Here is a 57465-nt window from a genome sequence, read left to right as displayed (position 1 = left end):
GCCGTGCATCGCCAGGTACAGGCCGTCGATCGGCAGTTGCGCCTGTAGACGGCTTAAGAATTCGGCTTTGAACTGTTCATAGGTCTCTCGCGCCACCGGGCCGCCGGGAATCGCTCTGGTGTGCAGCGTCGGCAGAAACGTCGCCGGATAATCACGTAAAAACTGAAAGTGGGGCGCCTGCAGCAGGGCATCGCCTCTGACGGTGCGAAACTCTGCTTCATGAGTCAGTACCGGGTTAAACGTGCTGCATTCAATATGTATTCCACCAACGGCAATGCGCATAGGGACCTCGAAATTATCCTGGAAAGAGAACGTGAGTCAGAGCGACGCTCGCCGCGGCGAGCGCCCAGCTATCTGGAACCAGCGGGCGATAGATAAGCGGCGTTTTCCCCGCCATCCCCGGCAGCAGGTTGGTTTCAATGGCTTGTTGCATCACGGTATTCAGTAAACCGTTAAAGCTTTCCGGCTGATGGGCAAGCATGATCGCCGCCGGATCGTGGGTCTGGATCTGATGTGAAATAGCCAACCCTAAGGCGTCACCGGCCCGATGCAAGATCTGGATGGCGGCAGTGTGGCCCTTGCGCGCCATGGCCTCCAGTTCATCCAGTTGGTCGGTGTTGATACCGGCCATGCGCGCCTGTTCAAAGATAGCGGTGAGAGACGCAATGGTGTCGAGACAGCCGCGCTTCCCGCAGCGACAAGGCGTGCCTGCAGGCATAATGGTGCAATGGGCTATTTCGCCTGCGCCGCCGTGGGCGCCGCGCCAGATTCGGTCATAGATGACCGCCGCGCTGCCGATGCCGCTGCCGTGGGAAATCACCACTGCGCTCTCCAGCTTGCGCAGATGGCCAAACGTTTTCTCCCAGTTCGCCAGTGCCCGGGTGTCGTTTTCAATAAATACCGGGATCCCGCCGGTCGCGCGGCTTAACAATTCAGCTAGCGGCACCTGATGCCAGCCCAGCAGCGCCGACTGTACGCAGACCGCTTGCGCGGCGTCGACAAAGGCAGACAGGGCAAAACCGATGCCGACCAGCCGTTGGCGCTCGATGAGCGTATCGTTTAATAAACTGCGGATTTCACCTGCCAGTTGCTGAATTACGTCGGGGATTTCAAGCTGTGGCGTGAGCAGACGCTCGGCGATTTTCTCGCCGCAGGCATTCATCAGCACCAACACAAGCTGATTATCAATCAGCGAGATGCCGATGGCGTAAGCAGCGTCCGGCGCCAGTGACAGGGTGACGGAGGGGCGTCCCTGACCTCCGGAAGCGGCCATATCGCTCTCCTGTAGCAGACCATCAGCCAGCATCTCTTTTACCAGCGCACCAATGGCCGCTTTACTCATACCCGTCAGGCGGGCGAGGTCAGCGCGGCTGGCGCCTTCCTCGCTACAGACCAAATGAATCAATTGTTGGTGGAGTTTGTTCAGCATAGTTACTCAGCCATAACGCTTTTTTCTGAACATAATCGCGGGCTGGCGCTTTAGCAACCACTTTATTTTCAAAAATAACTAAAGCATCACATATAAGTTAAATTTATTACCTAATTAAGCGTTATTCATGGCTAATATCACATTTATGGGACACTGTTTTAGGTAAAAAGAAAACCTAATCGCAACATAACAGCCACAACTGGCGACATAACAGACAGGTAGGGGTTAACGGATGAAGGCAATTATGAATAAATATCGACTTGCCATTCTGGCAGGCTTACTGGCGGCTGGCGGGGCGACGGCGCTGCAGGCGGCAACGCTGAACGTGATGCAAAACGAACCTCCGCGGAGCATGGATCCGGGTGATCAAACCGCGACCTTTACCGATACCGTATTAAAACCAATGTATGAAGGCCTGGTAGATTTATCGCCGGATTTCAAGATAGCGCCCGCGCTGGCCACCGCCTGGAAGGTGAGCGATGACGGTAAAGTCTGGACGTTTACCCTGCGTAAGAACGTCACTTTTCATGATGGTTCGCCGTTTAATGCCGATGCGGTGGTCGCCAATATCGAACGACATATCGACCCAAAAGGCGGCCTGGCAGCCAGTTCGCGGATGCGCAACGTTATCGCCTCAGTGAAGAAGATCGATGATAACAACGTCGAGATTACGCTGAAAAAGGTCTATCCCTCTTTCCTCAATCTGTTGACCGGCGGCTCGGCGAAGATGGTGAGCCCGGCGGCGGCGAAAGCCGGCACCATTGGCCGTAAAGCGGACGGTACCGGCCCGTACATGCTGCAGGAGTATAAAACCGGTGAATATGTGCTGGAGAAGAAAAACCCGAAATACTGGGGCGAGAATCACGGCCCGGATGAGATTAAGTGGACCTGGAGCGCGGAGCCGTCGGTGATGAACATGGCGCTGCTTTCCGGCCAGGTCGATGTGATTAACCCGGTACCGCCGCAGTTTGGTCGGCAGTTGAAAAGCAACCCGCAGGTGAAACTGGAGCAGGGGCAGGGGGCGTCGGTATTCTGGGTGGCGCTCAACGTTGAGCAAAAACCGCTGAACGATGTCCGCGTGCGTCAGGCCCTGAACCTGGCGACCGACAAAGAAGCGCTGCTGAAGGCGGTGATGTTTGGCTTTGCTTCTGCCGCCAACTCGCCGCTGGCGCCGGTGAACGAAGGATATGATAAAACCCTCAACGACTATCCGTGGGATCTCGATAAAGCGAAAGCGCTATTAAAAGAGGCCGGTTACCCGCAGGGCTTTGAGATGAACATCGCCGTGCAGGGACCGGATGCGCGTACCGCGCAAATCCTGCAGGCGATGTGGGGCAAAGTTGGCGTGAAGCTCAATATCCAGCAGATGGAGAGCGGCGTCTGGAGCAAAGCGGCGTTTGCGCCGGCGGCGGAAAAGTTGGCCAACCGTACCGATGCGGTGCTGGCCTCCTGGTCCTCCGGCCTTAATGGGTCTGATTTGCAGCTGCGCCCGCTGTACTACTCACAGAGCGCCGCGCCGGCCGGGGCTAACCTTGGCTTCTACCGCAACCCGCAGGTGGATGAGCTGTTAGACAAAGCGGCGACCACCATGGATGACAACGCGCGTATCGCTGAATATGTGGCGGCGCAAAAGGCCATTATGCACGACGCACCGCATGTGATGCTCTACTTCCAGGACGATCTGTACGCCACCCGCGCCACCATTAAAGGCGTGCGGATGGAGCCGGGTGGCGAAATTATCGTTACCGAAGCGCAAAAGCCTTAACGTCGAGGTCAGGGTGGAGTTGTTATGAAAGCTTATGTGATTAAAAAACTGCTTTCTTTGCCGCTGATCCTACTGGGGGCATCGCTGATTGTCTTTCTGGCGATCAGGATGCTCCCCGGTGACCCGGCCCGCCTGATGGCCGGGCCGCAGGCCACCCAGGATGATGTCAGTCGTATGCATACGCGCCTCGGTCTGGACGATCCGCTGGCGGTGCAGTATGGCCATTTCGTTAGCGGAATGCTGAAGGGGGATTTTGGCACTTCGCTGAAGTCCGGTCAGCCGGTCTCCGCCGAAATGAGCGAACGGGTTCCTTATACTTTAGGCCTGGCGCTGCTGGCGTGGATGATGGCGGTGATCCTCGGTATTCCCATGGGGATGTGTGCGGCGATTTACCGCAATCATGTTGCCGACCATGTGCTGATGCTGGTGGCGATTGCCGGCGCGTCGATAGCCAATTTCTGGCTGGCGCTGATCGCCATGGATACCTTTTCGGTGAAGCTGGGCTGGCTACCGCTACTGGGCGCCGAAGGCTGGAAAAGCTATATCCTGCCGTCGGTTTGCCTGGGGATTTTCCCGATGGCGGTGATGTCGCGGATGACCCGCTCCAGTATGGTTGATGTGTTAGGCGAGGATTACATCCGCACCGCGCGGGCCAAAGGACTGGCACCGTTTCAGGTCTATTTCAAGCATGCGCTGCGCAATGCGCTGATCCCCATCGTGACGATTATCGCACTGAACTTCGGCAGCCTGATCGGCGGCGCGGTGGTGACCGAGTCGGTGTTTAACTGGCCTGGGATAGGCCGCTATCTGGTGGATTCGGTACGCTATCGCGATTATCCCGTCATTCAGGGAGTGACGATGATTACGGTGGCAAGCGTGGTGGTGATGAACCTGGTTGGCGAGATGATTATCGCCAGAATCAACCCGAAAATAAGGTTTGACTGATATGTCGGAAATTTCACTCGCCAAATCGCGCAGCGGTGTGCTCAGCGGCCTGCGCTGGGGGATGGAGCATCCCTCGCTGACCCTCGGCGGCTTCATCGTCGCCTTAATCATGGTATGTGCCCTCTTCGCGCCGTGGTTAAGCCACTACGATCCCTATGCGCAGGACCTGCTGAATATTCTCTCCGCGCCGTCGGCAGACCACTGGCTGGGCACCGATGACTATGGCCGCGATATCTTTTCCCGCACCATTTACGGCGCCAGGATCTCGCTGATTGAAGTGGTGGTCAGCGTGGCGCTGTCGCTACTGATGGGGCTGCCTCTGGGCATTATCGCCGCCCTGTGCGGTAAAAGTGTCGACCACCTGATTATGTGGGTGATGGATGTCATTTTCGCTTTTCCCGGCATCGTGCTGGCGATCCTGCTGGTCAGCGTCCTCGGCGCAGGGTTGATGAATATGCTGTTGGCGATCGCTATCTTCTCGGTGCCGGTTTACGCGCGCCTCAGCCGTAACCTTACTTTGGGCATCAAGAATATGGAGTACATGGAAGCGGCACGGGCGCTGGGAATTGGCTATCGCCGACAGATAATCCACTACATCCTGCGAAATACCCTGGGGCCGATTACCGTGCAGGCGACATTGACCGGCGGCTCGGTGATCCTGGCCGCGGCTTCGCTCTCCTTCCTCGGCATGGGCGTGCAACCGCCGATGCCGGAGTGGGGGACAATGATGAGCGACGGGCGTAACTTCCTGGGTATCAGCCTGGGGATTTCGCTATGGCCGGGGCTGGCTATTGTCTTTTCGGTATTAGGCTTCAACCTGCTGGGCGATGGCCTGCGTGATTTAATGGATTCGCGCCTATGAGTAACAGCGTGCTGTGTCTGGATATTGGCGGCTCCTTTATTAAAAGCGCGGTTTCTCCGGCGCTGGGGCAACTTGTTATGCCGCGCCAGCGGGCGATGCCGCTAAGCTCCTGGCCCGACTTCGTCTGCGCCGTGCAGGAGATTATCGCGCAATATGGCGATGCGATTAGCGAACAGAGTCCACTGGCGCTCTCCTGCGCCGGCGTGGTGGATGTCGCCAACGACCGTATTCTGTCGAGCAACATTCCGCCGTTCGCCGGTATCGATATAACCCGTTCGCTGCAGGTTGAGCTCGGGCGCCCGGTGGCGATGGCTAACGATGCTGACTGTTTTACCTTAGCCGAGGCGCGTTTCGGCGCGGCAAAAGATCTGCCGGTGGTGTTGGGGGTGATACTCGGCAGCGGGATCGGCGGGGGGGTTGCCATCAACGGTAACATCCTCTACGGCAATCAGGGGATCGGCGCCGAGTGGGGGCACGGACCCATTACGCGCACTCAACTGCGGGGAATTGAGTTGCCGCGGCTGGCCTGCGGCTGCGGACAGCAGGGCTGCCTCGATACGCTCGGCGGTGCAAAAGGGATGCAGCGGCTGCATCAACTGCTCAGCGGTCAGGCGTTAAGCAGTGTCGAGATCGTGAAGCAGGGTATGGCCGGAGAAGAGACAGCGGCGTTGACCCTTGAAGTATGGCTTGAACTGGTGAGCGAACCGTTGGCTCATGCGGTAAATATCCTCGGGCCGCATAAAATCGTCGCAGGCGGCGGGCTGGCGAGCGAAACGACGCTGCTGGCGCGCCTTGATACAGCATTGCGGGCAAAGATTCTGCTGAAGAGCGCTGAGCCACTACTGGTCGCCGGGCAATTTAGTCGCGAAGGGGGATTATTGGGAGCATCGGTGCTGGGCTGGGAAAAATTTTAGCCAGAAATGTGGCGAATTTGACGGAAGCTTCTAGGATTAGAGCCTATCCCAGTAGGCGTAATTGGCACAGCCAGTTTGAACACGGACAGCGCGCAGAAACCGGAGCGTACACGTAGTACGTGAGGATTTCGAGCACTGCCCTGGTTCAAAATGGCAAGTAAAATAGCCCTAATGGGATAGGCTCTTAGTCTGCTTATAAAAATGGAGTAATAACCATGTGCACTAATTTACACGATAACGCCCGCCGCTATGCGGAAGAGAAAAAATGAACGCTTGCTACTAATCCTGTCCTGTGCCCGCCCAGACGACGGCAAAGGTTAATACAGTGGATTAGCCGACGACTGATACGAACGAATAAGAACCCGCCAATGGCGGGTTCTCCCTTTCTGGCGGCCTGAACAACTTTTGTGCTGTAGTGCCATTAGCGTCATTAAAAACGGTGCGCTGTCTACTTGTTAGGCGATTGCGACGATTGCGGGAGGCGAAATGCAGCCGAATAGCGTACCTTATGGATTATTCACGCTTTTTACAGACATGCATTAATGGAGGTTCAGTGGACGCGATTAAGGGCTCGGAGCTGAAAGTGCCGGACGCCATCTTTGCATGGGTGCTCGACGGGCAGGGCGGCGTAAAGCCGCTGGCTGATGACGATATTATCGATAAGAGCAGTCCCTGCTGGCTACATCTCAATTATACCCATACCGACAGCGCCGACTGGTTAGCCGCCACGCCGTTGTTACCGAATAATGTTCGCGACGCGCTGGCCGGTGAAAGCACGCGCCCGCGGGTGACGCGTATCGGCGATGGCGCGCTGATTACCTTGCGTTGTATCAACGGCAGCACCGATGAACGCCCCGATCAACTGGTGGCGATGCGACTGTATATGGACGAGCGGCTAATCGTTTCCACCCGTCAGCGTAAGGTGCTGGCGCTGGATGATGTGCTGGGGGATCTGCAGGAAGGCAACGGGCCGACGGATTGCGGCAGCTGGCTGGTGGAAATTTGCGATGCGTTGACCGATCACGCCAGCGAGTTTATTGAACAGCTGCACGACCGGATTATCGACCTTGAAGATGACCTGCTTGATCAGCAGGTGCCGCCGCGCGGTTTTCTGGCGCTACTGCGAAAGCAGCTTATCGTCATGCGCCGCTATATGGCTCCGCAGCGCGATGTCTACGCCCGTCTTGCCAGTGAGCGTCTGCCGTGGATGAGTGACGATCACCGTCGGCGGATGCAAGATATTGCCGACCGTCTTGGCCGCGGTCTTGACGAGATTGACAGCTGCATTGCCCGCACGGCAATCATGAGCGATGAAATCGCGCAGATCATGCAGGAGTCGCTGTCGCGGCGGACTTACACGATGTCATTGATGGCGATGGTTTTTTTGCCCAGCACTTTCCTGACCGGTCTGTTTGGCGTCAACCTTGGCGGTATTCCTGGCAACAGCTGGCATCTTGGCTTTTCGATATTTTGCGTAATGTTAGTTGTTCTAATCGGTGGTGTTACCTGGTGGTTACATCGTAGTAAATGGTTGTAAGAAATTGTCTTTTCAGGTGATTTTGCCGCTGAAACTCCGGCAATATTTGAGCGAAATCAATAAACCATCTACCCATTCAGGGCAATATCTCTCTCGCAGGTGAATGCAACGTCAAGCGATGGGCGTTGCGCTCCATATTGTCTTACTTCCTTTTTTGAATTACTGCATAGCACAATTGATTCGTACGACGCCGACTTCATTGAGTCGGCTTTTTTTTTGCCCTCTGCCAGCTAACTTCTACGCTTAAAGAATAGTCCTGTAAAGAGAGGGGATAAAATATGCGTAACATGGCGCTGTCCTTGCAGTCGATACCCATCGGCCCTGAGCCCAATGACCCGGTGCCGGTGCCCGATCCGCGGCCTCGCCCGCACCCGCTTCCCGACCCGCCGCCGGACGATGACCCGATTAAATTGTCGCATCAAGAGCGGAGATCTGCGAGGATACGCGCCTGCAGATTGTCCGCCCTTTAATGCGAGAAAACATTGTGACCGCTTTTTCAACACTGAACCTTTTGCCCGAAGCTCAACTGAACAACCTTAACGAACTGGGATATCACGCAATGACGCCGGTGCAGGCTGCCGCATTGCCTGCGATCCTGGGCGGAAAGGATGTGCGCGTACAGGCGAAAACCGGCAGCGGTAAAACGGCGGCCTTTGGTCTGGGATTGCTACAGCACGTTGATGCTGGTCTGTTCCAGACCCAATCACTGGTGCTGTGCCCGACCCGCGAACTGGCGGATCAGGTTGCCGGCGAGCTGCGTCGTCTGGCGCGTTTTCTGCCTAACATTAAAATTTTAACGCTCTGCGGCGGGCAACCGTTCGGCGCGCAGCGCGATTCTTTGCAGCATGCGCCACATATTATCGTCGCGACGCCTGGCCGCCTGCTTGACCACCTGCAGAAGGGGACCGTATCGCTGGACGCGTTGCAGACGCTGGTTATGGATGAAGCCGATCGTATGCTCGATATGGGCTTCAGCGATGCTATCGATGAAGTGATTCGTTATGCGCCAGCTTCGCGCCAGACCTTACTGTTCTCCGCGACCTGGCCGGAAGCTATTGCCGCAATCAGCGGCCGGGTGCAGCGGGATCCGCAGACGATTGAAATCGATAGCGTTGATGCGCTGCCGTCTATTGAACAGCAGTTCTTCGACGTTTCGCAAAGCGGTAAAATCAAGCTGCTGCAAAAATTGCTCAGCCAGCATCAGCCGGCTTCCTGCGTGGTATTTTGTAATACTAAGCGTGATTGTCAGGCGGTGTGCGATGCATTAAACGCTGCCGGCCAGAGCGCGCTATCGCTGCATGGCGACCTGGAGCAGCGTGACCGCGATCAGACGCTGGTGCGTTTTGCCAACGGTAGCGCGCGCGTACTGGTGGCGACTGACGTGGCGGCGCGCGGCCTGGATATCAAATCGCTGGAGCTGGTGGTTAACTTTGAACTGGCGTGGGATCCTGAAGTTCACGTTCACCGTATCGGGCGTACCGCGCGCGCAGGCGAAAGCGGCCTGGCGATTAGTTTCTGCGCGCCGGAAGAGGCGCAGCGCGCTAACATTCTTGCCGAAATGTTGCAGATCAAACTCAACTGGGTTAACGCGCCGGCGGGTAATCATATTGCGCCGCTGCAGGCGGAAATGGCGACCCTGTGTATTGATGGCGGCAAAAAGGCGAAGATGCGTCCGGGCGATGTGCTGGGGGCGTTAACTGGCGATATGGGGTTTGATGGCGCGGATATCGGTAAGATCAATGTTCATCCCGCGCATGTTTATGTCGCTATCCGTCAGGGCGTGGCGCAGAAGGCGTATAAGCAGCTGCAAAACGGCAAGATCAAAGGCAAGTCCTGCCGCGTACGTTTGCTGAAGTAAGGGCGGCAAGTGACGGTCTCCGGCGCTTGCCGGAGACGTGTTGCTTGTTATTTTACTTCAACCACATTCAGACGCAGTTCATCTAACTGAGCGTCTTCTTCTTCCGGCTGCCAGCCCGCAGGCTGCAGCGGGATCTCTTCGCGGTCAAAGGCCAGATCGCCGCCGTCAACCACCGCAGAACCGTGTGTGATGGATTTAAAATCAAACAGATTGACGTCGCTCAGGTGCGACGGCACCACGTTCTGCATTGCGCTAAACATGGTTTCGATACGGCCAGGATAGCGTTTATCCCAATCGCGCAGCATATCGGCGATCACCTGACGCTGCAGGTTAGGCTGGGAGCCGCACAGGTTACAAGGAATAATCGGGAAGCCTTTGGCCTGCGAGAAGCGTTCGATATCTTTTTCGCGGCAGTAGGCTAGCGGGCGGATAACGATATGTTTGCCGTCATCGCTCATCAGCTTCGGCGGCATACCTTTCATTTTGCCGCCGTAGAACATGTTGAGGAACAGCGTCTGCAGGATATCGTCGCGGTGATGACCGAGCGCGATTTTGGTCGCGCCCAGTTCGGTCGCCGTACGGTAGAGAATGCCGCGACGCAGACGAGAACACAGTGAGCAAGTGGTTTTGCCTTCCGGGATTTTCTCTTTAACGATGCCGTAAGTGTTCTCTTCGACAATCTTATACTCAACGCCCAGCTGTTCCAGATACGCTGGCAGAATGTGCTCCGGGAAGCCCGGCTGTTTCTGATCGAGGTTAACGGCCACCAGCGAGAAAGAAATAGGTGCGCTTTTTTGCAGGCTGCGCAGAATTTCCAGCATGGTATAGCTGTCTTTACCGCCGGAAAGACAGACCATAATACGGTCGCCATCTTCAATCATGTTGAAGTCGGCGATCGCCTCACCGACATTGCGACGCAGTCGTTTCTGCAGTTTGTCGATATTGTATTTTTCTTTCTTTGTAACTTGCTGATTATCTTGCATTATTAACGTTCTCTGAAACTAAAGGGGCATATAGGGGGCAAAATGATTTAAAGCCCAAGCCGGGAATTCAGCATTGAAAGCTGGTCGCCGTTCATCTCTTCAATCCATGTACTGTAAACTTCGTACACCATCTGTGCGTTTTCATGCCCCATCTGAATGGCTATAAAAGACGGGTTTACGCCAGCCGACAGCAGCCAGCAAGCGAAAGTATGCCGCGTATGGTACGGATTCTTGCGCCGAATGCCAGCGCGTTTTACTGCTGCCTCCCAACGGCTTCCTCTGCGGCTGTGTGAGTAGTACGGTTTTTGCTCGCCATTTGAAAGCCCGCAGTTAAGCGGGCTCGCGGGGAATCAGGCGACTTTCTTATCAGCTTTGCTGGCGATAAATTTCGAGGCGGGAACAATGCGGCTAAACTCTTCCTGCGCGCGGGTGTCATTCTCCACCTCCCACAAATCTACAGCAGCCTGAAGGTTAAGCCAGAAATCAACGGTGGTATTGAAGGCTTTAGACAGGCGAAATGCCATGTCAGTAGTTAGTTTGCGGTTGTTGTTAACTAATGCACTTACACTATTACGATGCACATGTATCATTTCCGCAAGTTCGTTGATTTTTAAATCTAGCGGCTCCAGGTATTCAAACTGCAGGATGTCACCTACGGTAGTTGGTTTTCTGGTTGCCTGTTTCATAGTATTCCTTGAGGTTTTTGAGTTTCAAAAGGCGCCAGCTGCAACTGGCACCCTTATTTAGTACTTGTGCGGATCCAGGTAAAGGTCTTCCGCTTTTCCATCCACCCACTTAAATATTAAGCGGTACTGCTGGTTAATTCTAATTGACGAATAACCTTCCAATTTGCCGTTTAGCTCTTCATATCTATTACCAGGTGGCGAGCGTAAATCCAGATAGGTAACGGCGGCATTGATGATATCGAGTTTGCGAGCTAGCGTGGTATGTATGTCTGGAGGAATTTTTTTATGTGGTGCCGAGTGCAAAAAAAACTCTTCCAACCATACATCACGAAAGCTACCTATGTGATTCTGCATTCCATTTAAGCCTCCCTGATCCTTTATGTGGTCATTTTACTGCACTCATGCACAGTGCGCAAGTGCAGTAAAATCTTGTTCAGATTACAGGTTGAAAAGCAGATCTCTTATTGTGAGGGAGCGTTTGCTGGTGGGGTTGTAGGTATTCCTGCAAAAAAACCATGCACCTCCGACATACTGAATATGTCCCTTGAGAAGGTCGAGTGCGTAAAGCCCGCCGGGCGGCGGGCTTGGGATTACCTGACGACCAGCACCGAGCACTCGGCATGGCGCACCACCGCCGCGGCGTTAGAGCCGAGCAGATAGGTAGTAATGTCCGGGCGATGCGAGGCGATAATGACCAGGTCGGCGGGCAGCGATTTAGCCAGCGCCAGAATCTTATCTTTTGGCGAGCCCTCGGCAACGTGGAAATGCATTCTGTCTTCCGGAATGGCGAAGCCTTTTGCCAGCTCACGCAACTGCGCTTCCGATTCGGCGCGTAGTTCATCCATAGCCGGCAGTTCAGCGGTATAGGCCATGCCCAGGGAGGCGTAGTAGGGTAGCGAAGGGATAACGGTGAGGAAATGCACCTGCGCGTCATCGACGCGTGCTTCGGATTCAACGTGGCGGATCACACGTTGCGTAAATTCTTTATCAGAAATATCGATGGGTACCAGAATCATTCTACTCATAAAACCTCCTGTTTTAATAACCACCAAAACAGTATGCCATCAGGATTGAGGTTCTACTACAGCGTGAATCACAAATTGCTACGGGAACCGCTATTTTATTGGCGGTTGAAGCGAAATGCCCGCCGCGAGCGGCGGGCGCAAGCATTAGAACTGATATACCAGACCCAGTGCTACGATATTGTCGGTAGAAATACCGTTGTCTTTATAGAAGTCATCATTGCCGTCGAGCAGGTTGATTTTGTAATCAACGTAGGTGGACATATTACGGTTGAAGTAATAGGTCGCGCCGACATCCATATATTTAACCAGATCTTTATCGGAGTACTGACCGCCGTAAACCAGATCTTTACCTTTGGACTGCAGGTAGGAAATTGCCGGACGCAGACCGAAATCGAACTGATACTGTGCAGTAACTTCAAAGTTCTGGGTTTTGTTGGCGATGGTGCCATTCTGATTGCCGTACGGCGTCATGTTACGAGTTTCAGAATACATGGTCGCCAGATAGATGTTGTTCGCATCGTATTTAACGCCTGCGGTCCAGGCATCGGCTTTATCACCGCCCGCGGTAGACTGATGGGTCTGCTCGTTGGTACGGTCAGAAGAGCTGTAGGCCGCGCCTACGCTGACGCCCATACCTAAATCATAGGTAGAGGAGATACCGAAGCCATCACCGTTGGAGTTTTTAACATCGCGGCCGTCGCCATTGGCGGTACCTTCCTGGCTGGCGGAAGGGTTATATTCATGGCTGGCTTGGTTTTCGTTTTTACCCTGATACTGCAGGGCGAAGTTCAGGCCGTTAACCAGGCCGAAGAAATCGCTGTTACGATAGGTTGCGACGCCGTTGGCGCGGCCGGTCATAAAGTTGTCAGCGTAGGTGTAAGAGTCGCCGCCGAACTCCGGCAGCATATCGGTCCAGGCTTCGACGTCGTACAGGACGCCGTAGTTACGGCCATAGTCGAATGAACCGTAGTCGCCTGCTTTGATCCCGGCGAACGCCAGACGGGTCCATGCCTGATCGCCAGAGCTTTCAGTATTGTTAGCCTGAACGTTATATTCCCACTGGCCATAACCGGTCAGCGTATCGTTAATTTGCGTTTCACCTTTAAAGCCGAAGCGCAGGTAGGTCTGGTCGCCGTCTTTACTGGAGTCGCTGGAGAAATAATGTAAACCGTCTACCTTGCCGTAGAGATCTAATTTGTTGCCATCTTTATTATAAATTTCTGCCGCGTGAGCAGCGCCGGCAGCCAATAATGCCGGGATAACCAATGCCAGTGCTTTTCTTTTCATTTGGATATTCCTTTAACTATTTTTGTTTTAACTTCCTGGGTGGAAGTACGGCCATGCTAAAGGAGCGCATTCTGATATGATAAGTATCAATTGTTACAATATAAGTAAATTCTAAAGCAAATAAATATACAGTAATGATAATTTTCCGCATGAATATATTGTGAGGATGCATATAAAATAAAAATTATACATCATCGTTTGAATATCGTATTCTGCCTGGGTTATATGCCTTTATTGTCATTTAAAATTTATATTGTTGCCGTCTCATTCATATCGAATGATTAATTTGTCGGAAAATGACAAGCCCGAATAGTTTTACTATTCGGGCTTTTTTTATCGCGCCAGATTTTCGTCCGCCGGGTTAACTTTCGGTTGCCGGTTTCTCCGTTTTACCTGCCAGCTGGGCCAGGAAATCATAGCGTTTTTGCAGGTCGGCGGCCGCGTCCTTCCACAACTGCTCGGCGACTTCCGGCTGCTGGGCGTTCAGACGACGGAAGCGTTGCTCGTTGAGCAGCGTTTCCGCCAGCGCATCCGACGGCGGGCGCGAGTCCAGCGCCAGCGGCAGCTTGCCTTCATCGGCGCGACGCGGGTCGAAGCGGTACAGCGGCCAGAAGCCGGTTGCCGTCAACTGGCGCATCTGGTCGTGGCTCAGCGCCAGGTCGTAGCCGTGCTCCTCGCATGGGCTATAGGCGATAATCAACGATGGGCCCGGATAGGCTTCCGCCTCCTGAATCGCCTTCACCGTCTGGTTAAGCTGTGCGCCGAGCGAAATCTGCGCCACATAGACATGACCGTACATCATCATGCTCACACCGAGATCTTTGCGCGCCTTACGTTTGCCGTGCTCGCCAAACTTGGTGACTGCGCCGAGCGGCGTCGCCTTTGATGCCTGACCACCGGTATTGGAGTAACATTGCGTATCGAGCACCAGGATATTGACGTTTTCGGTCAGGCTCAGCACATGGTCAAGACCGCCAAAGCCAATATCATAGGCCCAGCCATCACCGCCGATAAGCCAGACTGATTTCTCGACTAACGCATCCGCATCGGTGAGCAGCTCTTCGGCCCCTTCGACCCCCGTCAGCGCCTGACGCAGCTCGGCGACCTGTTGGCGGCGAGCTTCCGGCGACGCTTCCGTATGCAGCGCGGCGTTCAATTCGGCTGGAAGTTTATCGGCAAATTCGCTCAACAACCGCATCACGCGCTGGCGGTGTTGGTCGACGGTTAAGCGGAAGCCCAGGCCGAATTCGGCGTTATCTTCAAACAACGAGTTGGCCCACGCCGGACCACGTCCGTTAGCGTCAGTGGTATAAGGCGTTGAGGGGAGGTTGCCGCCGTAAATGGACGAACAACCGGTGGCGTTGGCAATCAACATCCGATCGCCATACAGCTGGGTCAACAGTTTGATATACGGCGTTTCGCCGCAGCCCGAGCAGGCGCCAGAGTATTCAAACAGCGGGCTAATTAGCTGCGAGGTGCGAATATCAATGCGCTCAAGTTTGGTGCGATCGATTTCCGGCAGGTTGAGGAAGTAGTCGTAATTGACTTTCTCTTCTTCAACGTGCTCAAGGCGCGACATCATATTGATGGCCTTGATGTCCGGATTCTGGCGATCTTTCGCCGGGCACACTTCGACGCACAGGTTGCAGCCGGTGCAATCTTCAGGCGCGACCTGCAGAACGTATTTCTGCCCGCGCATATCGCGGGATTTCACATCCAGCGAGTGCAGGCTGGCTGGCGCGTTTTCCATCTCTTGTGGAGCGACCACTTTGGCGCGGATCGCCGAATGCGGACAGGCGGCGACGCAGTGGTTGCACTGGGTACACAGCTCTTCCTTCCAGATCGGGATCTCTTCGGCAATGTTGCGTTTCTCCCAACGGGTGGTGCCCATGGGCCAGGTGCCATCTGGCGGCAGCGCGGAGACCGGCAGCGCATCGCCAAGACCGGCAAGCATCGCCGCGGTGACGGTTTTGACAAAGTCCGGCGCGGCATCGGAGACCACTGGTGGACGGTTGGGGCTGCTGGCGTTAACCGGCTGCAGCGGCACTTCCGCCAGCGATTCGCGGGCCAGCGCCAGCGCCTGCCAGTTGCGTTCCACCAGCTCCTGGCCTTTGCTGCTGTAGCTTTTGGCAATCGCACCCTGTAGTTCGGCCAGCGCGCTGTCGCCCGGCAGGATTTGGGTTAAATGGAAAAAGGCCATCTGCATAACGGTGTTGATGCGCGCGCCAAGGCTGCACTCACGGGCGATTTTCGCCGCGTTAACGACATAAAAGCGCGCCTGCTTTTGATTCAGCGCGGCCTGTACTTCCTGGGGCAGGCGGGACCATACCTCATCAGCGCTGTAGGGGGTATTGAGCAGGAAAATGCCGCCGGGCTTCAACCGCTCTACCATCTGATATTTATCGATAAACTGCAGTTGGTGGCAGCCGACGAAATCGGCCTGCGAGATCAGATACGACGAGCGGATCGGTTTTTCGCTGACGCGTAGGTGCGAGACGGTCAGGCCGCCGGCCTTCTTCGAATCATAGACAAAATAGCCTTGTGAGAACCACGGCGTGGAGTTGCCAATAATCTTGATATTGTTCTTGGTCGCCGAGACGCTACCGTCGCTACCGAGGCCGTAAAACAGCGCTTCCAGCTTCGCTTCCGCCGGTAGCGTATTTTCCGCCAGCGGCAGCGAAAGGTTAGTCACATCATCATAAATGCCCACGGTAAAGCGGGGTTTTGGCTGTGCGGCCTGTAATTCATTAAAGATGGCCAGCACGCATTCCGGGCCAAACTCTTTGGACGAGAGACCATAGCGGCCGCCGATAGTACGTGGTAGCGTTTCGCGCTCGCCGCGGTTGAAGGCTTCCGCCAGCGCGGTCATCACGTCGAGATACAACGGTTCGGCAAGCGCGCCAGGTTCTTTGGTGCGATCCAGTACGGCAACCGCGCGGGCGCTCTCCGGTAGCGCCTGCAGCAGATGCGTGGCGGAGAACGGGCGATAGAGGCGAACTTTCAGCACGCCGACTTTTTCCCCACGGCTCAGCAGTTCATCCACGACCTCTTCACAGGTGCCGATAGCGGACCCCATGATGACAATTACCCGTTCCGCCTGCGGGTGACCGTAAAATTCGAACGGTTTGTACTGGCGACCGGTGGCGGCGGCGAAATCATTCATCGCCGTTTCAACGTGTTCGTATACCGCGTCGTACCACGGGTTGGTCGCTTCACGGGACTGGAAATAAGTGTCCGGATTGGCGGAGGTGCCGCGAATGACCGGATGCTCCGGGTTAAGGGCGCGTTGGCGATGCTCGGCGATTTTATTCTGCGGCAGCAGGGAACGAATGGTGTCATCCGCCAGCGGCGCGATTTTGTTGATTTCGTGCGAGGTGCGGAAACCATCAAAAAAATGGATAAACGGCACCCGGCTTTGCAGCGTGGCGATATGGGAAATCAGCGCGAAGTCCTGCGCTTCCTGGACGCTGCTGGCGCACAGCATCGCGCAGCCGGTCTGGCGCACGGCCATCACGTCGGAATGATCGCCGAAAATTGACAGGGCGTGGGTAGCCACGGTGCGGGCGGCTACGTGCAGGACAAATGGCATCAACTGGCCGGCCAATTTATACAGCGTCGGGATCATCAGCAGCAGGCCCTGCGATGACGTAAAGGAAGTGGAAAGGGCGCCGGTCTGCAGCGCGCCGTGCACGGCGCCGATAGCCCCGGCTTCCGACTGCATCTCGACCACGCGGGGGACATCGCCCCAGACGTTTTTCAGCCCATCGCCAGACCAGGCGTCAGCCTGCTCCGCCATCGTTGAACTGGGCGTAATCGGGTAGATGGCGATAACTTCACTCGTGCGAAACGCGACTGAAGCGACCGCGCCATTACCGTCAATCGTAATCATAAGAAGACACCCTTACATTGCGCAAAAAGAAGGGACCCGTGAAACGGCGACGAGTCCTGTAATTATGCTTTCATTTTAGCAAACGCCCGCCGCGGCCATTTTCGCATTTGTGTCCTTGGGAATGTCCTTATCTATGTTTGGATCAATTTTTTGGCGGAAAAACAAAAATGTGGCTGGTAAAGGGTCGAAGAAGGTGTTGACGGATACCTACGCTGCACTGCTTAAACAAAGCAAAATCTATTTTTAAATTTAATAGCTTTTAGCCAACCGGCAATCGCGTGCTATTTATTTGCTGCGGTGAATTCCCCTCTGCGGCGGAGCGTTCAGTTCAGTCTCCTGTTGGCGAAAATTAGCACGCGAATTAGTTCGAACTGGCTAATTCACCGGGAGGCACCCGGCACCGCAATCACCATTTGCAAACTATGAAACCCGATCGCTGCAAGCGTGATTTTTCGTCGGGAAAATATTTAGCGCTGGAATGAAAGCCGCGCTGCTGCGGCGCTTTGCCTGACGAGATCAAGCTTTAAGCGGAAAATTTGCTAGAAAATGTTAATGAGGCGCATAAATACGTATTTCGCCTCTCGACGGCAGGCGCTGCGCTGCCTATTATTCTTGAGTTTGTTTATTCTAAGATGTTTCTGAAGGGGGAGAGGATGCGAGCTGCGTTTTTAGTGGGATGTGCGGCGTTATTACTGTCGGCTTGTAGTAACGAGCCGGTGCAACAAGCCACCGCGGCACACGTACCGCCCGGCATGCGCGCGGCGATGAGCGACAGCGGCCAGGCGAATTGCGCGATGGTTGGCGGTTCATTATCGGTTGCCCGCCAGCTTGATGGCACCGCTATTGGCATGTGCGCACTACCGAACGGTAAACGCTGCAGCGAGCAGGCCTTAGCGGGCGGAAGCTGCGGAAACTACTAATACGCAAGGCGTGTGGTTACATTAAATCGGCGAGTTTATATACCAGCGATTGGTCGGCGGTCGCCAGCGTGAGCTGATTCTCCGTCAGATCGACCTGCGCGCCATCGCGCAGCATTTTGCTGAGGGTATTATCCAGCGCGTTCCGTTGTGGATCCGCGCACAGCTTACGCGTCATCGCCAGCTGTTCAACTTTTAGCTCGCCGTCTGACAGCTTGCCCTCGCCGCTGAAGCCATTGCACATCGTGCCTGACACATACATTTTTTCGCCGAAGCTAATTTCCGGCGGCGGCGTCTGGCTTGCCGGTAACGCCTGGCCGTTAACGCTGGTCAGCACAAAACGATGATGTTGTAGTTGTTCGGCGTTGGTAGAAACTTTGCTGTTGTATACGCAGCCCGATAGCAGCATGCCCGCCGCCAGCAGTGCAGCAAACTTATTCATTCGTACTCCAAAACATTTGTCATATCAATAAAACGAAAAACAGTGTAACTGTAATGCAGGCAGGATCTGTGGGGATTGTCTGAATGTGCCCCCCGTTAGCGGGGAGCACAAAAGGGGAAAGAAGCTTAGACCAGCGCGTTCGGGCAGGTTTCGCCCTTAGCTACCTGCTGCAGATTGCCAAGCGTTGTCTCGGAAATACCGATCAGCGCCTCAGCCGTCAGGAATGCCTGGTGCCCGGTAAACAGGACGTTGTGGCAGGCGGAGAGCCGGCGGAACACGTCATCCTGGATGACATCATTCGATTTATCTTCAAAGAACAGATCGCGTTCATTTTCATACACGTCCATTCCCAGTGCGCCGATTTTCTGATGCTTCAGCGCGTCGATAGCCGCTTGTGAATCTATTAGCGCGCCGCGGCTGGTATTAATGACCATCACGCCGTCTTTCATCTGATCGAATGCCGCCTGGTTGAGCAGGTGATAGTTTTCGTTGGTAAGCGGGCAGTGCAGGGAGATGACGTCGGACTGCGCGTACAGCGTCGGCAGGTCGACATATTCAACGCCGAGATCCAGCGCCGCCGCGCTCGGATAGGGATCAAACGCCAGCAGGCGCATACCGAAACCTTTGAGGATCCGCAGCGTCGCAACGCCGATTTTACCGGTGCCGATCACCCCTGCGGTTTTACCGTACATCGTGAAGCCGGTCAGCCCTTCCAGCGAGAAGTTGGCATCGCGGGTACGCTGATAGGCGCGATGAATGCGACGGTTTAGCGACATCATCATACCGATGGCGTGTTCAGCAACGGCTTCCGGCGAGTAGGCCGGAACGCGCACGACGCGCAGGCCCAGCTCTTTAGCCGCGTCAAGATCGACGTTGTTAAAGCCGGCGCAGCGCAGCGCGATGTATTTCACGCCGTGGGCTTTTAGCTCTTCCAGCACCGGGCGGCTGCCGTCGTCGTTAACGAAGATACATACCGCTTCACAACCGTTGGCCGTTTTCGCGGTCTTTTCGGTCAGCAGGAAGTCAAAAAATTCCAGTTCAAAGCCGTATGCGTCGTTAACATGCTGCAGATACTTTTTATCGTACTGCTTGGTACTATAAACAGCGATTTTCATAAGGCTTTCCTCTAGTGATAATACCGTCACGGTAGCATAATTAAAATAATCTTACAAATATTAAAAATTAGTTTAATCATCAGGTTATGATATTAATTCTAGAGCATATCGCAGTCTTAAGAAATCTCTTTAAAAGACAATACGTTTCACCAAAAACTGAGGCTGAATGCCCCCGGCGCCAGCAGGATCAATGGCCAGAGTAAACCCGATGCCACATTGGCAACCTGGAAACGCCATAGCGGTGTACCGCTGGCGCCGGTGACCAGCGGTAACGTTGCGCGCAGCGGCGACAGAAAACGGCCGAAGAACACCGCCCAACCGCCGTGACGGCGCAGGAATAGCTGGCTACGCAGCACGCGTTCGGCGCTGAGCCAGCGCAGGCGTTGCAGATGATGCTGATAGCGCCGGCCAATTTGCCATGAGAGCCAGAATCCGCCGATTGCGCCCAGGCTGGCGCTTAGCCACATTAACAGGAAATGACCGATGCTGGTTGAGGCAAGGGCTCCGAGCACCAGCAAACCCGAGGTACCGGGGATCACAAAAGAGATGAGGGCGCAGGATTTACTGAAGGTCAGCAGAAAAACAATCAGTAATACCAATGAATAATGGCTCTGGGCGCGTTCGATCAGCGAGATAATGAGCTCCACGGAATAACGGCTCCTTATTACCTGTTTTTCCAAGTGTCGCAGGCACAATTTAAACGAAGTCTAAATAGTTATTCAGCAGAAATGAGTGCGACTATCCTTAATCAGGACGTTAACTTTCACTCGAGGGTCGAACGTGCCACAATAGGCGCCTATCGGCTTTTACTTAGAATCAGGATTTGACTGCCCATGAAGGGTAAATATAAAGCCGCTCTTGCGCTGTTATTAGCTCTAATTTTGCTGCCGTTGGCCCTGCTGGCCACATTAACGCATTGGGTTCCGACGCTGGCGGGCATCTGGCTGCCGGTCGGCACGCGTATCTCGCTTGGCGAAAGTCCGCGCCTGACGCGCTCCTCGTTGATTATCCCCGATTTACGCTACCTGGTGGGCGATTGTGAAATTGCTCGTGTCAGCAACGCGCGCCTTACCCGTCCCAGCCGCTGGCGGCTACACCTGAGTGAACTGGATATCAATAGCGCCTGCCTGGCTAAGATCCCCGCCAGCGAGCCGCTCTCCGGCGCGCCGCGAACCCTCGCCGAGTGGCAATCGATGCTGCCTTATAGTTGGTTAACTATCGACAATCTGCGCCTGTCGCCGTGGGAAAAATGGCAGGGGAAACTGGTGATGTCGTTGACGCCTGGGCAGCAGGATATCGGTTATTCAGGCAAAGAGGTCACGTTACAGGCGAAACTGCGCGGCCAGACCTTAACGGTCAGCAATTTCAGCGCGCGGCTGGTGGAAGATCAGGCGCCGGTTAAGCTGGTCGGTGAATTCGAAATGCCGCTGGTGCCGGATGGTCTACCGGTCGATGGCCATCTGGTCAGCACCTTCGAATTCCCGCAAACGCCGGGTCTGGTGGATGCGGAACTGGAATGGCAGAAAAACCGCGGCCAGCTGCTGGTCACGCCGCGCGGTGAGGTTGAGCCGATGCTCGACCTGCCGTGGGAGATAACCCCTGAACGTATCACCATCAGCGATGGGCGCTGGAACACGGTGTATGCCGGCTATCCGCTTAGCGGGCGGGTTGCGCTATCGTTTGGCGACTGGCAGAAAGGCACCGAAGAGATGGAAATCAGCGGCCGGCTCAACGTGTTAACGCACGGCGAAGCGGGTAAGGGGAACGCCGTGTTGAATATTGGCCCAGGTAAGCTAAGCATGGACCACAGCGACATGCCGCTCAGCCTGACCGGCGAAGCCAAGCTCGACGATATGATTTTTTATGCCGTGCTGCCCGCAAAACTCAGCGGCCCGCTGATGACGCCAGAGCTGGCTTTCCATCCCGGCGCGCTGCTGCGTTCACGCGGGCGGGTGATTGACTCGCTGAACATCGATGAGATCCGTCTGCCGTTGGCGGGGGTGAAAGTGACCCAGCAGGGGGTGGATGGCCGCCTGCAGGCGATACTGCGCGCCCATGAACAGGAAATGGGCGATTTTACCCTGCATCTGGATGGGCAGGCCGACAATTTTATGCCCGACCGCGGTCGCTGGTCGTGGCGTTATTGGGGCGATGGTCACTTTACGCCGATGCAGGCGCGCTGGGATGTGAAAGGCGCCGGTGAGTGGCGGGATAGCGCCATTATTCTTAACAGCCTGTCGACCGGGTTCGATAAGCTACAGTACGGCACCATGCTGGTCAGCACGCCGCGCCTGACCCTCGATAAACCCATTCACTGGCTGCGCAATGAACAGCATCCAAAATTCAGCGGCACGTTGTCGCTGGATGCCGGTAAAACCACCTTCAGCGGCGGCAGCGTTCTACCGCCGTCAACGCTCAAATTCAATATTGATGGCCGCGATCCGACCTGGTTCCTGTTTAACGGGTCATTACACGCGGAGAAAATCGGCCCGATTCGTCTGACCGGCCGTTGGGACGGCGAACGCTTGCGTGGCCAGGCATGGTGGCCGAAACAGGCGCTAAGCGTATTCCAGCCGCTGATCCCGCCGGACTGGAAAATGACCCTGCGTGAAGGTGATATGTATGCGCAGGTGGCGTTCTCCGCGGCAGCCGGGCAGGGCTTTGAGGCCGGGGGCCACGGCGTTTTAAAAGGCGGTAGCGCCTGGATGCCGGACAACCAGATCAACGGCGTCGACTTTGTTCTGCCATTCCGCTTCAGCGGCGGGAGCTGGCAGCTCGGTACCCGCCGCCCGGTGTCGCTGCGCATTGGCGAAATCGTCAACCAGTTCACCGCCAAAAATCTGAGTGCCGATCTCCAGGGAACATGGCCCTGGAGCGAGCAGGATCCGCTGGAATTGAGCAACGTTAATGTTGATATCCTTGGCGGCAAGCTGTCCATGCAGCAGCTAAGGATGCCGCAGCATCAACCGGCGCTGCTGCGTCTGCAGAATATCTCCAGCAGTGAGTTGATAAGCGCCATCAAAGTAAAACAATTTGCGGTCTCTGGCGCGTTTAACGGCGCGTTACCGTTATGGCTGAACAACGATAAATGGATCATTAAAGACGGCTGGTTTAGCAACCCCGGCCCGATGACCCTGCGGCTGGATAAAGACACCGCCGATGCGTTGGTGGCCGATAACGTCTCCGCCGGCGCGGCAATTAACTGGCTACGCTACATGGAAGTCTCGAAATCATGGACGCGCATCAACCTTGATAATCTCGGCAAGCTGACGATGAGCGCGGCGATTAGCGGCACCAGCCGGGTGGACGGAAAAAGCAGCACCGTGCATTTAAACTATACCCATGAAGAGAATATTTTCGATCTGTGGCGCAGCTTGCGCTTCGGCGATAATTTGCAGGCATGGCTTGAGCAGAATGCGAAACTGCCCGCCCCGCGCTGTACGGATACATGTAAGGAACCAAAATGATAAAACTGTTCGCCGCGGCGCTGGCGACCCTGCTGCTGGCAGGCTGTACGCCGCGTATTGAAATCGCCGCGTCCAAGGAGCCGATCACCATCAATATGAATGTCAAAATTGAGCATGAGATTCATATTAAGGTGGATAAGGATGTCGAAAATTTGCTGAAGTCACGTAGCGATCTGTTCTGAGGCGATAATGAGAAAACGACTGCTGACTGCCACCCTGGCGTTAATGCTGTTGAGTAGCCCGGCGCTGGCGCTGACCTTGAATGAGGCGCGGGCGCAGGGTCGAGTGGGGGAGACGCTGAACGGCTATCTGGCGCCGCTGAAACAGGATGCGCAGACGTTGGCGTTAGTTAAACAGATTAATGCCGCGCGCAGCGAAAGCTACCAGCAACTGGCGGACGACAATAATCTGCCGGTGGATGAGGTGGCGAAAATGGCCGGACAGAAACTGGTCGCCCGCGCACAGCCGGGAGAATATGTGCAGGGGATTAACGGTAAATGGTTGCGCAAATAGTTAACGATAGCGCTTGCGGTATTCGCCAGGCGACACGCCGAAGCGCTGCTTAAACGCCGTTGAAAAATGGCTATGGTCGCTAAAGCCCCAACTGTAGCCAATTCCCGCCAGTTTCTCTTCATCGTGCGCGTTTTGTAACGCCCGGGCGCACAGGTCAAGACGCCGGTTTTTAATATACTGCGCGACCACGAGACCCTTATCGGCAAACAGGCGGTACAGGCTGCGTACCGACATGCCGGTTTCCCCGGCCAGCCACTCCGGACGCAGCTGTTCCGACTGTATCGACTCATCTATCAACGCCATGATCTTTTGAAATTGCTTGTCGCGGCGCGTCGGCGGCGCGTCCTGTTGCAGCAGCATTGGGCGTAACAGGCAGATGATAGCCTCCAGCGCCGCTTCGCCTTCGCTTTCTGAGAGCGCCGGGCTGCGTAAACTTTCTTGCAGCAACCGCTGGCTGAGCTGGACCATCGGCAGCGTTTTATTCAGCCGGGTGGCGATGCTGATGTCGCCGCCGTGCAGCTGGCTTTCCACGAGCTGGCGGGGCAGCAGCAGCGAAGCCTGTTTTGACGTGTGTTGCCAGAAGATAGAACAGGGACGCGAGGCATCAATGAGCGTGATATCGCCGGCTTCGAGCGCCACCTGGCGCTCGTCCTGCTCGATAGCCGCCCGGCCTTCGAGCTGAAAAACGGTATAGAACCAGGCGTCGTTGTCGCGTTTGATTTCGTTACGGGTGCGGTAAAGATTGACGCCGCGGGCGGTGACGGTACTGACTTTGAGACTACCGGTATAGCTTGCATCAATCTCGCCATGGAATTCGTCGCCCAGCGGACGGGCGGCAAAATGGCCGCATACCTGATTAATCTTCGCTAACCAACGCTGATAGTCCTGCCCGCTTTCTACCGTCGCCATCGTCTGCACCTTGTAATAATAATGTTTCTGCATTGTTGCATTTATGCCGAGAGTGGCAAGAGCGCAGCGTGGAGTATATGAAAGAACTATTACCTGCGGCACATTTCGCCGCCTTTCTGGGTGCTTAATTGCGGGACCTGTCACAGCGGCAACAACGATTGTCACAGAGAAAAAAGCGCAAATGGCTGACCCGTCCTAGACTGTGTTCACTATCCGCGAACAATAAGGAAGTCGCATGTCCACATCACAGGTCGCGCTGCTCGCCAGCGTACAGCAGTTTCTCGACAGACAGCATGGCTTATATATTGATGGTAACCAGCAGGCGGCGCAGAGTGAAAAACGCTTAACCGTCTGGGACCCGGCCACCGGCCAGGCGATTGCCACTACGGCAGATGCTAATGCCGCCGACGTTGACCGCGCGGTGATGTCCGCCTGGCGCGCTTTTGTCGCCCGTAGCTGGGCCGGGCGCACGTCGGCTGACCGCGAGCGGATCCTGCTGCGTTTCGCCGATCTTGTGGAACAGCACGGTGAAGAGCTGGCGCAGCTCGAAACCCTTGAACAGGGTAAGTCGATCAATATTTCGCGCGCGTTTGAAGTCGGTTGCACCCTCAACTGGATGCGCTACACCGCCGGGCTGACCACCAAAATCAGCGGCCGTACGCTGGACGTTTCCATTCCGTTCCCGGAAGGCGCGCGCTATCAGGCGTGGACCCGTAAAGAGCCGGTTGGGGTGGTGGCGGGGATTGTTCCGTGGAACTTCCCGCTGATGATCGGCATGTGGAAAGTGATGCCGGCGCTGGCTTCCGGCTGTTCAATTGTGATTAAACCCTCCGAGACGACGCCGTTAACGTTGCTACGGGTAGCGGAGCTGGCAACGGAAGCCGGGATCCCGGATGGCGTCTTTAACGTCGTCACCGGCAGCGGCGGCGAGTGCGGCGCCGCCTTAACCACCCATCCGCAGGTGGCGAAAGTGAGTTTCACCGGTTCGACCGCCACCGGCAAGCATATTGCCCGCGCGGCAGCTGACCGTCTGACCCGGGTAACCCTTGAACTCGGCGGCAAAAACCCGGCCATCGTGCTGAAAGATGCCGATCCGCAGTGGGTGATTGAAGGGTTGATGACCGGAAGTTTCCTCAATCAGGGGCAGGTATGCGCCGCCAGTTCGCGGATCTATATCGAAGCTCCGCTGTTTGATAACCTGGTGGCAGGCTTTGAGCAGGCGGTGAAATCGCTGCAGGTGGGGCCGGGAATGGTTGAAACGACGCAGATTAACCCGGTGGTGTCGCAGGCGCACTGCGCCAAAGTGGCCGCTTATCTGGATGAAGCGCGTCAACAAAACGCCGAGCTGATTAGCGGTAACGTTGGGCCAAATGGCAACGGTTTTTATATTGCGCCGACGCTGGTGATTAATCCGGATGCCGGGCTGCGCCTGAATCGCGAAGAGGTGTTCGGCCCGGTGGTAAACCTGGTGCGCGTCGCCGATGGCGAAGAGGCGCTACGTTTAGCCAACGACAGCGATTTCGGTCTCACCGCCAGCGTCTGGACCCGCGACCTGACCCAGGCGCTGAACTATACCGATCGCCTGCAGGCCGGTACGGTATGGGTTAACAGCCATACGCTGATTGATGCCAACCTGCCGTTCGGCGGAATGAAGCAGTCCGGTACCGGGCGCGATTTTGGTCCGGACTGGCTGGACGACTGGTGCGAAACCAAATCGGTGTGCGTGCGCTACTGATTTTTTGTCGGATGGCGCTACGCTTATCCGACCTACGGTTCGTGCGGCCTGCCTTTAATTTATTCACCATGCTGACTGAAACTGCCGGTGTTGGTGGCCTCAAAATCGCTGAGACGTTCCCGGAAGGCCGGGGCAGCCCGCATGGATGCGGGCTGAGGGCCGTGTTTTGCACGGACGCTGCCTCGGCCCGACCCGAAGCCTGCAGGGATAAGTCGAAGGCACCACGAAGTGGCGATTTTGGCGGCCAGAGCCCGGGAGTACAGAGGGCGGCGGCGACTGGCCGCCCTTTGTGCGCTCCCTGCGCCATGATAGACATAACGCAGAAGACATTTCGGGAGCGCAATGTGCTCTGAAATAATAAAAAACAACTGTTTTTCCCGGACCAAAACAGTTGCAAATCGATAACAGTATCTACAGCGCTGTGCGATTTGGTAGCCCGGAGAAGGCGCACATACCTCTTCCCCCTGAGCGCTGATTTGCTATGATCGGCGCTCTTTTTTTCTGATGTTGCCCCGCTATGTGGAATGATGCGCTTTGCTATCAGCAGTACGGCGCGCCGGAAACGGTGCTCGCGCTGCATCACCTGTCGTTGCCGCCGCTGGCGCCCGGACTTGTTCGGGTACAAATGCGCTATGCGCCGGTCAACCCTTCCGATCTGATTCCCATTACCGGCGCTTACCGCCATCGTACGACGCTGCCATCGGTGGCGGGCTATGAAGGTGTTGGGGTGGTAGTTGAAGACTCGACAAACGGTCGCCCACTTCTGGGGCAACGGGTTCTGCCGCTACGCGGCGCCGGAACCTGGCAGCGTTATCTCGATATTGACCCGCGCTGGCTGGTGCCGGTCGCTGAAGATATCGATGACATCCTGGCCGCGCGCGGCTATATCAATCCGCTGACCGCGATGCTGATGCTGACGCGCTGGCCGGTAGCGGGGAAACAGGTGCTTTTGACCGCCGCTTCATCGTCCTGCGCCAGCCTGCTGGGACAGTGGGCGCTCGCCATGGGCGCGCGTTCGGTCAGCGGTATTATTCGTTCGCCGCAGCACATCGCGCGCTTACAGCAATATGGCGTCTACCCGCTACTTGAAGGCGATAGAGCGCTGGTTGAACAAGTAAGCCAGTACAGCGATCTGGTGTTTGATGCGGTGGGCGGTGAGCTGGCGAATTTTCTGCTGGCGGTACTGCCGCAGACGTCAACGCTTGTCTCTTACGGGTTATTATCCGGTAAACCGCTCACCCAGACGCGAGGCTGCGCAGCGGTACGCAAATTTCATCTGCGGGAGGCCTTACCGACACTCAGCGTTGATGCGTGGCAGGCGGCGTTTGCCGGGATCTGGCGACAGCTGCCGACCACGGCGCAGCCCGCGGCGCAGGTGATAAAGCTGTGCGACTGGCGTGAGGCGATTGCCGCCGCAGGCCAGCCAGGAAGAGGCGGTAAAATCCTGCTCGATTTCACCGCGGGCTAAGATTACTTTTTCTTCTCGCCAAGCGTTGGGGTTTCGTCAAAGAAGTTCCACGGCTTGAGTAGTGCATGCGCCCACTCGGTCGGCATGATCGGCCACTCTTCGGCGCGCGCGACGTGGGTGGTGCCGGTCGTGATCCACACGACGTCGTCGTGGTTGGTCAGCGACTCATCATCCTTCGCGTACTGCCCTAAGCCGGTATCCTGGGCGGAACGGTTGGGATATTTCCCTTCCGGATAACGCTCTGTCGGGTGGTAACGCGTCACCCACAGCTGTTTATCCATAAAGCTCAGACGATGATATATCCACTCGTCCGGGGCGAACTTGGCGCCGGTCGCCGCCGGATGCGTGCCGCCGGCATAAGGGATAATCTGGTAAGAGACAGGGTTACCCATGCGGTTCTCTTTGCTGGTGTTGCTCAGCAGGCGGATAGTGCCAGGGTCGAATTTCTGCGCCGCTTTCTGCTCGCTATCGATTGTGTACTGATTCACCTGCATGGTGCTGGTGCGCGGGCCGCCGGCGGTGTTTGGCTTCACTTCAGGATCCATCGCCACCAGGGTGTTGTTTTCGCCGTCCACGTCGAGATCGAGGCGGAAATTATAAATATGCTGGTGGGTGGTGCCGACAATATTATGGTCGATCAGCGTCCCGTAGCGGGTATCCTCTTTGGCGCTGGGGTCGTGCATGGTCTTCGCCTTCACGCCTTTAACGGCTTCAATGCCAGTGGCGCCGGCATCGATACCGATGGTGCCGTTGTCGTGGAACACCCAGTCAAAGATATAATCATAGTTCCCGACGGTACTGATCCAGCGTACCACCAGTTCCCGGCGTTCGGTGCTGACGTTGGGTTTGCCCATTTCCAGGTGCTTATACTCAGGCCCGGCATAGCGTTCGAATATGGCGACCGCACCTGGAATAGTGGTCGGTTTGCCGGTGTAATCGGCGATAGTTTCGTCCAGCAGTACCGCATTTGACGGCGCATCTTTACCGCGAACAATCGGCGATGTTAGGGTGCCCATGCCGTAATCGCCGGAGTCCAGATAGGCTTTGAAATACCAGCCGACGTCAGGGTCGCCGTAGGGGACGATCATCCCGCCGAGGGAACCTTCATACATCACCTGGCGTTTTGTGCCGTTATCGTTGTAAGTCACCGTCGAGAGAATGGGCCCGACGCGCGAGTTCAGGCGCAGATGAAAATCCCAGTTCCGCCAGTGAATGGTATCGCCGGTGATCGTGTAGTTTTTGCCTTCCGGTTCGGTTATCTCCAGCGGTTTCACCGCCGGGGCGTTGCGGTCGCGACCATCGTAAGAACGGGGTTCCATCGGTACCGGGATCACCGGGCCTTCTTCGATTTTGATGATTTTCTTCGCTTCAAGGTCGACCACCGCCACCAGGTTTTCAATCGGGTGCGCCCAGTAGTTGCCGTCGCCGGTATCCAGATAACTGACGACTTTCAGCAGACGCGCATCCTGTTGCAGGCCATCTTTGCCATCAAAGTAGCCGACGGTGAGCGGGGTGGTGACCACTTTACTGGGATCGGTAATACCGTGCTTTTTCAGCACCTCAGCGAACTCGCTGCTGGCATTGATAATGTTCTGCACGCTGACGAAGTCATCGAGCAGCACCATCCCGTGGGCGCCTTTAATCGGCGTCCAGGAGAGGATTTTTTTGTTTTGCAGATCGACGACGGCTTCAATGACATGTTTGCCATCAAGCATCACCACATCGGCGGTGCGGGGGGAATCAACGGGCGTTCCCTGCAGGGCAAAGGCCCATACCGCCGCTTTATCCGGCTCGTGTAAGGAAATCTCAGTAAAGCGGGTATTCGGCTGGAACTCCGGCGCGGCTTTGACAATGGTCACTGCTTCACCGATTTCCGCCGCCGAGAGGGAGTTTAGCGGGTGAGGGCGTTTTTCTACCTGGAAGGTCTGATCGAGACCGGACTGGAATACATCGTTGATAAAGGTATCGGAGACCCAGGCTTTACCTTCCTTCATTACTACCGGCACCTGTAGATCAAGGGGGTTACCGTTGACGATCGCCGTTTTGGCGCCGGGTTTTACTTTGACGTAAGCGCCGTCTTTTATCAGGGTGAACATTTGCGCGTAGTCATCCCACTGCACATCGGCGCCGAACGCCTGCAGCGTTTTATCCAACGGCACCATGTGCGCTTCGCTACCGTGAGCGAAGACCGGTGATTGCCAGGCGCAAACCACCGCGACAGCCAGCGCCAGCGCGGTTTTACGAGGGGAAAACATCAAGCCGTTTGCCATTGTGACCTCATCTTATTGTTGTGTTGTTGTTGCCGCTGCGAATGTCGGCTTTGTTACGCTTACCCTAGCAGTCTGCCGCCCGGGAACGTTTGTTTGCTTTTGCCAGCTTGTTTGTCAGTTTTGCCAGACGGACGTAAAAAATGCCTCCGTAGAGGCATTAAGCGCGTGGGTGGTGCGTGTTGACTACGCCGGGAAGTCTCCCTGCTGGCGCGCCACCAGGGTAAGAATGGAATACAGCGCCACCGCCTGCTGGTGCTGGTTGAAAATCTCGACAGCCCATTCCACCACACCGGTGGCTTTCTCATCGGCGCTGCGCTGACGTTTGACCGTTTTCCGCTTACAGGTCAGGCGAACCTGAATGGTGTCTCCCGGTTTGACCGGCTCAATAAAGCGCAGGTTTTCCATGCCGTAGTTGGCGATAACCGGCCCGACGCCGGCATCGACGAACAGCCCGGCCGCAGCGGAGATCAGGAAATAACCGTGGACCACCCGCTCGCCGAAAATCGACTCGGCGGCGGCGATTTTGTCCATGTGCGCGTAGAAATGATCGCCGCTCAGGCAGGCGAAATTAACGATATCCGCTTCGGTCAGCGTTCGGCGCGGGGTTAATAAGCTATCGCCAGGCTGGATCTCTTCGAAGTATTTACGGAACGGGTGAATGCGGTCTTCATTCACCTGAGCGCCGCGCACCCACTGCTGGCTTATGGTCGCCAGCATCGTTGGGCTGCCCTGAATCGCGGTACGCTGCATATAGTGTTTCACCGAACGCAGTCCGCCGAGTTCTTCTCCGCCGCCAGCACGGCCGGGGCCGCCGTGTACCAGCTGCGGCAGCGGCGAACCGTGGCCGGTTGATTCTGCGGAGGATGCTTCATTCAGTATCTGAATACGGCCATGCGCGCGCGCGGCGCCAAGGATAAACTCGCGCGCCAGCTCGCCGCTGGCGGTGACCAGCGTACCAGCCAGGCTACCGCCGCCGGCGCGTGCCAGCGTGAGCGCATGCTGGCCGTCGCGATACGGCATCAGCGTCGCTACCGGGCCAAAGGCTTCAATGGCGTGAACCTCTGGCGTTTCATCCGGCTGCGGGCAGTACAGCAGGGTCGGCGGGAAGAACGCGCCATCAGCATTAAGATCTGCCTGTCCGCCGAGCAGCGCTTCACAACCGGCGGCAATCAGTTTATTGACGTTATCCTGCACATCCTGACGCTGTTCGCGATTAACCAGGGCCCCCATCTTAATGCCCTCCTGAGCAGGGTCACCGACGGTTACTTTATGCAGGCGGGAGATCAGTGCATCGCTAACCGCATTAATCTGAGCCAGTGGCACGATGATTCTGCGGATAGCGGTACATTTTTGCCCGGCTTTCGCCGTCATCTCGCGGACCACTTCCCGAATAAACAGCGCGAATTCCGGTTGCTCCGGCGTGACGTCTTCACCTAATACGCAGCAGTTGAGCGAATCTGCTTCCATGGTAAAGGGAATAGATTTGGCCACCAGGTTAGGGTGCGTCCGTAGCTGCTGGCCGGTGGCGGCTGAGCCGGTAAAGGTCACCACATCCTGGCTATCGAGATGGTCGAGAAGATCGCTCGCGCCGCCGCAAATCAGGCTGATGGCGCCTTCCGGCACCAGGCCGCTGTCGACAATCGCTTTCACCATTGCCTGGGTGAGCTGGGCGGTAGCGGTTGCCGGTTTAATGATCGCCGGCATGCCGGCAAGCCAGGTCGGCGCCAGTTTTTCCAGCATTCCCCAGCAGGGGAAGTTGAAGGCGTTGATATGGACGGCGACGCCTGATTTTGATGTCAGCACATGACGCGCGGCAAAACCGCCCTGTTTGGAGAGCGGGATCAGCTCGTCTTCCGGCCACAGAATATCGTCCGGCAGTTCGCGGCTACCGAGCCCGGCATAAGTGAACAAAGTACCGATACCGCCTTCAATATCCACCCAACTGTCGGCGCGAGTGGCGCCGGTTTGCGCGGAGATGGCGTAGAACTCGTCTTTCTGCTCCAGCAACCGTTTTGCTACCGCTTTCAGCATCGCGCTGCGTTCAATAAAGGTCATCGCCTGCAGGGCTTTGCCACCGCGTTCAATCGCGAAACGACGCGCCTGCGCCATATCCAGGCCTTCACTGGTCACCTCCCAAAGCGCCGCGCCGGTGATGGCGTGATGGATAGTACGGGCGCGGCCCCGGCCGGTCTGCCAGGCGCCGGATAAGTAGCTGGCTAACTGCTGCATCGCAAATCTCCAAATGTGTTACGCATGATTACTATAAATAGTTCTTTTATGAATCATAAAATGCAAGTCTATATTTAATATTTTATTAACATTGTGATCGGTGGTTAATTGGGGTTTTTGTTTATGTGACTGTTATTAATGCTATTTACAAAAGGTTTTGCGGTTATCATCACAAAAAGAACAAACAAAATTTGTGGTTTTATTTAACCAATATGTAACCTTCAATAAACAAAGTGATTCACATAAATGTTTTTGTTGTGAATATCGGAATCATAAAGGTGATGACGTGACAGAAGAACAACGCTTTGACCAGCGCATCGCGCAGGAAACGGCCATCGAACCGCGGGACTGGATGCCGGATGCCTACCGTAAGACCTTGATTCGTCAGATAGGTCAGCACGCGCACTCGGAAATTGTCGGCATGCTGCCGGAAGGCAACTGGATCACCCGCGCGCCGACGCTGCGCCGCAAAGCGATACTGCTGGCTAAGGTACAGGATGAGGCCGGACACGGGCTGTATCTCTATAGCGCCGCGGAAACGCTGGGCTGCGCCCGGGAAGACCTGTATCAGAAAATGCTCGACGGGCAGATGAAATACTCCTCTATTTTTAACTACCCGACCCTGAGCTGGGCCGATATCGGCGTAATCGGCTGGCTGGTCGATGGCGCGGCCATCGTCAACCAGGTGGCGCTGTGCCGGACCTCTTACGGCCCCTATGCCCGGGCGATGGTCAAAATCTGCAAAGAAGAGAGTTTTCACCAGCGCCAGGGATTTGAAGCCTGCATGGCGCTGGCGCAGGGCAATGACGCGCAGCGGCAGATGCTGCAGGACGCTATTAACCGCTTCTGGTGGCCGGCGCTGATGATGTTTGGCCCTAACGATGACAACTCGCCGAACAGCGCCCGCAGCATGGCGTGGAAAATCAAACTGCACTCCAACGACGAGCTACGTCAGCGCTTCGTCGATAACACCGTGCCGCAGGTAGAGATCCTCGGTATGACCGTACCGGACCCGGATTTGCAGTTTGATGAAGCCAGCGGCCACTACCGCTTCGGCGAAATCGACTGGCAGGAATTTAACGAGGTGATTAGCGGCCGTGGCATTTGCAATCACGAGCGGCTGGCCGCCAAGCGTAAGGCCTGGGAAGAGGGCGAATGGGTGCGCGAAGCCGCGCTGGCCCATGCGCAAAAACAGCAGGCCCGCAGCGCGGCATGAGGAGAGACAACATGAGCAAAGTTTACTGGCCGTTATATGAAGTGTTCGTTCGCAGCAAACAGGGGTTATCCCATCGTCACGTCGGCAGTCTGCACGCTGCCGATGATCAAATGGCGTTGGAGAATGCCCGCGATGCCTACACCCGCCGCAGCGAAGGCTGCTCAATTTGGGTGGTGAAGGCCAGCGAAATCGTTGCTTCGCAGCCGGAAGATCGCGGCGAATTCTTCGACCCGGCGGAAAGCAAAGTCTACCGTCATCCGACTTTCTATACCGTGCCGGACGGCATGGAACATATGTGAGGCGGCGATGAATAACCCTAACCCCGTAGCCACCTACGCCCTGCGTCTTGGCGACAATGGTCTGGTTCTGGCCCAGCGTTTAGGCGCCTGGTGCGGCCATGCTCCCGAGCTCGAGATCGATCTTGCGCTGGCCAACATCGGCCTCGACCTGCTCGGCCAGGCGCGCAATTTTTTAAGCTATGCCGCCGAGCTTAACGGCTGCGGCGACGAAGATACGCTGGCCTTTGGCCGCGATGAGCGCCAGTTCAGCAACCTGCTGCTGGTGGAGCAGCCAAACGGCAATTTTGCCGACACTATCGCCCGCCAGTTCTTTATCGATGTCTGGCACGTCGCTCTGTTCAGCCGCCTGGTGAACAGCCGCGACACGCAGCTGTCGGCCATTGCCGCTAAAGGGCTGAAAGAGGTGCGTTACCACCAGCGCTTTAGCCGCGGCTGGCTGGAGCGTCTGGGTAACGGCACCGAGTTATCAAATCGCAAAATGCAGCAGGCGCTCGATAATCTGTGGCGCTTCACCGGCGAACTGTTCCTTGCCGATGAAGTGGATCTCAGCCTGGTTGAGCAGGGCATTGCGGTTGATCCGCGTGAGCTTCAGGCCGAATGGCAAAGCGCGGTACACACGGCGCTGCTCGACTCCGGCTTACAAATCCCGCAGGAAGCGGCCTTCCGCAGCGGCGGCAAACAGGGGCTGCACAGTGAACATCTCGGCCCGCTGCTGGCGGAGATGCAATATCTGCAGCGTTCGCATCCCGGACTGCAGTGGTAAGTGAGGTGACTATGCAACGTCTTGCCGATATCGCTCCTGCAGAGGTTCGCACCATCTGGGGGTTATTAAGCGCGATCCCGGATCCGGAAGTGCCGGTACTCACCATCACCGACCTCGGTATGGTACGCAGCGTCGCGCGCCATGGCGACGGCTGGGTGATTGGCTTTACCCCGACCTATTCGGGCTGTCCGGCGACGGAGCATCTGCTGGGCGAGATCCGTACGGTCATGAGCGAGCATGGCTTTCTGCCGGTGCATATCGTCCTGCAGCTGGATCCGCCGTGGACCACCGACTGGATGAGTCAGGATGCTCGCGAGCGCCTGCGCCAGTACGGCATCAGCCCGCCCCAGGGGCACGCCTGCCATGCGGACATGCCCGCTGAGGTGAGCTGTCCGCGCTGCGGCAGCACCCATACTTCGCTGATTAGCGAATTCGGTTCCACGGCCTGTAAAGCGCTCTATCGCTGCGACAGCTGCCGGGAACCTTTTGATTACTTTAAATGTATTTGAGGTTGCCATGACGACGTTCCATTCGCTTAAGGTGGCGAGAGTCGAGCCGGAAACCCGCGATGCGGTGACCATCACTTTTGCGATTCCGCAAGCCCTGCAGGCGGAATACTGTTTTCGCCCGGGCCAGCATCTGACGCTAAAAGCCCGTCTGGGCGGCGAAGAACTGCGCCGCTGTTACTCCATTTGTCGCAGCCGCACGCCAGGCGAAATTAGCGTCGCGGTCAAAGCCATCGACGGCGGGCGCTTCTCGCGCTACGCCCAGCACGATATCCAGCAGGGTATGGAGCTGGAAGTGATGGTGCCGCAGGGGCATTTCGGTTATCAACCGCAGGCCGAACGGCAGGGTGAGTATCTGGCGATTGCCGCCGGTTCCGGGATCACGCCGATGATGGCGATCATTAGCGCGACGCTGGCGACCGAGCCGCAAAGCCGCTTTACGCTGATCTACGGCAACCGCAGCAGCCATAGCATGATGTTCCGCCAGGCGCTGGCCGATTTAAAAGACCGCTATCCGCAGCGCCTGCAGGTGATACACCTGTTTAGCCAGGAGTCGATGGACAGCGATCTGCTACAGGGGCGCATTGACGGCGACAAACTGCATCAGCTCGCTGACCATCTGCTGGATTTCAGCCGTTTCGACGAGGCCTTTATCTGCGGGCCTGCGGTGATGATGGACGAGGCGGAAGCGACGTTACGTGAACTTGGCGTAGCGGAGAAATCGATTCATCTCGAACGCTTTAATACCCCAGGCGGCAATGTGAAGCGCGCCGCTGGAGTGCAGGCGGAAGGGCGCACGGTAACCATCCGCCAGGACGGGCGCGATCGGCTGATCGCCCTCAGCGCCGAAGACGACAGCATCCTGGATGCCGCATTGCGTCAGGGCGCGGATCTACCATTTGCCTGTAAGGGCGGGGTTTGTGCCACCTGTAAATGTAAAGTGCTGCGTGGCGAAGTGGCGATGGCCGCCAATTACAGTCTGGAAGCGGATGAGCTGGCGGCGGGTTACGTACTGAGCTGCCAGTCGTTACCGACCAGCGGCGATGTGGTAGTCGACTTTGACGCGCGGGGGATGGCATGAGTGACCTGCTGATCCACCGTCATGGCCGGGCGCTTCAGTTGACGCTGAACCGCCCGCAGGCCCGCAACGCGCTGAACAATGCCTTATTAACCCAGATTGCCGAGGTGCTGGAGGCCGCGGCAGTTGATGACAGCGTCGGCGTCTGCGTTATCAGCGGTAACGCGCGTTTTTTCGCCGCCGGGGCTGACCTCAATGAAATGGCGGAAAAAGATCTGCCTGCCACCCTTGATGATATTCGCCCACGGTTATGGGCGCGAATCGATGCCTTTACTAAACCGCTCATCGCTTCGGTCAACGGCTACGCGCTCGGTGCCGGCTGCGAGCTGGCTCTGCTGTGCGACCTGATTGTCGCCGGCGACAACGCCCGCTTTGGCCTGCCGGAAATTACCCTCGGCATTATGCCGGGCGCTGGCGGCACCCAGCGGCTGATCCGCAGCGTTGGCAAGGCGCTGGCCAGCCGGATGGTGCTGAGCGGCGAGAGTATTGACGCCCGCCAGGCGCAACAGGCCGGGCTGGTCAGCGATATCCATCCGGCGGCTTTAACCGATGAGTATGCCCTGAAACTGGCAACCACCATTGCCCGCCATTCGCCGCTGGCGCTACGGGCGGCAAAACAGTCGCTGCGCCTGTCGCAGGAAGTCAGCCTGCAGGCTGGTCTGCAACAGGAGCGCCAGCTGTTTAGCCTGCTGAGCGCCACCGAGGACCGCCGCGAAGGCATCGACGCCTTCTTACAAAAACGTACACCGGAATTTAAAGGACGCTAATCGTGGAAGCTTTCATTCTCAGCGCAGTGGAACAGGGCGTCATGACCATTACCCTCAATCGCCCGGACCGCCTCAACAGTTTTAACGACCTGATGCATCAACAGCTGGCGGAATGTCTGAAGCAGGCCGAGCGTGATGACGGCGTACGTTGCTTGCTGATCACCGGCGCCGGTCGCGGCTTTTGCGCCGGCCAGGATTTGAACGATCGCAATGTCGACCCCAGCGGTCCGCCGCCGGATCTCGGCCTGTCGGTAGAACGCTTTTACAACCCGTTAGTGCGCCGTCTGGCGGCGCTGCCGAAGCCGGTTATCTGCGCGGTCAACGGCGTGGCCGCCGGCGCTGGCGCCACCCTGGCGCTGGGCTGCGATATCGTGCTGGCCGCGCGTTCGGCCAAATTTGTGATGGCGTTCAGCAAGCTCGGCCTGGTGCCGGACTGCGGCGGCAGCTGGTTCCTGCCGCGGGTGGCCGGCCGCGCTCGCGCGATGGGGCTGGCGCTGCTGGGCGATAGCCTCAGCGCGGAACAGGCCGTGCAGTGGGGGATTATCTGGCAACTGGTGGACGATTCAGAACTGGCGGATACCAGTCTGCAACTGGCGCGCCATCTGGCGGCGCAACCGACGTTTGGTCTTGGGTTGATTAAAAAGGCGCTGCTGGCTTCTGCAACCAACAGTCTCGATGCGCAGCTGGACCTTGAGCGCGATTATCAGCGCCTGGCCGGGCGCAGCGATGATTACCGCGAAGGGGTCAGCGCGTTTCTGGCCAAGCGGCCACCACAGTTCAGCGGGAAATAGGCCATGACAACATCCTTTGCCACCGTGGCGGTGATTGGCAGCGGCACCATGGGAGCCGGTATTGCTGAAGTAGCCGCTGCCGCCGGACATCCGGTGCGTATTTTCGATATTAATCAAACCGCGATTGCCCAGGCGATCGACGGCATTGCTATGCGTCTGGCATCGCGGGTCGAGCGCGGCAAACTGGCGTCAGAACAGGCCGACGCGCTGCTGGCGCGCCTGCATCCGGCTCACGATTTAGCCGCGCTTGCCGACGCGGATTTAGTAATTGAAGCGGCCTCTGAACGGTTGGAGGTCAAAACGGCGCTGTTCGCGCAGCTGGCGGAGATCTGCGCGCCGTCAACGTTGTTGACCAGTAACACTTCGTCTATTTCGATTACCGCCATCGCCGCCGGGGTCAAAAACCCGGAGCGGGTGGCCGGGCTGCACTTTTTTAATCCGGCGCCGGTGATGAAGCTGGTCGAGGTGGTGAGTGGCCTGGAGACGTCTGCAGAGGTGGTAGAGCAGCTGTGCCAGTGCGTAAGCGGCTGGGGGAAACAGCCGGTACGCTGCCGCTCAACGCCGGGATTTATCGTTAACCGCGTAGCGCGTCCGTTCTACGCTGAGGCCTGGCGCGCGCTGGAAGAACAGGTTGCCGCTCCTGAGGTTATCGATGCCGCTTTGCGTGACGGCGGCGGTTTTCCGATGGGACCGCTGGCGCTGACTGACCTGATTGGCCAGGACGTCAACTTCGCCGTGACCTGTTCGGTGTTTAACGCTTTCTGGCAGGACCGCCGCTACCTGCCATCGCTACTCCAGCAAGAGCTGGCGCTGGCCGGGCGGCTGGGTAAAAAGAGCGGCCACGGCGTCTATCGCTGGCCCGCGGAGACGCAGCCGGACGCGGCGCTGCCGACGGTATCTATTGGCGCTCAATCCATTACAGCTATAAGTGACAGTGTCACAGAGCTCGATGAGCTCTTATTGCTGGAGACCGAAGGCGAGACCGCGCTGGCGCTAAGCGTTAAGCATCACCGCCCGGTGGTGGTATATGACCTGTGCGCCAGCGATACGGTGGTGCTGGCAGCAGCGGCGACCAACGCGCCTGCGGCCACTGATAAGGCCGTGCATTACTTCCAACAGCAGGGCAAGAAAGTTCTGCGTATTGCCGATTATCCCGGCCTGCTGGTGTGGCGCACGGTGGCGATGCTGATTAACGAAGCGCTGGATGCGGTGCAAAAAGGGATCGCCAGCCCGCATGATATTGATACCGCGATGCGCCTTGGTGTCAATTATCCGCACGGCCCGCTGGCGTGGGGAGAACGCCTTGGCTGGCGGCGGGTGCTGCAACTGCTGGAGAACCTGCAACACCATTATGGCGAGGAGCGCTATCGCCCCAGTTCCCTGTTGCGCCAGAAGGCGCTGATGGAGAAGCACCATGAGCAATGATCCGTGGCGCAACGCGCGCGTGATGTACGAAAAAGATACTTGCGCCAGAAAGATGGGGATTGAACTTATCGAAATGGACGACGGTTTTGCGCAGATGAGCATGACCGTCTCGGCGGACATGCTTAACGGCCATCAGACCTGTCACGGCGGCCAGCTATTTACGCTCGCCGATACCGCTTTCGCTTACGCCTGTAACAGCCAGGGGCTGGCGGCGGTGGCTTCGGCGGCAAATATTGATTTTCTTCGTCCGGCGTTTGCCGGCGACAGGCTGGTCGCCACCGCAAGAGTCAAACAGCAGGGCAAGCTGACCGGCGTCTACGACATCGAAATTGTTAATCAACAGCAAAAGATTGTGGCCCTGTTCCGCGGCAAATCGCACCGTATCGGCGGCACAATCACGGGAGAAGTGTAATGCGCGACGCCTTTATTTGTGACGGGATCCGCACGCCGATTGGCCGCTACGGCGGAGCGCTGGCCGGCGTCCGCGCCGACGACCTGGCGGCGATCCCGCTACGTGAGTTGCTGAGCCGTAACCCCGGGCTCGACCCGGCAGCGATTGATGATGTGATTTTCGGCTGTGCGAACCAGGCCGGTGAGGATAACCGCAACGTGGCGCACATGGCGACGCTGTTGGCAGGTTACCCGCATACCGTGCCGGGCACCACGATTAACCGCTTGTGCGGATCGGGTCTGGATGCGATCGGTTTTGCCGCCAGGGCGATCAAAGCCGGCGATGCCGATCTGCTGATTGCTGGCGGCGTGGAATCGATGTCGCGCGCGCCGTTCGTGATGGGAAAAGCCAGCACGCCGTATCAGCGTCAGGCGGAACTCTTTGATACCACGATTGGCTGGCGTTTTGTGAACCCGCTCATGGCGCAACAATTCGGAACTGACAGCATGCCGGAAACGGCAGAGAATGTAGCTGAATTGTTAAATATCAGTCGGGCCGATCAGGACGCTTTCGCCTGGCGCAGCCAGCAGCGCACGGCGCAGGCCCAGCGCGACGGCATTCTGGCGCAGGAAATCGTGCCGGTGCAGATCATCGGCAAGAAAGGGGCGGTCAGCGCGGTACGCGATGATGAGCATCCCCGCCCGGAAACCACGCTTGAGCAACTCGCGCTATTAAAAGCGCCGTTCCGTAAAGGCGGAGTCATTACGGCTGGAAATGCTTCTGGCGTTAACGATGGCGCAGCGGCGCTGATTATCGCCAGTGAACAGCAGGCCAGCGTACAGGGGCTCACGCCGCGCGCGCGTATCGTGGCGATGGCGACGGCGGGTGTTGAACCGCGCCTGATGGGGCTGGGGCCGGTACCGGCAGTGCGTAAAGTGCTGGAGCGAGCCGGACTCAATATTAACGATATGGATTTGATAGAGCTGAATGAGGCCTTCGCCGCGCAGGCGCTGGGGGTGCTCAGACAACTCGGCGTGCCGGATGATGCGGCGCACGTGAATCCCAACGGCGGCGCCATCGCGTTAGGTCATCCGCTGGGCATGAGCGGCGCGCGACTGGCGCTGAGCGCCAGCCTTGAGCTGCAACGCCGGGGCGGGCGTTATGCGCTGTGTACGATGTGTATTGGCGTGGGTCAGGGCATTGCCATGATCCTCGAGCGAGTGTGAGCTAATTTACCTGCGAGTACCCTACAATGATAACTACTACAAAATTAGATCCGATTGAAACCGCATCGCGTGATGAACTGCAGGCTCTGCAAACCCAGCGCCTGAAATGGACGCTGAAGCATGCGTATGAAAATGTGCCGATGTATCGACGCAAATTCGACGCCGCCGGCGTACACCCTGACGACTTTCGGGAATTAAACGATCTGAAAAAATTCCCCTGTACCACTAAACAAGATCTGCGCGACAACTATCCCTTCGATACCTTTGCGGTGCCGATGGAGCAGGTGGTGCGCATTCACGCCTCTTCCGGCACCACCGGCAAACCGACGGTGGTGGGATATACGCAAAACGATATTGATAACTGGGCCAATATTGTCGCCCGTTCGCTGCGCGCGGCCGGTGGTTCAGCAAAAGATAAAATTCACGTCGCCTACGGCTACGGCCTGTTTACCGGCGGCCTTGGCGCACACTACGGCGCGGAGCGTTTAGGCGCGACGGTGATCCCGATGTCCGGCGGACAGACTGAAAAACAGGCGCAACTGATCCGCGACTTTCAGCCGGATATGATCATGGTGACGCCGTCTTATTGTCTGAATCTGATTGAAGAGCTGGAGCGCCAGATGGGCGGCGATGCCCGCGGCTGTTCATTGCGGGTCGGCGTCTTTGGCGCTGAGCCGTGGACGCTGGCGATGCGCGCGGAAATCGAGCGCCGCCTGGGTATCACCGCACTGGATATTTACGGTCTGTCAGAGGTGATGGGGCCTGGGGTGGCAATGGAGTGCCTGGAAACCGTTGACGGCCCGACCATCTGGGAAGACCACTTCTTCCCGGAAATCGTCAACCCGGACGACGGTACGCCGCTGGAAGATGGCGAGCATGGCGAACTGCTGTTTACCACGTTGACCAAAGAAGCGCTGCCGGTGATCCGCTATCGTACCCGCGATCTGACTCGCTTGCTGCCGGGAACCGCGCGGACCATGCGCCGCATGGATCGCATCAGTGGACGCAGCGACGATATGCTGATTATCCGCGGGGTTAACGTCTTCCCATCACAGCTGGAAGAGGAGATCCTCAAGTTTGAACACCTGGCGCCGCACTATCAGTTAGAGGTCAATCGCCGCGGTCATCTTGATTCGCTGGCGGTACGCGTTGAGCTGAAAGAAAGCGGGCTGGCGTTAAGTCATGAACAACGCTGCCAGATTTGCCATCAGTTGCGTCACCGCATTAAGTCGATGGTCGGGATCTCCACCGATATTACTATCGTCAACTGCGGCAGCATTCCTCGCTCTGAAGGGAAAGCCTGTCGGGTATTCGACCTGCGTAAAGCGGTGGTCAGCGGTTAATTCTCTCCCCGGTTACCCGGCTGAGGCCTTTACGCCGTAAGCCGGGAATTTCCTGTGCTATGATTCATAAAGGAAAAATATAACAACAGAATGAATCAGATGAGTAAACTCGACGCCTTTATTCAACAAGCGGTGACGGCGATGCCGATCAGCGGTACGTCATTGATTGCCTCGCTGTATGGCGACGCTTTATTACAACGCGGTGGGGAAGTGTGGCTGGGTAGCGTCGCGGCGCTGCTGGAAGGATTAGGATTTGGCGAGCGCTTTGTCCGCACTGCGCTATTCCGTCTCAATAAAGAAGAGTGGCTCGATGTCGTGCGTATCGGCCGGCGTAGCTTCTATCGCCTGAGCGATAAAGGGCTACGTCTGACCCGGCGTGCGGAACATAAAATTTATCGGGCGAATGCCCCGGAATGGGACGGAACCTGGCTGCTGCTATTGTCGGAAGGGTTAGAAAAAACGGTTCTGGCGGAAGTCAAAAAGCAACTGTTATGGCAGGGATTTGGCGCGCTGGCGCCGAGCCTGCTGGCCTCGCCGTCGCAAAAACTGGCCGATGTCCAATCGCTGCTACATGAAGCGGGCGTTGCCGAAAACGTCATCTGTTTTGAAGCCCATTCGCCGCTGGCGCTCTCAAGGGCGGCGCTGCGCGACCGCGTAGAGGAGTGCTGGCATCTCACCGAACAAAATGAGATGTACGAGGCGTTTATCGCATTGTTCCGACCATTACTGCCGCTGCTGCGCGACAGCGAGCCGTCAGAGTTGACGCCGGAGCGCTGTTTCCAGATCCAACTGCTCCTTATCCATTTCTATCGCCGGGTGGTGCTTAAAGACCCGCTGCTGCCGGAAGAGCTCCTGCCCGCGCATTGGGCCGGGCAAACCGCGCGGCAGCTGTGCATCAATATTTATCAACGCGTGACGCCAGGCGCGCTGGCCTTTGTCGGCGAAAAAGGCGAAAGCTCAGTTGGCGAGCTTCCCGCGCCGGGTCCGCTTTATTTTCAACGCTTTGGCGGTTTGCCGGGCGTCTAAGGAGGTTGCATGCCGATTTATCAGATTGATGGGCTGACGCCAGTGGTGCCGGATGAGAGCTACGTCCACCCAACCGCCGTGTTGATTGGCGACGTGATCCTGGGTAAGGGGGTCTATGTTGGGCCAAATGCCAGCCTGCGTGGCGACTTCGGCCGTATTGTAGTTAAAGACGGAGCCAATATTCAGGATAACTGCGTCATGCACGGCTTCCCCGGCCAGGATACCGTGGTGGAAGAGGACGGCCACATCGGCCACGGCGCAATCCTGCACGGCTGTGTGATTGGCCGCAACGCGCTGGTGGGAATGAGCGCGGTGATTATCGACGGGGCGGTAATTGGCGAAAATAGTATTGTCGGCGCTTCAGCCTTCGTAAAAGCGAAAGCAGAAATGCCTGCTAACCATTTGATCATCGGCAGCCCGGCAAAAGCGATTCGTACGCTGAGCGAACAGGAGCTGGAGTGGAAAAAACACGGTACCCGTGAATACCAGGTGCTGGTGGAACGCTGTAAGCAGTCGCTGCATCAGGTGGAGCCATTAAAAGAGATGGAAGCCGGGCGCAAGCGTCTGGAATTTGATGAAAACCTGCGGCCAAAATCAGCTGGCTGAATATTATTGTTTTGTTTATTTGTATGCTGAATCTTAACGAATTCCGAATTATGTCCCGGAGTCTGTTGCCGCGCAGCGGCTGAGCGCAATATAGGTCTTTGACTTTATCAAGGACCGATAATGACGCTCTACCGCATGAAGCCTGCATTCCAGACCCTGCTCCGGCCGCTGATGTTCTGTTTGGCGAAGCGAGCGGTCACCGCGAATCAGGTGACGCTCGCCGCCATCGCGTTATCTTTTCTGAGCGGCGCGTTGCTGGCGTTGTATCCACATCCCTCGTTGTTCTGGCTCCTTCCCGTCGTCCTGTTTATCCGTATGGCGCTGAATGCCCTCGATGGCATGCTGGCGCGTGAGTGTTGCCAGCAATCTCGTCTCGGCGCGGTACTGAACGAATTTGGCGACGTGTTATCCGATATCGCATTGTATCTGCCTTTTGCGTTGCTGCCCGATAGCTATCCGGCGCTTGTGCTGGCGATGCTGCTGTGTGCGGTATTGAGTGAGTTTTCCGGGGTGCTGGCGCAGGCGATTGGCGGTCTGCGCAGTTACGCCGGGCCCATGGGTAAGAGCGATCGCGCGCTGGTGTTTGGCGGCTGGGGGTTAGCGTTGAGTCTGTGGCCGGGCGTGGCGGTTTGGTGCGATATGCTGTGGAGCATTGTCACCTTGCTACTTATCTGGACCATTATCAACCGCTGCGCCCACATTCTGCCTGGAGAGAGGGCATGACGCTGCTGCTGCAATCTCTGGCGGCTGTCTTTTCACTGTTGCTGCTGGCGACAGGGGTGAATGGTCTGCTGTGCTGGCGTTGGCCTGAGAAAAACTGGCGCGAATTGACATTACGCATTCGCACCTGGTGGCTGATTATTATCCTCTTTTCGCTGGCGCTACTGAGCCCACGCTGGCTGGCGCTGGCTTTTTTCGCCGTGGTCAGCTTTATGGCGCTGAAGGAATTTTTGACCCTGGTGCCGTCCCGCCACGCCGATCGTATGCCCATCCTGTGGATGTTTATCGCGATTCCCGTCAATTACTGGCTGATTGGTATGGGTTGGTATGGGCTGTATATCATTTTTATCCCCGTTTACGCTTTCTTGTTCCTGCCCGCAAGAATGGTTATGGCGGGAGATACCAGGGGTTTTTTGCATAGCGCCGCACAGTATCACTGGGGAGTGATGACTACCGTTTTCGCCTTCAGTCACGTGGCGTCTTTACTGGTACTGCCAACCGACGGCCAGCAGCGCGGTGCACTGCTGGTGTTGTTTTTGGTGGGCTTAACCGAGTTTAACGACGTTGCGCAGTATCTATGGGGGAAATCGTTAGGGCGAATCAAAATTACCCCGGCGGTCAGCCCGAATAAAACTCTGGCCGGCCTGCTGGGCGGTATTGGCAGCACCACGCTGGCAGCCTGGCTGCTGGGGCCGCTACTAACGCCGCTTAACGGGCAGATGTCCTTGCTGTCCGGCGTCATGATTAGCGGCGCGGGTTTTTGTGGCGATGTGGTGATGTCGGCGGTGAAACGCGACATCGGCGTTAAAGATAGCGGCACGCTGCTACCGGGCCACGGCGGCCTTCTTGACCGTCTTGACTCACTCATTTTTACCGCGCCGGTATTTTTCCATTTTATCCGTTACTACTGTTACTAAAAAAGCCAACGAACTCGTGGTTGGTAAGCTTTCTTTATACAGATAAACAGTAGCTTAAAGACCCTATGCCGCGATGGTTACAGTGACTAAGCGGCCCTTGATGGAGAAACATCTCATGGTTGAGACCCGGGTTGCACAAGAGCATACCTTTGTTACCAGCGATGATACCTCGCTGTTTTATCGTTATTGGCCTGCACTACATCCGGCGACGAACCGAAAAGTGGTGGTGCTGTTTCATCGGGGACATGAGCATTCCGGGCGCTTACAGCATGTCGTTGATGAGCTTGATATGACGGATGCTGATTTTTATGCCTGGGATGCACGTGGGCACGGCCGATCCCCTGGCGAACGCGGCTATAGTCCATCGCTTCACCGTTCAGTATGTGATGTTGACGAATTCGTGCGTTTTGCCGCGATGAACAGTCAGGCCGGATTACAGGATGTGGTCGTGGTGGCGCAAAGCGTCGGGGCAGTGCTGGCGGCAGCATGGGTGCATGATTACGCGCCGCTTATCCGCGGGCTGGTGTTGGCCTCGCCGGCCTTTAAGGTCAAGCTGTATGTACCATTTGCCCGTACAGGTCTGCGCTTGCTGCAAAAAGCGCGTGGTCTTTTTTTCGTTAACTCTTATGTCAAAGGAAAATATCTGTCGCACGACCCGCTCCGGATTGTCAGTTTTAACCAGGATCCGCTGATAACCAGGGCGATTGCGGTCAATATCCTGCTTGAACTTTACGGCACCGCAGAGAGGCTGGTTAGCGATGCCAACGCCATTACCACCCCGACGTTGATGCTGGTCTCTGGGGATGATTTTGTGGTGCATCGCCAGCCGCAACTGGATTTCTATCAACGTTTGCGTAGTCAATACAAAGAGCTGCATATCTTTCCGGGCTTTTATCATGACACTCTGGGCGAGCGTGACCGTCATCTGGCATTCGATAAAATGCGGGCGTTTATTGATGAACGTTACGCGCAACCTGTACCGATTTTTGATTATACCGGGGAAGATCGCCATAGCCCCGGAGCCGATAGCTGGCGACTGCTGAGCGGCGGGCCGGCGCCGTACTCCTTCGACGATCTGCGCTACCGCGCGCTGCGCTATAGCATGCGGGCATTGGGCACGCAGTCTGACGGTATAAAATTAGGTTTTAGTACCGGATTCGACTCAGGCAGCACTCTTGATTATGTCTACCGTAACCAGCCGCAGGGCAGCGGCTGGCTGGGGCGGCAAATCGATAAAAATTATCTCAACAGCATCGGCTGGCGAGGCATTCGTCAGCGAAAGATCCATCTGCAACAGTTAATACAGCAGGCGGTGGCCCGATTAAGCGAACAGGAGAGCCCGGTCAACGTCGTGGATATAGCAGCCGGACATGGGCGTTATGTTCTGGATGCGCTGGCCGCACAACCGGCCGTCACGGACATCTTACTTCGCGACTACAGCTTAGTGAATGTTGAAAAGGGCCAGCAGATGATTGCTGAACGCGGGATGACTGAGCGGGCTCGCTTTGAGCAGGGCGATGCCTTCGATCGCACGCAATTGGCCGCGCTGACGCCGAAACCGACGCTGGGTATAGTTTCCGGTCTGTATGAACTGTTCGCGGAAAATGAGTTGGTGCGGCGCTCGCTGGCGGGTCTTGCGGAGGCCATCCCGCCGGGTGGGATACTTATCTACACCGGGCAGCCATGGCACCCGCAGCTAAAAACTATCGCCTGGTCGCTCACCAGCCATAAAGATGGTAAAGCGTGGGTGATGCGCGTACGTACCCAGGGCGAAATGGACGCGCTGGTGCGTGAGGCCGGCTTTGATAAATGCGCCCAGCTTATTGATGAATGGGGCATTTTTACGGTGTCGATGGCGGTGCGCCGTGCAAACTGAACGGCGTTGGGTATTCGCTCAGGCTGTTGCCTGGCTGCTGTTAATAGCGCCATTCTTTTTCCTGACCTATGGCCAGGTGAATGCCTATACTGCCTGGCGCGCTGCGCAGCATCAGAATATTGGCAGCGTAGTCTTTGCCTGGGAACAGGCGATTCCATTTATACCGTGGACTATTGTTCCATACTGGAGCCTGGATCTGCTGTATGGATTAGCACTGTTTGTTTGCGTCACGCGAAAGGAACAGCGGCGGCTGGTCTTGCGCCTGGTTCTGGCTTCAACGATCGCCTGCTGCGGTTTTTTACTTTTTCCGCTGCGATTTAGCTTTAGCCGTCCGCAGGTTAACTGCGCGGCTGGCTGGCTGTTTCAGCAATTAGAACAGTTTGACTTGCCCTACAATCAGTCGCCTTCGCTGCACATTATCCTATGCTGGCTGCTGTGGCGGCACTACAGCCGCCATCTTTCAGGCTGCGGCCGAAAGCTGTGCGGTAGTTGGTTTTTGCTCATTGGCCTATCGGTTTTGACCACCTGGCAACACCATTTTATTGATGTTATCAGCGGGCTGGCGGTGGGAATGTGTATTGAGTGGCTGCTACCAATGGAGCAGCGCTGGCGATGGCAAAGGCCCGATGCGTGGCGATTGCGCCTGGCCGTGCGTTACGCCCTCGGGGCTACGTTGTGTTTTGTTTCAGGCCTGCTGTTAACCGGATGGCTACTATGGCCGGCGCTGGCACTGTCGCTGGTCGCTTGTGGTTATGCTGGATTAGGGGCCGCCGTCAGCGGCAAAGATCAGGGTGGGCGGATTGCGCCCGCGGCATGGTGGCTGCTATTGCCGTGGCGCTACGCAATGTTGCTATCCATGCGCTGTTATTGCCGTCGTCTGCCTGCAGCGAGCGAAATTACCTCGGGAGTATGGATCGGCTGCTATCCTCGTCATCCCCCGGTTCAACGAGCTGTATTAGACCTGACGTTTGAGTTTTCTCGCGCCCGCGCAACCGCTCGGCTTGTTTATCACTGTGTGCCGCTACTCGATCTGGTCACCCCCGACGATGCTCAACTCAATCTTGCCGTCGAGCACCTGGAATCGCTGCGTCAGGGGCAGGGTACGGTCCTGGTGCACTGCGCGCTAGGATTATCCCGTAGCGCGCTGGTGGTTAGCGCCTGGCTGTTGCGCTACGGCCATGCTGGCAGCATCGAGCAGGCTCTGGCGCAGGTCCGCGCTCACCGCCCGCAGATGGTATTGACAGATCAACATCAGGAGGTGTTACGCCGATGGCTGCAGACAATCAAAATGGTCTGGTAGTGCAGTCGCTACAGCAGCGGCTACTGCGGTGTACCTTAGCCAGCGCCCGTTATCTATTGTTTTTTGCTGTTCCTCCCCTGCTATGGGCGGTGTTTATCGCTTCGCCGGGAACGCTACGTACGATTATCACTCTGTTGTCCGGGGTGGTCGGCTACAACTGCTGGCGGCTCGATCTGGATGCCCGATATTTTGCAGTTATCCGCCAGGATAATAATGCATTAGCGGGCAAGGCGTTATTTTTTATCTGGCGGCGGGAGCGGTTACGGGGGTTGAGTTTTACCGATCGCCAGTATGGCGTTTTACAGCAGTTTCATCGCACCCTGGCGATAGTGGCGGTCTTGTGGGCAATATGGCTGCTGGCGTTGAGTTGCTAAATTATGATAAAGGATTATCAATATGATCTTTAATAGATGCTTTATATTAGCGATTATCACAATATTACTTTCGGGATGTATGACACATCATCTCGCGGATAAAATTTCGCAGAAGGAGAGCACGGTTACCAAAGAAAGAGATACAATTTATGGTATTGGCGCTGTTGCGGGGAATACTAAAACGCCTGCGCAATTAATATTAATCGGCAATAACTATAATTATTCTCTGGCAGGGAATGCCGATATTATTGATGGTGTTCTGCTCAACCCGAATATGATGGCTGATTTCAGGGAACGTTGTTTTACAATTTCATTACCGCCAGGGGAGACTTCATCCGAAAACAGTCAGGCATTTAGCCTACAAGAGCCAGCAGTGATACGTTATTTCACCAATGCAGAGTGTATGACAGACACCAATAAGGATATTTTGCGACGCCATGGTTTTAAACTCAGCGGTGAACAATGGATATATTCAATACAACAACAACGTGGCGTGTTCGACATAGCTGAGAACACCACGGCAAGAATAACATTCTTCCCGGTCTCAATGACTTTTACCCGGAAAGGTTCATCTTTTTCTGCATTACGGTTTTTATATCCGCTGACGATTATCGCTGATGTAGCAACGTCGCCGCTGCAACTCATTGGTTATCTGTTTATCGGCCCAAATATACCCAACATGCGTTATTAAAAATAATACGACTGCGGCTAGGTCAATTACCGCCCGAAGTGAGGGCGGTAATTGACATTATTAGCGTTTGCGGTTACGGAATAGATCAATTAAATCATCGATATACTGCTGCACCAGCATCTCCACCGCTCCGCTGCGGGTAAGGGTTGTCAGCCGGGCCAGACGGTCCAGTTTACGTAGCACCGAGCGTTTGACCGACAGCGAAATTGCCGTCTTTTGGTCCTTATCAAGCACCACTTTACCCGGTGTCGTTTGCATTTTCAGACTGCCGTTCACACGCAGAGTTTCTGCCATTCGTTCCTTCATCTCCTCCGTCAGGGAACCATTGGCGGTAAGTTGATAGGTATGAGCCGCTTTACTGTATTTTATTTCCGCTCTATAGGTATCGCGCAGCGTTTTCAGCGTTCTTGATAACGTTGGTTCAGAACAACTTAACTTTGCCAGTAGCTCTGATGAGGGCACCGGCAACCCGCGACCGAGAATCAGCGCCAGTTTAAAAATGCGCTCTTGTTTGCTATTTAATCTCATCCTGAGACCATCGCATTATCCATAGTGATTAGTTAGTTAACTCAGCGAATTCAGGGCTAAATCCTCATGTGAGGATTCATTAACGATGCCGTAATGGGCTGCTCTGGCGAGAATCGCCGCTGCCCAGTTGCGATGCGTGGCCGGTTCGCACATTGATCCCTGCGATTTAAATACGGCCTGGCTGGAGTTTAGGATACGAAGAGCATCTGCGTGTTCGCCGGGGGTTACCATCAACGCATTCTCAATAGCCAGCAATTGGTTAGGGTGAATGGCCGTTTTTCCGACCAGGCCGTGGGCCATATCCAGTTGCAGTTCCTGCTCCATGATTTCCTGGCTATCGATATGTTCGCAAACAGGCGCCGTGAGGGCAAAATGGTAAGGAGCAAAAACTGACACCAGCATTTTGATAACGTAACCCATTGGCCCATCGTATAGCGTCAGATTGCGCGAACGACGCAGCGAGATGACATTCATCAAATCGTTGCCGCCAATACGTAGGGCAATAATCCGCGCCTGGCAGGGGTGATGGCTGAGTTCCGCAGCAAGCAGGCGCATTTTCTCGCTATCAAAGACTTCCTCGGTTTCAAGCGTAGGCATCATGCATAGAGATGTGTCGCCAATAACCTGCCACCAGGCTGCCAGTGAATGGTGCGTAAATTTCGGGATAACTATGCCGTCAATGGCCGACAGATTAAGGGTATCGATCAGTTGTTGCGCCATGGTCAGATGCCGCGGGCGAATAAAAACCAGCGGCCAGCGATCGTTTCCCTGCGCCGCTTTGGCATGGGCGAGTTGTGTACAGAGCGTTCTCAGGTTCTGCTGGGCGAGGTCGATATCGCCTTCGCTGACCGAATCCTCAAGACAGATAACCAATGAGCGAAGCCCTTTAATTTTGTCAGCAATAATAGTCGAGGCGATATCATCGCGGGTAGCGGGCATGTAGAGGGTGGCTCCCAGATTCCATGCCGAGAGACGAGTTTTCATTACAACACCTTTTTAATAATAGTCACGGCGCGATACTGACCGATTTCATCGCCAACTTCGCTGACGTGGATGCCCTTATCGCGGGCTAAAGCTATCAGTAGCGCGACGTCCGGGTCGTTAATGGCACGCACCAGAACATGGTCGGGTACCCGACGAAGCACCGCGCGCGTTGCTTCTGCTATACCGGGTTTGATGCGGTTAAGGTTGTCGACATCATAGCGTTCGGCGAGGTTCAGCAGCACCATTTCGCTTTTGCGCCGCAGTCTGGCTTTCTGCGCCATGTCAGGTTTAATTTGCGTGGTGGAGAGCAGCGTCTGCCGATAGCGATCGATGGTATCGACCAATAGCTGGCCGCACTCAAAGTCAGCTAAATGATCGCATTGTACGCAACGGTGAAAGCCGGTTGATGACCAGAGTGAGCGGGAGATCAGGCCAGATACCGGTGCGCCCATGATACCGAAGGGGATTAACCAGTCATCGTCGGAAGCGGACAACCACGCGCAGCCGCAAGGATCGGCTAAAACCACTAATCTGGGTTCGGCAGGGTAGCCTTTACGACCGTGTAGCGAACGTTGTAGTTGTGAGCGAATCGCGCCTTTACCGGTCCAGCCGTCGACAAAGACGATGCCTTGCGTACCGTGACGTTCTTCAATCCAGTCGAGGGCGGCGCTGTCGATACCACGATCGCGAATAATGCTAATACCATAGTGGAAAGCGCTTTGCCCGGCATCGCGCAGCGCGCGCTGCAGCATCACGCCCAGCGGAACGCCTGCGCGGACTAAACTCACTAATATGATAGGGGTGTCGCTGAAGTGCGCGATGAGCGTACGACTAAGCTGCTGCACTTCGTTGGCCAGGCGCGGTGTTTCGCGCTGCAGAGCTTTGGCAAAAAGGTTTATATGCCACTGACTTGGTGCGGGCTCCTGGCTTAGCATATCGGAATAGTGTGCTTTACCCGATTGAATCAACGCCTCTTTTTCATCAACCGGCGTCATGTCGATATTCACCGGATTAAGCAGAAAGCGGACGTCATTTTGCGGATAAGCGCCGGAAAAGTGATGGGGCTTGTGCATATTAAGAACCTGCGAAAACGTGCTGATTGATGGCTCTGGCATACTGGCTTTGTTGGGGGACGGCAAACCAATGGCAGAGTTGTAAAAAACGATGGTCGCTAAGGCTGTCGCCAAACCCGAGTACCGGGAACGTCCCGCGTTCGGCCTGCAACTTGTTTAATAACCAACCGACGGCCAGCCCCTTATCAACGGGCTCCGGGATCCAGGCGACGTTGTTACCGTTGCGATGAAAATAAAAACCCTCAAGCGGGAAGCGCTGCTGCAGCCAGTCGGCAAAGGCGTAAAGCTCGCTGACTCTGGTGCTGTCGCGATGTTTCATCACCAGGTAAACAGGCGTTCCGTCATATTCCTGGTTGATGCGAGCCCAGCCGTTGATTCCCTGAAGAGCCATTTGGGCGGTTATTTCATGTTGCATGGCGGTAAGCCGGTCAGCGTAGGGCGCAAGGCGAGTCATCATACGCTGTTGCCAGGCAGCGTCAGGTAGCCCTTCAGGCGTAATGATGACTGCGCCATGGGTGGCGATGGCCCACGAACTAAACGCGATTTGCACCCGTTTTAACTCCTCGCTACCTCTGGCGGTAACGGGGATCAGTTCGGCGTTCTCCAGCAACCAATCGACAAACATGGCCTGTTCCTGGTCCATAAAGCTGCGGGGCTGCATATCGCGGTCCAGGGCGGCACAACGAAAGGGGAGCGCGTCGAGTTCGTGTTTCATCTTTCGTTTGGTCTGAAATAATGTGTCGTCGAGGTCGGAAAATATCACCGGCTTATTCATAAGATAAAATCTCCAGACGCGTACAAAGCGACTCCAGCGCGTGGACCAGATTGGGGTCAACGCTATTTTTTGGGGTTTCTACACACAAAATAATGCGATCGAAACGCTGGTGGGCGATGTTATAGGCAAAGTTGGGAATGCCCAGACCGTAATTATCGTTAAATGACAGCAGCGATTGGATCGCCATACCGGGCGCTATCGGCGAGCGACTGGCGGCGCTAAATTTAACATCGGCGCCTTGCTGCTCAAGACGTTCGGCAAGCAAAAAGGGTTCCCAGACGAATTCACCGCTGCCCAGAACCAGAATAGTTTCGCCTGCATCGGCAGTTAACTCGCTTCCGAGATCGGCGGCCGGGCGGATCATTCCCAGACGGCCCCACGTTTGGCGCTGCGAAAGGGCATATTCCCCGCATGCGGTGATATTAACAGCGGGCATCTCAGGCGCTGTGGCGTTGTCCCGCTGATGCCATTCCCATCGTCCTTTAATCAACGCGATCTGTCTAACCGGCAGATGACAACGCCCAGCGAAAGCATCACCACTCCAGTCTGTGAGCGTCACGGAGATGGCCTGCTGTAAATGCGCAAGATGCGGATGTAACGCGGTAAGGAGATTGATGAAGGTATTGCCGGTCGTGGCTTCATCGTCAATGAGTACCAGCGTTTTAGCTTCCAGCACCCGTCGCCGCATTTCGCGGTCGCGAGGAAGATAAATCAAATGATCTGTGGCGTGGCTATGCGCTTCTTTAAATTCGCATAGCAGATCTGCCTGCTGTGGATGGCGTGTGGAGGTGAGATAAATTGGCTGATCGACGCGTTCACGGAGTTCGTCGAACACCCCGGCGCCGAGGCCAACAGCAGTCTCCGCCATCCCGACAAAAAGTACCGGCCCGTTGCTGCCATCAGGGAAGCTGTCGGCAAGACGCTGGTAAACTGCCCGCATGGTCGCGGGCGCTACGGGAATATGTCGACCTAAAACGTGGCTGACGAACAGAAACGCACGTTTAGGATTGCGCCGCTCGGCGATATCAAATAGCGCGTGGAGTTCGTTTTCCTCGCCATGGTAGAAAACCCTAAGTTCACCGCTGGAAAGCTGACGACGATAGCAGTTTTCACGTTTCATTATTTTATCTCCTTACGGTGGGAAGGAGTGAGGGCGTTATCGAGCTGCGGAGGATATAGCAGGCTTTCTGTTATCACTCTGATGGCGGCGGGGGTAAATCGTTCTGCAGCGTGGTGTTTAATGGCATCCGCTGTTAATAAATCAAGACGCAGTGCAGCGAACAAGCCGGGCAGATTCACCCCGCTATGGCGGGTGTAGCCAATGCCACCGGAAGGGCGAAGATTAATTTCCAGTAACTGTGGCTGGCCCTTAGCATCATGACGGGTCTGTACGTTAACCAGGCCATCAGCCTGCAGCGCTTCGGCACAGGCGCAGGCAAGTTCGACAGCCGCTCCTGCATTTTCCAGATACTGCAATGCGCCTTCTTTACGCCGCCCAATGGCGCACAGCACTTTGCCACGATTGAGCAGGATATCGACGGAGTATTCTGGCCCAGGTAACCAGGGCATGAGTACTAGCGGAGTAAAGGTATCGTTGCCTTTGACTGCGGCAAGATACTGTTCCGGGTGAATACGCCGCTGTTCCGGATGGTTAATAATATCTGTAGATAGCGAGCGATCATCTAAAAGCCAAAATCCCATGCCGTAAATGCCGGTGACGGGTTTTACACATAAACGGCAACCGGGAAAAGGTGACGCCTGCAGAAGATATTCAAGCGTGTTGGCATCAGTGATTCGTATGGACGGCACCACGGGAAGGCCATGCGCGAGCATGGCTTTTGCAAAGCTGATTTTATCATCGGCAATATCAAACGTGGAGACCTGGCTGGCGCCCGTAGTCAGGCTCACGCCCAGCGATTCAATCTGCTGCCGGTGTTGTTCGTACCAGCGGCATGCTTTTCCAACCTGAATTGCGGCTATTCTATGGGTTTTTATTATTGAGGATATAAATGATATTCGTGAATTAATATCTTTCGGTTCACTGAATGAAAAATCCGCCATGGATAATATTTCATGTCGTGAATGGCCGTGTGAGGCATAGGTGGATATAGGCTTTTTATTATTGTTAATGGCAAATTCATTAATTCCACAAATGATATCTCGCTGGGAGGATAGTCCTTCCATGATCCATATTTTTCTTTCCATTGATATTATTCCCACGCATCCGGCGTCAAATTTAACGGGAGTCTAGAAGTGCCGTGATGGCATGTCAATCATATTATGAGGTGCTTTTTATTTTTAGGAGTGAATATTTGCTTTATGAATGTCTTTTTATCATATAGTAATTTCAATGATGAGTTCTAATTTTTGTTTAATGAAAGCAACGGCTTGCTTTTTTCTTTTTCTTATTTTTTTAAATAGGCTTGTGTCAGTTCTTTATCATGATATGATTTTTTTGAGTCTTTTAATGCATATTGATTTGCTAAATATATTATAGGGAATAATAAATGGTCTCACTTACTAAAAATCAGACAATCTCTTTAAGCAAAGCTTCTCCGTCACTATCACAACTGACTTTCGGTTTAGGTTGGGATCCGCTTCGGGCGAAGAAAAAAGGTTTGTTCGGTGGTTTGTTCTCCGGTAGCGCAGGTTCTATCGACCTTGATGCCAGCTGTATTCTGTTAAATAAAAACGGCAACGTGCTGGATACTATTTGGTTTGGGCAACTAAAATCTCGCTGCGGCGCAGTGGTTCATAGTGGCGACAATTTGACCGGCGAAGGTGAGGGCGACGATGAAGTTATTCGCGTCAATTTAGCGAAACTATCCGCCAACGTGGAATATTTGGCTTTCACCGTCAATAGCTTTCGCGGGCAAAATTTTAATGAAGTTGAGAACGCCCGATGCCGCGTACTCGATCAAAATAACCAGGAACTGGCGCGTTACGTGCTCACAGAGCAGGGCTCCCATACCGGAATTGTTATAGCTTCATTGAGCCGAAATAATGGCGAGTGGAATTTTACCGCCCATGGTCAACCTGCTCAGGGGCGTACCATCGAAGATATGACCAGTGACGTGTCGCGAATTGTGGTGCGCTAATGATACTATCACCCGGAGGAAACAGTGGGGTTCCCGCAACCAACCTCAGTATCAAAATAAGCGCGGGTAGTCATGTTGATGTGTCGTCATTCCGTCTCTATGCCAATAATAAGGTAAGAGGCGACGCGGATATGTGTTTTTACGGCCAGCCGCGAAATGATGATAATACGATTCAATTTAGCACTCATAATACTGACACCCTATTCCAGGTTGCATTGGCACAACTGCATGCGGATGTTCAAAAGGTGGCGTTTAGCGCAACCTGCGATAATAACAGGACTATCCGTGAATTAGGCCATTTGACCATCGCGGTGGAGCATAACGGCAATACGCTAATCGAATGTAGTGTCGATATTCAAGGCCGAGATGAAGCTGCTTTGATCCTGGGGGAGCTCTACCGGCGCAACGGCGAATGGAAGTTTCGTTTTGTCGCGCAGGGTTTTACCGGCGGCTTGAAACCTCTTGCTGAATACTATGGCGTTGATATTGCTGATGAGATGCCGACTTCAGTACCTGAAGTCGCAAAAGTGAGCCTGAGTAAGGTCACGTTGACCAAAGAAAAACCGGCTATCAGTCTTGCTAAATGCGACGACTATGGCGAAGTACGCGTCAATCTGAACTGGCATCGCCAAAGCTCGGCTAAGGGTTTAATTGGTTCATTTTTTGGAGCAGGATCCAGCAATGTTGATCTGGATATCGGTGCTTTTGTCGAATTAAAAAATGGCGATATAAGCGTCATTCAGGCGCTGGGTAATGCATTCGGCCGTTACCACCAGGCGCCATTTATTCAGCTTCAGGGTGACGATCGCACAGGGGCGGTTAACGATGGCGAATGGATCTTTATTAACGGCAGTGAATGGAAAAAGATCCAGCAGATATTAATTTACGCCTTTATTTATGAGGGGGTAGCCAGTTGGGATAAAACTGATGGCGTAGTTACGCTGCATGTTCCCGGACAACCACCAATCGAAACCCGACTGACCGAAGGTAATAATCGCCGAAAAATGTGTGCTATTGCCCGTTTAATCAATGATAACGGTGCCATAAAAGTTGAGCGTATCAATCAATATTTCTCCGGCCATAAAGAGATGGATCGCGCTTTTGGCTGGGGATTCCGCTGGCAAGTAGGTTCGAAATAAACAAAACCAGGAGAGGGAACGATGGGATTATTTGACAAAGTAAAATCGACTTTTACCGCCAGTCGTGAAGAATTAGTAAAGCAGGTTGGGCGTTATAAAAATAAGAAGTTCATGCAAGGAACTGTTGCGGTGTGTGCCCGAATCGCCGTTTCCAGCGATGGCGTTAGCGCTGAAGAAAAGCAGAAAATGATGGGTTTTCTTCGTTCATCGGAAGAAATGAAAGTATTTGATACCAACGAAGTGATCGACTTTTTTAATAAATTAGTCTCCAGCTTCGACTTCGATATGGAAATCGGCAAAGGTGAAAC

The 57465-nt window shown here is 55.6% G+C and carries 55 protein-coding genes and 1 pseudogene (2 of these 56 cut by a window edge); 35 read left to right on the top strand and 21 right to left on the bottom strand.

Translation table 11 applies throughout. The features are described 5' to 3' along the window. Together ABLU80_RS05785 and ABLU80_RS05780 are read right to left on the bottom strand one after the other, a co-directional pair. A protein-coding gene (locus ABLU80_RS05785; RefSeq protein WP_086631127.1) for a M81 family metallopeptidase crosses the window boundary here: on the bottom strand, nt 1-282 show its beginning. The gene continues 1170 nt to the left of window position 1, outside the view; only the first 282 of its 1452 coding nucleotides appear in the window; the start codon lies at nt 280-282; its stop codon lies off the left edge, out of view. 13 nt (nt 283-295) lie between these two features. After that, entirely contained in the window at nt 296-1429 is a 1134-nt protein-coding gene (locus tag ABLU80_RS05780) for an ROK family transcriptional regulator (RefSeq protein WP_047080932.1), read from the bottom strand. Between the two features lie 232 nt (nt 1430-1661). Between ABLU80_RS05780 and ABLU80_RS05775 the strand changes: the two genes are divergently transcribed. The 7 genes from ABLU80_RS05775 (at nt 1662) to dbpA (ending at nt 9310) form a co-directional block, all read left to right on the top strand. Beyond that, a complete protein-coding gene (locus ABLU80_RS05775) occupies nt 1662-3194 on the top strand; it encodes an ABC transporter substrate-binding protein (RefSeq protein ID WP_020078627.1) in 1533 nt (510 codons plus the stop codon). 24 nt (nt 3195-3218) lie between these two features. Further along, complete coding sequence (locus ABLU80_RS05770; RefSeq protein WP_015366310.1) at nt 3219-4139, top strand: ABC transporter permease; 921 nt, start codon at nt 3219-3221, stop codon at nt 4137-4139. Nucleotide 4140: 1 nt separating this feature from the next. After that, a complete protein-coding gene (locus ABLU80_RS05765) occupies nt 4141-5001 on the top strand; it encodes an ABC transporter permease (protein WP_101704734.1) in 861 nt (286 codons plus the stop codon). Next, nucleotides 4998-5915, top strand: a complete 918-nt coding sequence (locus tag ABLU80_RS05760) for an ROK family protein (RefSeq protein ID WP_348849810.1) — start codon at nt 4998-5000, stop codon at nt 5913-5915. Before ABLU80_RS05765 ends, ABLU80_RS05760 begins: the two co-directional genes overlap by 4 nt. A 553-nt stretch (nt 5916-6468) precedes the next feature. Next, the gene (gene zntB / locus ABLU80_RS05755) at nt 6469-7452 is read left to right on the top strand and encodes a zinc transporter ZntB (RefSeq protein ID WP_015366313.1); all 984 of its coding nucleotides are present in this window, start codon (nt 6469-6471) and stop codon (nt 7450-7452) included. Between the two features lie 287 nt (nt 7453-7739). Further along, nucleotides 7740-7922 carry a hypothetical protein gene (locus ABLU80_RS05750; protein ID WP_071596126.1) on the top strand — a complete coding sequence of 61 codons (183 nt, stop codon included), beginning with the start codon at nt 7740-7742 and terminating at the stop codon, nt 7920-7922. Nucleotides 7923-7936: 14 nt separating this feature from the next. Then, on the top strand, nt 7937-9310 hold the full coding sequence (gene dbpA / locus ABLU80_RS05745; protein ID WP_047042836.1) for an ATP-dependent RNA helicase DbpA: 1374 nt from the start codon (nt 7937-7939) through the stop codon (nt 9308-9310). Nucleotides 9311-9357: 47 nt separating this feature from the next. On the opposite strand, the gene ttcA is transcribed toward dbpA, so the two are convergent. The 7 genes and pseudogenes from ttcA to nifJ form a co-directional block, all read right to left on the bottom strand. Further along, nucleotides 9358-10293: a tRNA 2-thiocytidine(32) synthetase TtcA gene (gene ttcA, locus ABLU80_RS05740; RefSeq protein ID WP_032711785.1), complete on the bottom strand. Its 936-nt coding sequence runs from the start codon at nt 10291-10293 to the stop codon at nt 9358-9360. 47 nt (nt 10294-10340) lie between these two features. Next, nucleotides 10341-10610 (bottom strand): annotated as a pseudogene (locus ABLU80_RS05735) (tyrosine-type recombinase/integrase); the annotation flags it as partial. A gap of 33 nt (nt 10611-10643) precedes the next feature. Next, complete coding sequence (locus ABLU80_RS05730) at nt 10644-10979, bottom strand: HigA family addiction module antitoxin (protein WP_032711784.1); 336 nt, start codon at nt 10977-10979, stop codon at nt 10644-10646. Nucleotides 10980-11036: 57 nt separating this feature from the next. Next, a complete protein-coding gene (locus ABLU80_RS05725; RefSeq protein ID WP_042894575.1) occupies nt 11037-11333 on the bottom strand; it encodes a type II toxin-antitoxin system RelE/ParE family toxin in 297 nt (98 codons plus the stop codon). A gap of 236 nt (nt 11334-11569) precedes the next feature. Then, the gene (gene uspF / locus ABLU80_RS05720) at nt 11570-12004 is read right to left on the bottom strand and encodes a universal stress protein UspF (RefSeq protein WP_015366316.1); all 435 of its coding nucleotides are present in this window, start codon (nt 12002-12004) and stop codon (nt 11570-11572) included. A gap of 144 nt (nt 12005-12148) precedes the next feature. Further along, nucleotides 12149-13291 carry a porin OmpC gene (ompC, locus tag ABLU80_RS05715; protein WP_042894578.1) on the bottom strand — a complete coding sequence of 381 codons (1143 nt, stop codon included), beginning with the start codon at nt 13289-13291 and terminating at the stop codon, nt 12149-12151. Nucleotides 13292-13652: 361 nt separating this feature from the next. After that, nucleotides 13653-17180, bottom strand: coding sequence for a pyruvate:ferredoxin (flavodoxin) oxidoreductase (gene nifJ / locus ABLU80_RS05710; RefSeq protein ID WP_042894581.1), 3528 nt, complete (start codon nt 17178-17180; stop codon nt 13653-13655). A 653-nt stretch (nt 17181-17833) separates the two neighbouring features. Here nifJ and ABLU80_RS05705 point away from each other — a divergent pair. After that, nucleotides 17834-18100, top strand: a complete 267-nt coding sequence (locus ABLU80_RS05705; protein ID WP_015705621.1) for a DUF333 domain-containing protein — start codon at nt 17834-17836, stop codon at nt 18098-18100. A 16-nt stretch (nt 18101-18116) separates the two neighbouring features. Here ABLU80_RS05705 and hslJ read toward each other — a convergent pair whose 3' ends face one another. The 3 genes from hslJ to ABLU80_RS05690 all read right to left on the bottom strand — a co-directional run bounded on the left by hslJ (nt 18117) and on the right by ABLU80_RS05690 (nt 20301). Beyond that, nucleotides 18117-18539 (bottom strand): heat shock protein HslJ, encoded by a 423-nt coding sequence (gene hslJ, locus ABLU80_RS05700; protein WP_015366322.1) that lies wholly within the window; start codon nt 18537-18539, stop codon nt 18117-18119. Nucleotides 18540-18664: 125 nt separating this feature from the next. Then, nucleotides 18665-19654 carry a 2-hydroxyacid dehydrogenase gene (locus ABLU80_RS05695; protein WP_015366323.1) on the bottom strand — a complete coding sequence of 330 codons (990 nt, stop codon included), beginning with the start codon at nt 19652-19654 and terminating at the stop codon, nt 18665-18667. Between the two features lie 146 nt (nt 19655-19800). Next, nucleotides 19801-20301 carry a DedA family protein gene (locus ABLU80_RS05690; RefSeq protein ID WP_047080926.1) on the bottom strand — a complete coding sequence of 167 codons (501 nt, stop codon included), beginning with the start codon at nt 20299-20301 and terminating at the stop codon, nt 19801-19803. Nucleotides 20302-20487: 186 nt separating this feature from the next. On the opposite strand from ABLU80_RS05690, the gene ABLU80_RS05685 reads away from it, so the two are divergent. The 3 genes from ABLU80_RS05685 to ABLU80_RS05675 are packed head-to-tail and all read left to right on the top strand — an operon-like array spanning nt 20488 to nt 23634. After that, complete coding sequence (locus tag ABLU80_RS05685) at nt 20488-23121, top strand: YdbH family protein (RefSeq protein WP_047080925.1); 2634 nt, start codon at nt 20488-20490, stop codon at nt 23119-23121. Continuing rightward, nucleotides 23118-23303 (top strand): YnbE family lipoprotein, encoded by a 186-nt coding sequence (locus tag ABLU80_RS05680; RefSeq protein ID WP_015366326.1) that lies wholly within the window; start codon nt 23118-23120, stop codon nt 23301-23303. Before ABLU80_RS05685 ends, ABLU80_RS05680 begins: the two co-directional genes overlap by 4 nt. 7 nt (nt 23304-23310) lie before the next feature. Continuing rightward, nucleotides 23311-23634, top strand: coding sequence for a YdbL family protein (locus ABLU80_RS05675; RefSeq protein ID WP_015366327.1), 324 nt, complete (start codon nt 23311-23313; stop codon nt 23632-23634). Here the strand turns inward: ABLU80_RS05675 and feaR are convergent, their stop codons facing one another. Next, nucleotides 23635-24543: a transcriptional regulator FeaR gene (gene feaR / locus ABLU80_RS05670; protein WP_348849809.1), complete on the bottom strand. Its 909-nt coding sequence runs from the start codon at nt 24541-24543 to the stop codon at nt 23635-23637. A gap of 235 nt (nt 24544-24778) precedes the next feature. Here feaR and ABLU80_RS05665 point away from each other — a divergent pair, with 235 nt between their 5' ends. Further along, complete coding sequence (locus ABLU80_RS05665) at nt 24779-26278, top strand: aldehyde dehydrogenase family protein (RefSeq protein WP_348849808.1); 1500 nt, start codon at nt 24779-24781, stop codon at nt 26276-26278. A 517-nt stretch (nt 26279-26795) separates the two neighbouring features. Continuing rightward, complete coding sequence (locus tag ABLU80_RS05660; protein ID WP_045366258.1) at nt 26796-27746, top strand: zinc-dependent alcohol dehydrogenase family protein; 951 nt, start codon at nt 26796-26798, stop codon at nt 27744-27746. Nucleotides 27747-27748: 2 nt separating this feature from the next. On the opposite strand, the gene tynA is transcribed toward ABLU80_RS05660, so the two are convergent. Further along, nucleotides 27749-30016, bottom strand: a complete 2268-nt coding sequence (gene tynA / locus ABLU80_RS05655) for a primary-amine oxidase (RefSeq protein WP_047080922.1) — start codon at nt 30014-30016, stop codon at nt 27749-27751. A 183-nt stretch (nt 30017-30199) separates the two neighbouring features. Beyond that, nucleotides 30200-32245 carry a phenylacetic acid degradation bifunctional protein PaaZ gene (paaZ, locus tag ABLU80_RS05650; RefSeq protein ID WP_015705614.1) on the bottom strand — a complete coding sequence of 682 codons (2046 nt, stop codon included), beginning with the start codon at nt 32243-32245 and terminating at the stop codon, nt 30200-30202. Between the two features lie 286 nt (nt 32246-32531). Between paaZ and paaA the strand changes: the two genes are divergently transcribed. The 19 genes from paaA to ABLU80_RS05555 all read left to right on the top strand — a co-directional run bounded on the left by paaA (nt 32532) and on the right by ABLU80_RS05555 (nt 49560). Then, on the top strand, nt 32532-33461 hold the full coding sequence (gene paaA / locus ABLU80_RS05645; RefSeq protein ID WP_015366333.1) for a 1,2-phenylacetyl-CoA epoxidase subunit PaaA: 930 nt from the start codon (nt 32532-32534) through the stop codon (nt 33459-33461). An 11-nt stretch (nt 33462-33472) separates the two neighbouring features. Continuing rightward, on the top strand, nt 33473-33760 hold the full coding sequence (gene paaB / locus ABLU80_RS05640) for a 1,2-phenylacetyl-CoA epoxidase subunit PaaB (protein WP_002902768.1): 288 nt from the start codon (nt 33473-33475) through the stop codon (nt 33758-33760). Between the two features lie 7 nt (nt 33761-33767). Next, the gene (gene paaC, locus ABLU80_RS05635) at nt 33768-34523 is read left to right on the top strand and encodes a 1,2-phenylacetyl-CoA epoxidase subunit PaaC (RefSeq protein ID WP_348849807.1); all 756 of its coding nucleotides are present in this window, start codon (nt 33768-33770) and stop codon (nt 34521-34523) included. Between the two features lie 11 nt (nt 34524-34534). Then, nucleotides 34535-35032, top strand: coding sequence for a 1,2-phenylacetyl-CoA epoxidase subunit PaaD (gene paaD / locus ABLU80_RS05630; RefSeq protein ID WP_004224495.1), 498 nt, complete (start codon nt 34535-34537; stop codon nt 35030-35032). 7 nt (nt 35033-35039) lie between these two features. Next, nucleotides 35040-36110 carry a 1,2-phenylacetyl-CoA epoxidase subunit PaaE gene (paaE, locus tag ABLU80_RS05625; RefSeq protein WP_348849806.1) on the top strand — a complete coding sequence of 357 codons (1071 nt, stop codon included), beginning with the start codon at nt 35040-35042 and terminating at the stop codon, nt 36108-36110. Continuing rightward, a complete protein-coding gene (gene paaF, locus ABLU80_RS05620) occupies nt 36107-36874 on the top strand; it encodes a 2,3-dehydroadipyl-CoA hydratase PaaF (RefSeq protein WP_015366338.1) in 768 nt (255 codons plus the stop codon). Before paaE ends, paaF begins: the two co-directional genes overlap by 4 nt. 2 nt (nt 36875-36876) lie before the next feature. Then, nucleotides 36877-37665, top strand: coding sequence for a 2-(1,2-epoxy-1,2-dihydrophenyl)acetyl-CoA isomerase PaaG (paaG, locus tag ABLU80_RS05615; RefSeq protein ID WP_348849805.1), 789 nt, complete (start codon nt 36877-36879; stop codon nt 37663-37665). A 3-nt stretch (nt 37666-37668) separates the two neighbouring features. Further along, nucleotides 37669-39090, top strand: coding sequence for a 3-hydroxyacyl-CoA dehydrogenase PaaH (gene paaH / locus ABLU80_RS05610; RefSeq protein ID WP_015705608.1), 1422 nt, complete (start codon nt 37669-37671; stop codon nt 39088-39090). Next, nucleotides 39080-39502, top strand: coding sequence for a hydroxyphenylacetyl-CoA thioesterase PaaI (gene paaI / locus ABLU80_RS05605; RefSeq protein WP_015366341.1), 423 nt, complete (start codon nt 39080-39082; stop codon nt 39500-39502). The genes paaH and paaI overlap by 11 nt, the downstream gene beginning before the upstream one ends. Next, nucleotides 39502-40707 carry a 3-oxoadipyl-CoA thiolase gene (gene pcaF, locus ABLU80_RS05600; protein WP_015366342.1) on the top strand — a complete coding sequence of 402 codons (1206 nt, stop codon included), beginning with the start codon at nt 39502-39504 and terminating at the stop codon, nt 40705-40707. Before paaI ends, pcaF begins: the two co-directional genes overlap by 1 nt. 26 nt (nt 40708-40733) lie before the next feature. Continuing rightward, on the top strand, nt 40734-42050 hold the full coding sequence (gene paaK, locus ABLU80_RS05595; RefSeq protein ID WP_004224503.1) for a phenylacetate--CoA ligase PaaK: 1317 nt from the start codon (nt 40734-40736) through the stop codon (nt 42048-42050). A 99-nt stretch (nt 42051-42149) separates the two neighbouring features. Then, a complete protein-coding gene (gene paaX / locus ABLU80_RS05590) occupies nt 42150-43076 on the top strand; it encodes a phenylacetic acid degradation operon negative regulatory protein PaaX (RefSeq protein ID WP_026612287.1) in 927 nt (308 codons plus the stop codon). A gap of 9 nt (nt 43077-43085) precedes the next feature. Further along, nucleotides 43086-43682: a phenylacetic acid degradation protein PaaY gene (gene paaY, locus ABLU80_RS05585; protein ID WP_047080914.1), complete on the top strand. Its 597-nt coding sequence runs from the start codon at nt 43086-43088 to the stop codon at nt 43680-43682. Between the two features lie 120 nt (nt 43683-43802). Continuing rightward, the gene (locus ABLU80_RS05580; RefSeq protein ID WP_213795959.1) at nt 43803-44405 is read left to right on the top strand and encodes a CDP-alcohol phosphatidyltransferase family protein; all 603 of its coding nucleotides are present in this window, start codon (nt 43803-43805) and stop codon (nt 44403-44405) included. Continuing rightward, nucleotides 44402-45319: a phosphatidate cytidylyltransferase gene (locus ABLU80_RS05575; protein ID WP_348849804.1), complete on the top strand. Its 918-nt coding sequence runs from the start codon at nt 44402-44404 to the stop codon at nt 45317-45319. Before ABLU80_RS05580 ends, ABLU80_RS05575 begins: the two co-directional genes overlap by 4 nt. 115 nt (nt 45320-45434) lie before the next feature. Continuing rightward, nucleotides 45435-47195 (top strand): bifunctional alpha/beta hydrolase/class I SAM-dependent methyltransferase, encoded by a 1761-nt coding sequence (locus ABLU80_RS05570; protein ID WP_320945010.1) that lies wholly within the window; start codon nt 45435-45437, stop codon nt 47193-47195. Then, nucleotides 47185-48495, top strand: a complete 1311-nt coding sequence (locus ABLU80_RS05565; protein ID WP_348849803.1) for a phosphatase PAP2/dual specificity phosphatase family protein — start codon at nt 47185-47187, stop codon at nt 48493-48495. Before ABLU80_RS05570 ends, ABLU80_RS05565 begins: the two co-directional genes overlap by 11 nt. After that, nucleotides 48465-48869: a hypothetical protein gene (locus tag ABLU80_RS05560; protein WP_063446460.1), complete on the top strand. Its 405-nt coding sequence runs from the start codon at nt 48465-48467 to the stop codon at nt 48867-48869. The genes ABLU80_RS05565 and ABLU80_RS05560 overlap by 31 nt, the downstream gene beginning before the upstream one ends. Nucleotides 48870-48891: 22 nt before the next feature. Beyond that, nucleotides 48892-49560: a hypothetical protein gene (locus tag ABLU80_RS05555; protein ID WP_047080908.1), complete on the top strand. Its 669-nt coding sequence runs from the start codon at nt 48892-48894 to the stop codon at nt 49558-49560. Between the two features lie 60 nt (nt 49561-49620). On the opposite strand, the gene ABLU80_RS05550 is transcribed toward ABLU80_RS05555, so the two are convergent. From ABLU80_RS05550 to ABLU80_RS05525, 6 genes are read right to left on the bottom strand one after another with little or no spacing between them, the layout of a single operon-like run. After that, nucleotides 49621-50088 (bottom strand): hypothetical protein, encoded by a 468-nt coding sequence (locus ABLU80_RS05550; RefSeq protein WP_063446461.1) that lies wholly within the window; start codon nt 50086-50088, stop codon nt 49621-49623. 36 nt (nt 50089-50124) lie between these two features. Further along, nucleotides 50125-51072, bottom strand: coding sequence for an HpcH/HpaI aldolase/citrate lyase family protein (locus ABLU80_RS05545; protein WP_260841433.1), 948 nt, complete (start codon nt 51070-51072; stop codon nt 50125-50127). Further along, nucleotides 51072-52145: a cysteine protease StiP family protein gene (locus ABLU80_RS05540; protein WP_047080905.1), complete on the bottom strand. Its 1074-nt coding sequence runs from the start codon at nt 52143-52145 to the stop codon at nt 51072-51074. Before ABLU80_RS05540 ends, ABLU80_RS05545 begins: the two co-directional genes overlap by 1 nt. Before the next feature lies 1 nt (nt 52146). Beyond that, a complete protein-coding gene (locus ABLU80_RS05535) occupies nt 52147-52920 on the bottom strand; it encodes a hypothetical protein (RefSeq protein WP_047080904.1) in 774 nt (257 codons plus the stop codon). Further along, complete coding sequence (locus ABLU80_RS05530; protein ID WP_348849802.1) at nt 52913-54040, bottom strand: phosphoribosyltransferase domain-containing protein; 1128 nt, start codon at nt 54038-54040, stop codon at nt 52913-52915. Before ABLU80_RS05530 ends, ABLU80_RS05535 begins: the two co-directional genes overlap by 8 nt. After that, nucleotides 54040-55125 carry an ATP-grasp domain-containing protein gene (locus ABLU80_RS05525; RefSeq protein ID WP_213795954.1) on the bottom strand — a complete coding sequence of 362 codons (1086 nt, stop codon included), beginning with the start codon at nt 55123-55125 and terminating at the stop codon, nt 54040-54042. Before ABLU80_RS05525 ends, ABLU80_RS05530 begins: the two co-directional genes overlap by 1 nt. A gap of 302 nt (nt 55126-55427) precedes the next feature. Here ABLU80_RS05525 and ABLU80_RS05520 point away from each other — a divergent pair, with 302 nt between their 5' ends. The 3 genes in view from ABLU80_RS05520 to ABLU80_RS05510 are tightly spaced (at most 21 nt apart) and all read left to right on the top strand, a layout consistent with a single transcriptional unit that may run on beyond the window. Then, on the top strand, nt 55428-56018 hold the full coding sequence (locus ABLU80_RS05520; RefSeq protein ID WP_285176668.1) for a TerD family protein: 591 nt from the start codon (nt 55428-55430) through the stop codon (nt 56016-56018). Further along, nucleotides 56018-57157, top strand: coding sequence for a TerD family protein (locus ABLU80_RS05515; protein WP_348849801.1), 1140 nt, complete (start codon nt 56018-56020; stop codon nt 57155-57157). The genes ABLU80_RS05520 and ABLU80_RS05515 overlap by 1 nt, the downstream gene beginning before the upstream one ends. A 21-nt stretch (nt 57158-57178) precedes the next feature. Then, nucleotides 57179-57465, top strand: the 5' portion of a protein-coding gene (locus ABLU80_RS05510) for a tellurite resistance TerB family protein (protein ID WP_047080899.1). 169 nt of this gene lie beyond the right edge of the window; only the first 287 of its 456 coding nucleotides appear in the window; the start codon lies at nt 57179-57181; its stop codon lies beyond the right edge, outside the window.

Source organism: Klebsiella sp. CN_Kp104 (assembly GCF_040064515.1).
Taxonomy (GTDB): domain Bacteria; phylum Pseudomonadota; class Gammaproteobacteria; order Enterobacterales; family Enterobacteriaceae; genus Klebsiella; species Klebsiella aerogenes.
The sequence above is the reverse complement of the archived record's forward strand: the minus strand, read 5'-3'. Positions and strand labels throughout refer to the sequence as shown.

Bases quoted from the DNA above. Each gene is read 5' to 3' on its own strand.
- ABLU80_RS05780 (WP_047080932.1), bottom strand. From the start codon at position 1,429: ATGCTGAACAAACTCCACCAACAATTGATTCATTTGGTCTGTAGCGAG.
- ABLU80_RS05775 (WP_020078627.1), top strand. From the start codon at position 1,662: ATGAAGGCAATTATGAATAAATATCGACTTGCCATTCTGGCAGGCTTA.
- ABLU80_RS05770 (WP_015366310.1), top strand. From the start codon at position 3,219: ATGAAAGCTTATGTGATTAAAAAACTGCTTTCTTTGCCGCTGATCCTA.
- ABLU80_RS05765 (WP_101704734.1), top strand. From the start codon at position 4,141: ATGTCGGAAATTTCACTCGCCAAATCGCGCAGCGGTGTGCTCAGCGGC.
- ABLU80_RS05760 (WP_348849810.1), top strand. From the start codon at position 4,998: ATGAGTAACAGCGTGCTGTGTCTGGATATTGGCGGCTCCTTTATTAAA.
- ABLU80_RS05750 (WP_071596126.1), top strand. From the start codon at position 7,740: ATGGCGCTGTCCTTGCAGTCGATACCCATCGGCCCTGAGCCCAATGAC.
- ttcA (WP_032711785.1), bottom strand. From the start codon at position 10,293: ATGCAAGATAATCAGCAAGTTACAAAGAAAGAAAAATACAATATCGAC.
- ABLU80_RS05730 (WP_032711784.1), bottom strand. From the start codon at position 10,979: ATGAAACAGGCAACCAGAAAACCAACTACCGTAGGTGACATCCTGCAG.
- ABLU80_RS05725 (WP_042894575.1), bottom strand. From the start codon at position 11,333: ATGCAGAATCACATAGGTAGCTTTCGTGATGTATGGTTGGAAGAGTTT.
- uspF (WP_015366316.1), bottom strand. From the start codon at position 12,004: ATGAGTAGAATGATTCTGGTACCCATCGATATTTCTGATAAAGAATTT.
- ompC (WP_042894578.1), bottom strand. From the start codon at position 13,291: ATGAAAAGAAAAGCACTGGCATTGGTTATCCCGGCATTATTGGCTGCC.
- nifJ (WP_042894581.1), bottom strand. From the start codon at position 17,180: ATGATTACGATTGACGGTAATGGCGCGGTCGCTTCAGTCGCGTTTCGC.
- ABLU80_RS05705 (WP_015705621.1), top strand. From the start codon at position 17,834: ATGCGAGCTGCGTTTTTAGTGGGATGTGCGGCGTTATTACTGTCGGCT.
- hslJ (WP_015366322.1), bottom strand. From the start codon at position 18,539: ATGAATAAGTTTGCTGCACTGCTGGCGGCGGGCATGCTGCTATCGGGC.
- ABLU80_RS05695 (WP_015366323.1), bottom strand. From the start codon at position 19,654: ATGAAAATCGCTGTTTATAGTACCAAGCAGTACGATAAAAAGTATCTG.
- ABLU80_RS05685 (WP_047080925.1), top strand. From the start codon at position 20,488: ATGAAGGGTAAATATAAAGCCGCTCTTGCGCTGTTATTAGCTCTAATT.
- ABLU80_RS05680 (WP_015366326.1), top strand. From the start codon at position 23,118: ATGATAAAACTGTTCGCCGCGGCGCTGGCGACCCTGCTGCTGGCAGGC.
- ABLU80_RS05675 (WP_015366327.1), top strand. From the start codon at position 23,311: ATGAGAAAACGACTGCTGACTGCCACCCTGGCGTTAATGCTGTTGAGT.
- feaR (WP_348849809.1), bottom strand. From the start codon at position 24,543: ATGGCGACGGTAGAAAGCGGGCAGGACTATCAGCGTTGGTTAGCGAAG.
- ABLU80_RS05665 (WP_348849808.1), top strand. From the start codon at position 24,779: ATGTCCACATCACAGGTCGCGCTGCTCGCCAGCGTACAGCAGTTTCTC.
- ABLU80_RS05660 (WP_045366258.1), top strand. From the start codon at position 26,796: ATGTGGAATGATGCGCTTTGCTATCAGCAGTACGGCGCGCCGGAAACG.
- tynA (WP_047080922.1), bottom strand. From the start codon at position 30,016: ATGGCAAACGGCTTGATGTTTTCCCCTCGTAAAACCGCGCTGGCGCTG.
- paaZ (WP_015705614.1), bottom strand. From the start codon at position 32,245: ATGCAGCAGTTAGCCAGCTACTTATCCGGCGCCTGGCAGACCGGCCGG.
- paaB (WP_002902768.1), top strand. From the start codon at position 33,473: ATGAGCAAAGTTTACTGGCCGTTATATGAAGTGTTCGTTCGCAGCAAA.
- paaC (WP_348849807.1), top strand. From the start codon at position 33,768: ATGAATAACCCTAACCCCGTAGCCACCTACGCCCTGCGTCTTGGCGAC.
- paaD (WP_004224495.1), top strand. From the start codon at position 34,535: ATGCAACGTCTTGCCGATATCGCTCCTGCAGAGGTTCGCACCATCTGG.
- paaE (WP_348849806.1), top strand. From the start codon at position 35,040: ATGACGACGTTCCATTCGCTTAAGGTGGCGAGAGTCGAGCCGGAAACC.
- paaF (WP_015366338.1), top strand. From the start codon at position 36,107: ATGAGTGACCTGCTGATCCACCGTCATGGCCGGGCGCTTCAGTTGACG.
- paaH (WP_015705608.1), top strand. From the start codon at position 37,669: ATGACAACATCCTTTGCCACCGTGGCGGTGATTGGCAGCGGCACCATG.
- paaI (WP_015366341.1), top strand. From the start codon at position 39,080: ATGAGCAATGATCCGTGGCGCAACGCGCGCGTGATGTACGAAAAAGAT.
- pcaF (WP_015366342.1), top strand. From the start codon at position 39,502: ATGCGCGACGCCTTTATTTGTGACGGGATCCGCACGCCGATTGGCCGC.
- paaK (WP_004224503.1), top strand. From the start codon at position 40,734: ATGATAACTACTACAAAATTAGATCCGATTGAAACCGCATCGCGTGAT.
- paaX (WP_026612287.1), top strand. From the start codon at position 42,150: ATGAGTAAACTCGACGCCTTTATTCAACAAGCGGTGACGGCGATGCCG.
- paaY (WP_047080914.1), top strand. From the start codon at position 43,086: ATGCCGATTTATCAGATTGATGGGCTGACGCCAGTGGTGCCGGATGAG.
- ABLU80_RS05580 (WP_213795959.1), top strand. From the start codon at position 43,803: ATGACGCTCTACCGCATGAAGCCTGCATTCCAGACCCTGCTCCGGCCG.
- ABLU80_RS05575 (WP_348849804.1), top strand. From the start codon at position 44,402: ATGACGCTGCTGCTGCAATCTCTGGCGGCTGTCTTTTCACTGTTGCTG.
- ABLU80_RS05570 (WP_320945010.1), top strand. From the start codon at position 45,435: ATGGTTGAGACCCGGGTTGCACAAGAGCATACCTTTGTTACCAGCGAT.
- ABLU80_RS05560 (WP_063446460.1), top strand. From the start codon at position 48,465: ATGGCTGCAGACAATCAAAATGGTCTGGTAGTGCAGTCGCTACAGCAG.
- ABLU80_RS05555 (WP_047080908.1), top strand. From the start codon at position 48,892: ATGATCTTTAATAGATGCTTTATATTAGCGATTATCACAATATTACTT.
- ABLU80_RS05550 (WP_063446461.1), bottom strand. From the start codon at position 50,088: ATGAGATTAAATAGCAAACAAGAGCGCATTTTTAAACTGGCGCTGATT.
- ABLU80_RS05545 (WP_260841433.1), bottom strand. From the start codon at position 51,072: ATGAAAACTCGTCTCTCGGCATGGAATCTGGGAGCCACCCTCTACATG.
- ABLU80_RS05540 (WP_047080905.1), bottom strand. From the start codon at position 52,145: ATGCACAAGCCCCATCACTTTTCCGGCGCTTATCCGCAAAATGACGTC.
- ABLU80_RS05535 (WP_047080904.1), bottom strand. From the start codon at position 52,920: ATGAATAAGCCGGTGATATTTTCCGACCTCGACGACACATTATTTCAG.
- ABLU80_RS05530 (WP_348849802.1), bottom strand. From the start codon at position 54,040: ATGAAACGTGAAAACTGCTATCGTCGTCAGCTTTCCAGCGGTGAACTT.
- ABLU80_RS05525 (WP_213795954.1), bottom strand. From the start codon at position 55,125: ATGGAAAGAAAAATATGGATCATGGAAGGACTATCCTCCCAGCGAGAT.
- ABLU80_RS05520 (WP_285176668.1), top strand. From the start codon at position 55,428: ATGGTCTCACTTACTAAAAATCAGACAATCTCTTTAAGCAAAGCTTCT.
- ABLU80_RS05515 (WP_348849801.1), top strand. From the start codon at position 56,018: ATGATACTATCACCCGGAGGAAACAGTGGGGTTCCCGCAACCAACCTC.